Source organism: Mycolicibacterium iranicum (assembly GCF_002101705.1).
GTDB lineage: Bacteria > Actinomycetota > Actinomycetes > Mycobacteriales > Mycobacteriaceae > Mycobacterium > Mycobacterium iranicum.
On the sequence record NZ_LQPC01000020.1, the window covers coordinates 168,981 to 223,787 of the forward strand.

The window sequence follows — 54,807 nt, forward strand, 5'->3', positions numbered from 1 at the left end:
GCGTCGATCGACCAGGCATCGGCATTGGCGTTGGTGCGCACCGAGTCCGAACCCACACCGAGCCGGTCCTTCAAATCCTTGGCGATGAACTTGCCCGTGACGACGCCGATCGAACCCGTGATGGTGCCAGGGTTGGCGACGATCGCGTCGGCGGCCATCGACACGTAGTAACCACCCGAGGCAGCGACGGAGCCCATCGATGCGACGATCGGCTTACCCCGTTCGCGCGCGCGGACGACCTCCCGCCAGATCGTCTCCGATGCGGACACTGCGCCGCCGGGGCTGTCGACGCGCAGCACGATCGCCGCGATGTCGTCATCGGACACCGCTTGGCGCAGCGCGGCGGCAATGGTGTCGCCGCCGGCGTTGGAGCCGCCGATCGGCGTCTGCCGTCCACCCTTGCCGCCGACGATCGGCCCGGCCACCGTCACCACCGCTAACCGCGGGCGGTTCTTCAGCGTAGGGACCGCCGGCTTCTTGGCACGGGCGTACCGGCAAAGATAGAGCCGGGGCGGCGCATCCTCGCTGTCAGCGTCCCCGGTTTCCGGTGAAATACCCTCCGCGCCAACCCTTTCCGCGATCCGCGCGTAGGCCTCGTCGCGGAAGCCGATTCGGTCCACCAGACCCGCCGTCACCGCGTCGTCGCGCAGCAGCGGCGCCCGGTCGGCCAGCCCGTCAAGCGTCGAGATGTCGATGCCGCGAGAGGCCGCCACTGCCGCCCACACCTGTCCGCGAAGCCCGTTGACCAGAGCGGTGTCGGCTTCGCGATGGGCTTCGGTGTAGTGGTTCTGCGTGAAAAGGTTTGCTGCGGACTTGTATTCGCCGCGCGCCACGAACTGGGCCTCGACGCCGAGCTTGTCGAGCGCATCGCGCAGGAACAGTGCACTGGTCGCGAAGCCGACGAGGCCGACCGACCCCGACGGCTGCATCCATACCTCACCGAAAGCCGAGGCCAGGTAGTAGGACAGCGTGCCCGGGTAGGTCTCGGCCCACGCCAGCGACGGCTTCTTCGCGGTGAACGCCACGATCGCCTCGCGCAACTCCTGCACGGGCCCCGGCGGGGCGGCGTCGATCTGTACGCGTGCGATCAGGCCCGCCACCCGGGGATCCTCGGCGGCCCGGTGCAGCGCGGAGACCGCTTCACGAAGCAGCAGGGGCCGCCCGGCGCCGCTGAGGAGAGCCATCGGGTCGAAGCCGGCGGTTTCCGGCGGCGCGCTCTGCAGATCCAGCTCGAGGATGCAGCCGTCGGGCACGCCCTGATGGCGGGCCGTGTCGACCTTGCGGGCGAACTGACGAACTTCGTCGAACCCGGGAACCCCGGACAGCAGAGAGAACATGAAACCGAGCGTACCGACGCCCGGGAAGAGCTCAGCGGCCGATGAGGCGTGCCCACTGCGGGCAGTAGATGTAGGTGGACGCCTGCATCACGCCGACGGCCTGTTGCTTGGTGAGCTCGGTATTGCTTTCCAGCGTTTGAACTACGCCGCGCACCGCGGGAACGGGATTGGGGTTGCCCGTCAACCCCGCCGTCAGCATGTCGCACACCTTGTGCCCGACCGCGGGCAGATCCTCATCGGGCGCGAACGGGATGCCCATTTTCGTCATCGCGCTGACGAACTGCTCATCCGGCGTCTGGGCGTTGGCGGTCGCAGCTCCCCCAAACATTGCGAGACCGGCGGCGACCATCGCGACGGTGATGGTCCGGCGGCGGCGGATCATGGCGTGCTCCTTGTGTGTCGGCATGCAGATTCTAAATCGTCGTGCGCCGCTGCGCTGTTACGGACGGTCCAACGAAAGAACCCCCGCCGAGGCGGGGGTTCTTGTCGTCTGAGATCAGAGCTCGGTGGCCGAGCCACCTGCGGCCGTGATGGCCTCGCGGGCGCTGCCGCTGAACTTGTGCGCGGTCACGTCGACCTTGACGGTCAGCTTGCCGTCGCCGAGCACCTTGACCAGAATGTTCTTGCGAACGAGTCCCTTGGCCACCAGCTCGTCCACGCCGACCGTGCCGCCCTCGGGGAAGGCCTTGTTCAGGTCCCCGACGTTGACGACGCCGTACTCGGTGCGGAAGCGGTTGCGGAAGCCCTTCAGCTTCGGCAGCCGCATGTGGATCGGCATCTGGCCACCCTCGAACGTCGCGGGGACGTTCTTGCGGGCCTTCGTGCCCTTCGTGCCGCGACCGGCGGTCTTACCCTTGGAGCCCTCACCGCGACCCACGCGGGTCTTGGCGGTCTTCTCGCCGGGGGCCGGCTTCAGGTCGTGAAGCTTGATCGGAGCCATGGTTAAACCTCCTCAACTTCTACGAGGTGGTGCACGGTCTTGATCAGACCGCGCGTCTGCGCGTTGTCCTCACGGACGACGGACTGGCGGATCTTGCGCAGCCCGAGCGTCCGCAGCGACTCGCGCTGCTTCCAGCGCGCACCGATGGTGCTGCGCACCTGGGTGATCTTGAGCTCTGCCATTGGTTAAGCCGTTCCCTCACGCGCTGCGCTGGCGGCCAGGGCCTCGGCCTCACGGCGAGCCCTGAGCATGCCCGCGGGCGCTACATCTTCGATCGGCAGGCCGCGGCGCGCCGCGACCTCTTCGGGACGCTGCAGGAGCTTCAGCGCGGCAACGGTGGCGTGCACCACGTTGATCGCGTTGTCGCTGCCGAGCGACTTGGCCAGGACGTCGTGCACGCCGGCGCATTCCAGCACCGCACGGCACGCGCCGCCGGCGATGACACCGGTACCGGGGCTTGCCGGACGCAGCATCACGACGCCGGCCGCAGCCTCACCCTGGACCGGGTGGGTCACGGTGCCGCCGATGAGCGGCACGCGGAAGAAGTTCTTGCGCGCCTCTTCCACGCCCTTGGCGATCGCCGCGGGAACTTCCTTGGCTTTGCCGTAACCGACGCCGACCATGCCCTTGCCGTCGCCGACGATCACCAGCGCGGTGAAGCTGAACCGGCGACCGCCCTTGACCACCTTGGAGACGCGGTTGATCGTGACGACCCGCTCCAGGTAATTGCTCTTCTCCCGGTCGTCGCGCCCACCACGGCCGCCGCGGTCGTCCCGGCGACCCCGGCCACCGCGATCGTCACGACCGCCGCCGCGATTGTCCTGCGCCGAACCGGCGCCAGCCTGCTCGGCCATCATGCAGTCCTCTCGTTGTAAGTCATCAGAACTTCAGCCCGCCTTCGCGAGCGGCATCGGCCAACGCCGCGATACGGCCGCCGTAGGTGTACCCACCGCGGTCGAACACGACCTCTTCGATGCCTGCGGCCTTGGCGCGCTCGGCGATCAGCTGACCGACCCGCGAGCTGGCGGCCTTCTTGTCGCCGTCGACCGCACGCACATCGCCCTCGATCGAGGACGCCGCGGCCAGCGTGACGCCCGCAAGGTCGTCGACCAGCTGCACATGGATGTGCCGCGAGGAACGGTTGACCACCAGGCGCGGACGCTCGGCGGTACCGGAGACCTTCTTGCGCAGGCGTGCGTGCCGACGCAGCCGCGCGGTGCGGCGGGTTTGACTGATGTTCTTGCCGACCGGGGTGTGCCCGGCGGCTTCTGCGCTCTTGGTAGCCATGTGTTACTTACCCGTCTTTCCGACCTTGCGACGGATCTGCTCGCCCTCGTAGCGGATTCCCTTGCCCTTATAGGGATCGCTCTTACGGAGGCGGCGGATGTTCGCCGCGATCTGGCCGACAGCTTGCTTGTCGATACCGGAGATCGAGAACTTGGTGGGGGTCTCGACCGCGAACGTGACGCCCTCAGGAGCGGTGATCAGGACCGGGTGGCTGTAGCCCAGGGCGAACTCCAGGTTGCTGCCCTTGGCCACGACGCGGTAACCGACGCCGAAGATCTCCATCTTGGTGGTGTAGCCCTTGGTCACGCCCTCCACCAGGTTGGCGATCAGCGTGCGCGACAGGCCGTGCAGCGAGCGGTTGCGACGCTCGTCGTTGGGCCGGGTCACCACGATGGCGCCGTCGTCGTCGCGCGAAACCTCAATGGGCTCAGCGACATCGAGGGTCAGCGTGCCCTTGGGCCCCTTGACCGCCACGTTCTGTCCGGTGATGGTGACGTCGACCCCGGCGGGAACCGGTACCGGCTGCTTTCCAATGCGAGACATGTTCTAACCCTCCCTCACCACACGTAAGCGAGGACCTCGCCGCCGACACCCTCGCGGGATGCCTGGCGGTCGGTCCTCAAACCGGACGACGTGGAAATGATGGCCACACCGAGCCCGCCGAGCACCTTCGGCAGGTTGGTGGACTTGGCGTACACCCGCAGACCGGGCTTGCTCACGCGGCGCAGGCCGGCGATGCTTCGCTCCCGGCTCGGCCCGTATTTGAGCTGCACCACAAGGGACTTGCCCACGCGGGCGTCCTCGGTGCGGTAGTCGGAGATGTAACCCTCGGACTTCAGGATCTCGGCGATGTTCGCCTTGATCTTGCTGTGCGGCAAGGTCACTTCGTCGTGATACGCCGAGTTGGCGTTGCGCAGACGCGTCAAGAAGTCTGCGATCGGATCCGTCATGGTCATGACAGCCGGCTCACCTTTCTCGCGGCGGTTCCCACTGGGTTGAATCCCTTTTGGGGCCTACCGCAACATTTTTCGTGGATGGAAGTTTGGGTTTCCGGCTTACCAGCTGGACTTCTGCACACCGGGCAGTTCGCCCGCGTGCGCCATTTCGCGCAGGCAGATCCGGCACAGGCCGAACTTGCGGAACACCGCGTGCGGGCGGCCGCAGCGATTGCAACGCGTGTAGCCACGCACCTTGAACTTGGGCTTCTTGTTGGCCTTGTTGACCAGAGCCTTCTTTGCCATGTGCTCAGTTCTCCTTGAACGGGAAGCCGAGCGCCCGCAGCAGCGCACGTCCCTCGTCGTCGTTCGTCGCCGAGGTGACGACGGTGATGTCCATGCCGCGGGGGCGGTCGATGCTGTCCACGTCGATCTCGTGGAACACCGACTGCTCGGTCAGACCGAAGGTGTAGTTGCCGGTGCCGTCGAACTGCTTGGCGCTCAGGCCGCGGAAGTCGCGGATACGGGGCAGCGAGATCGAGATCAGACGGTCCAGGAATTCCCACATGCGGTCGCCGCGCAGCGTGACGCGGGCGCCGATGGGCATGCCTTCACGAAGCTTGAACTGCGCGATGGACTTACGGGCCCTGCGGATCTCGGGCTTCTGGCCGGTGATCAGCGCGAGGTCGTTGACCGCGCCGTTGATCAGCTTGGCGTCGCGGGCGGCGTCGCCGACACCCATGTTCACGACAACCTTGACCACGCCGGGGATCTGCATGACGTTCGCGTAGCCGAATTCCTTGAGCAGCTGGTCGCGGATTTCTTCGCGGTAGCGCTGCTTGAGGCGAGGGAGGGTCTTTTCTGCTGTGGTCATTAGACGATGTCCTTGCCGTTGGTCTTGGCGATGCGGACCTTCTTGCCGGTCTCATCGTCGACGCGGAATCCGACGCGGGTCGGCTTGCCGTCCGAGTCCAGGAGCATCACGTTCGACACCGGAATCGGCGCCTCCTGCGTGACGATGCCGCCCGAGGCCGCACCGCGCTCGGTGCGCGACTCGGCGGTGTGCTTCTTGATCCGGTTGACGCCCTCGACCAGGACCTTGTCGCGGTCGGGGTAGGCCACCAGGACCTTGCCCTTGGCGCCCTTGTCCTTGCCCGAGATGACGAGCACCGTGTCGCCCTTGCGGACCTTCATCTACAACACCTCCGGGGCGAGCGAGACGATCTTCATGAACTTCTTCTCGCGCAGCTCGCGGCCGACGGGCCCGAAGATGCGGGTGCCGCGCGGATCGTTGTCGTTCTTGATGATGACGGCGGCGTTCTCGTCGAACTTGATGTAGCTGCCGTCGGCGCGGCGGCGCTCCTTGACGGTGCGCACCACGACGGCTTTGACGACGTCGCCGCGCTTGACGTTGCCGCCGGGGATGGCGTCCTTGACCGTCGCCACGATGACATCGCCGATGCCCGCGTAGCGCCGCGACGAGCCGCCGAGCACCCGGATGCACAAGATCTCCTTGGCACCCGTGTTGTCGGCGACCTTGAGCCGCGATTCCTGCTGAATCACTAGATCTCCTCGACCTGGGTTTTTATGCACGCCAGATACCGACCTGGTCGTGCGCGGTCTTTGTCACCCAAGAGCACGCAGGGTCTTCTCACTGGATCACTCAAAATCCGAAGAAGATGACCGAGGTCTGCCCTAGGCAACCCCTACATACTAGGTGAGCTCGGGGAATGCTCCAAATCGCAGGTCAGACGACGCTCGCGACGCACCTGAAGCCTATGTGCGTGGTCGCGCTGTCCTGCGACTGCGGGGACCTTGCGGCGGGTCGGTAGCGGTGGCAGTACTCCGGCGCGCACAGGTGCGAGCCGCCCTTGAGCACCTGGTTGAGGGCCGGATCCGGCCCGTGCGGAGGACAGCACGACTGCGTCGCGCCGTCTGGCCGGTGGTGCCCGGCGAAGCGCGTCGTCGTCCATTCCCAGACGTTTCCGATCATGTCGGCCAGACCGAACGCATTGTCCGGAAATGCGCCGACCGGTGAGGTGCCGGCCCAGCCCAGCGCACCGTCGTTGCGGTACGGGAACGCGCCCTGCCACGTGTTGGCCATCAGCTGGCCCCCGGGCGTCGGCTCCTCACCCCACGCGTAGGTCGCTGTCGAGCCGCCCCGGGCGGCGAACTCCCATTCGGCTTCCGTGGGCAGGCGCCGACCCGCCCACTGCGCGTAGGCAGCGGCGTCGGCGTAGCAGACCTGGACCACGGGATGATCGGGCTTGTCCTGAACGGACTCGGCGGAACTGTCCGGTCCGAACGGGTAACGCCAGCACGCGCCGGGCATCCACTGCCACCACTGGCGCCAGTCTCTGAGGTCGACCGGCCCGGCGGTGGCACGGAACACCAGGGCGCCCGCGACGAGGTCTTCGGGTGCGGCTCCGGGATACAGCGCCGCATCGGGCGGCTGTTCGGCGACGGTGCGGTATCCGGTGTCCTCGACGAACGCGGCGAACTGCACGTTGGTGACGGGGTGTTGCTCGATCGCGAACGGCGCGACCGTGACGGTGTGGATCGGGGCCTCTTCGGGATAGAACCGCGTGGAGCCCATCCGGAACGTCCCGCCGTCGAGACCGACGAGATCGGTCAGCATGGTTTCAGGGTAGGGCGATCTCGAAGTCGCCGGTCACCAGCGTCGCGGCCTCGTCGAATCCTGGCGTTTCACCGGGCGCCTCGATGTACACGGCGATCAGGTAGGCCTGACCCGCGCTTGGCACGTGCACGATCCGGGCCTTGTACTCCACGGTCTGCGGCGAATCTGTTTTCTCGAGCACGCCCATCAGCCGTTGGCCGAGGTACCCGCACAGGTCCGCCGGCAGCATGCTGACCGTGCTGACCGTCGTCTCTTCGGTCAGGTCGTCGGTGTAGTCACGGAAGGCTTCCTGCGGTTCGGGCGAGGTGGGGGCGATGGTCACGGTCGCCCACATGCCGTCGGACCCCTCCAGCCGCGCGCCGCCGGGGGCCGAGGCCATCGACCACCCGTCGGGCACGCCGACGATGGCCTTCGGGGCGGCGGGGTCGGGGATCTCGGCGGCCACCCGCACCGGCGGAACGTCGGCGGGCGCACAGGGCGCCCCCGCCGGAACGGGGGTCGTCTCAGTCGCCTCGGTTGTCTCGGTCGTCCCGGTCGTCTCGGTCGGTTCCGATGGCTGCGCTGCGGGCGGGCTGCCGTCGGCCACCGGAGCACCGTCGTCCAGACGCGTGCAGGCCGGTGCGGCGAGAGCGACACCGACGAGCACGATCGCGACTGCGGCGCGGACCACGGCCGTCAGTCCCTCGCGAACGCCCGGGCGAAGTCGCGTTCCAGATCGGTGTACGGAGCCCCGGACACGTCGATGTTGACGCGCGCGATGGTGCCGCCGGTGAACGGGAACGGAGCATGGAAGGCGTTGGAGGTGGCCGATCCGGAGTTCCGTCCCACGCTCAGGCTCGCCCCGGCGAGCCCGAAAGTGCCCGGATGGGCCCGCATTTCGGCTAGACCGGCCACCTGCACCTCGTCGATGTACAGGGCCGCGTCACCGACGGGGGTGTGGCTTCCCTCGGCGGTTCCGGTTCGGGTGAAGGTGAACCCCAGGGTGTGGTGGCCGGCGGTGACCGGATCTGCGGACGCCAACGTCTGGTCGTACTCGCCGAGGAAGTTGTAGCAGAAGTGCAGGCGACCGCCCTGCAGGTACATCACGTAACCACCATGTGCGCCACCGTGTTTGACCACCACGCCGTCGGCGCCGCCGTCGTCGTCGATGGTGACCTCGGCCAGCACCGCGAACGACCGGCCCCTGATCTCGACGACCGCGCCCATGCCGACATCGGCTGTTCCCGGGTAGTACGTGTAGGACTGCCGCTCCCCCGCCAGATACGGCCGCCACCTCGACATCGTCTCGAGCACGTTGAGGTCGCCCAGGGGAAGCCCGTTGTACTTGTCGGCCTCGCTGAACCACAGGGCCTTGAGCTCCTCGACCATGTCCGGGTGCTCGGCGGCCAGGTCGTGGCACTGACTGCGGTCGGCCTCGATGTGGAACAGTTCCCACCGGTCGTCGTCGAAGTGCGACCAACCCGCCGGCGACGCCGCGTGGACGGCGCTGGCAAACCAGCCCTTGTGCCAGATGCCTCGAGTGCCGAGCATCGTGTAGAACTGGGTTTCCTTACCGGTCGGGGCCGTCGGATTCTCCAGTGCCACTTTGAAACTGACGCCGTCGAGCGGCTTCTGCGCCACTCCGCGCACGGTGGCCGGCGGGGTGATGTCCAGCAGGTCGTACACCGTCGGCGTTATGTCAGCGACGTTGACGTAGTTGTCTCGCACCTCGCCGTGGGCGGCAATTCCGTTGGGCCACGAGATGATTGCGGTGTCGGCGATGCCGCCCTCGTGGGATGCGTACCGCTTGAACAGCTTATAGGGGGTGTTGAACGCCATCGCCCAGCCGATCGGGTAATGGTTGTAGGTGGACGTACCGCCGAGTTCGTCGAAGACCTTCAGGGCTTCCTCGGCCGAATCGATGTATCCGTTGAAGAACTTGACCTCGTTGACCGATCCGTTGGGTCCGCCCTCGCCGCTGGCCCCGTTGTCGGAGATCACGACAATGATGGTGTTGTCGAGCTGCCCCGACTCTTCGAGATAGTCGAGGACGCGCCCGATCTGGTCGTCGGTGTAGGAGAGGAACCCGGCGAAAACTTCGGCCATCCGCGAGAACAGCCGCTTCTCGTCGTCACTCAGCGACTCCCACGGCCGGACGGTGTCCTGCGTCGGCCACTCTTCGCCATTGGGACCCTTGACGTCCAGGTACGGATTGACCGGCGAAAGCTCGGTATCCGGTGGCACGATGCCGAGACGTTTCTGGTTCTCCAGCACGATCTCCCGGTAGACCTCGTACCCCATGTCGAAGCGCCCCGCGTAGCGGTCTGCCCACTCCTTGAAGACGTGGTGCGGCGCGTGCCCCGCGCCGGGGCACACGTAGGAGAACCACGGTTTGTCGGGTGCGATCACCTTGGCATCGCGAATGAATTCGATCGTCTTGTCCGCCAGGTCCTTTGACAGGTGGTAGCCCTCCTCCGGCGTGGCGGGCGGAGCGACGGGGTGGTTGTCGTAGACGAGATCGGGGTACCACTGGTCGGTCTCGCCGCCCATGAACCCGTAGAACCGCTCGAAGCCGCGAGACAACGGCCAGTGCCGTTTCGTCGCTGCGAGATTGGACTCCTCAAGCGGCGTCAGGTGCCACTTGCCGACACAGTAGGTGTTGTAGCCGTTTTCGGCGAGCACCTCCGACAGCAGGGCGGTGTCGAAGGGAATTCGCCCGTTGCTGTTGGGGAAACCGTCGGTGAATTCCTCGACCGTGGCCATGCCGACGGTCGTGGGGTTTCGCCCCGTGAGCAGCGCGGCCCGGGTGGGTGAGCACAGCGCGGTGGTGTGGAACTGCGAAAGCCGAACTCCTCGTTCGGCGATACGGCTCATCGCGGGCATGTCCACGAGCCCGCCGAAACAATCCCAGGTGGCGATGCCGATGTCGTCCCAGACGAGGTAGAGGACGTTGGGCGCATCCGGTTGCGCCGTCGGCGCCGCGAACGGCCCCCAGTCCGGTTCGGAATCCCGGATGTCGAGTTCGATCTTGCCGTTGAATTCCGTCGCCACGCCCGGAGATTACACCCGCTGAGCACGGTAGGCCCGCAAAACTGCCGGTGGCACACCGGGCTTGCGTCGCAGCCACACCTGCGTCACCACCAGCGGCACAGTCCAGCCCAGCCATCCGCCGAGGCCCGCGACGAGCCAGAGGAAGTGCTCTTCGTTGCCACCGAACAGCCTGTGCTGCAAGGGCTGCAACGCGAGGAACAGCGCCGGCGTCCACACACGGTTTGTTATGACAGACAGTGCCAACACGGCGCTGCGCGTGATCTGCCGGCGGTGACGCGCGAATTGCCTTGCGCGCGCGGCGCGGTATCCGTCGACGGTGAACCACAACCACAGCGCACCGAGTACCACGTTGCTCGCGGCCAACAGCGGACCGAAGGGTGTGGCAGCGCCGATCACCAACGCCGACAGCGCCGCAGGGACGGCGGCGAATACGTAGATGCGCCCCGTCCGGCGATGCAGAGCAGGCCACCTGCCGCGCGAGCCGGGCAGCAACTGCACGACTGCGCAGAGCATGGCGATGCCGGCCAGCAGCACGTGCATGACCAGAAGCTCGTAGTGCAGACCGAATGTCGGAGGTACGCGACTACCGCCGCTCAGGTAGGGCGGCAGCGAGAACGCCAGGAAGCCGACGACAAGCACACCCAGGAATGCGTATGGCATACGCAAAAGCGTATGGCATACGCATAACGGCGTCCAGAGCTACAGTGACCTCGATGAATCCGCGCCCTGGCCGTTCGCGAAATCTCAGCCGCACCCGCATCGTCGACGCCGCGATAGAGCTGGCCGACACCGACGGTCTCGCCGGGTTGTCGATGGCGCGGCTCGCGGACAAGCTCGGCTGCGGCACGATGTCGCTCTACCGGCACGTAGCCACCAAGGACGAACTGCAGATGCTGATGACCTCGGTTGCCGTCGGAGCGCCTCCCGCGGTAGCAGGCCGGGACGACTGGCAGGCCGCTGTCTCCGAATGGGCCGACGGATTGTGGGAGGTCTATCACCGGCACCCGTGGATCCTCGCGGTGACCGCGGCCTACCCGCCGGTCGATCCGGGTCAGCTGGCTTGGCTCGACGCAGGTCTGGCAGCGCTGTCCTCGGCACGACTGGCCGAGCACCACAAGGTGGCCGCCGTGATGGCTGTCCTGCACTACACCCGAGGCGCCGCCGCACTCGACATCGATGCCACCCGATCGAAGCAGGCCCCGTTCACGGCACAGTTACACGAGCTTGTCGAATCCGAGCGTTTCCCCGCGCTGTCTGCGGCGGTGCGGGCCGGGGCTTTCGACGGCGACGGGGATCGGATGGCCGACTTCCACTCCGGTCTGCGCCAATTGCTCGACGGTGTGCGCACCCGCATCGAAAAGTGACGGTCTGCAGACGAGAAAACCCCCGCCGCCAATAGGGCGCGGGGGCTTCTTCGAGAACGGTACTTACTTGGCCCGCTCGAGCACCTCAACGAGGCGCCAGCGCTTCGTGGCCGACAACGGCCGGGTCTCCATCAACGACACGCGGTCGCCGACACCGGCGTCCCCGTTCTCGTCGTGGGCCTTGACCTTCGTCGTGGTCCGAATGATCTTGCCGTACAACGGGTGCGACTTGCGGGACTCGAGCTCGACCACGATGGTCTTCTGCATCTTGTCCGACACGACGTATCCGATGGCGGTCTTGCGACGGCCACGCGGCGTCTCGGTGCGGGGAGTGTGCTTGGGGCCCTTCTCCGTCTTTGCGTCTGCCATTAGGAATCCTCACCTCCGGGTCCGGCGGCCAGACCCAACTCACGTTCACGCAGCACGGTGTACACGCGTGCAATCTCCTGCCGGACAGTGCGCAGCCGGCGGTTGTTGGCAAGCTGGCCGGTCGCCATCTGGAAGCGCAGGTTGAACAGCTCTTCCTTCGACTCGCGGAGCTTGTCGGTCAGTTCTTCGTCGGTGAGCTCGCGCAGTTCGCCGGTGGAAACTCCGACTGCCATCAGAACTGCTCCTCTCTCGTGACGATGCGTGCCTTGATCGGCAGCTTGTGGATGGCGCGGGTAAGGGCTTCCCTGGCGACCTTCTCGTCGGGGTAGCTCAGCTCGAACAGCACGCGTCCGGGCTTGACATTGGCAACCCACCACTCCGGGGAACCCTTACCGGAGCCCATGCGGGTCTCGGCGGGCTTCTTGGTCAGCGGGCGGTCCGGGAAGATGTTGATCCACACCTTGCCGCCACGCTTGATGTGCCGGTTGATGGCGATACGAGCGGACTCGATCTGCCGGTTGGTGATGTAGGCATGGCCCAGCGCCTGGATGCCGTAGTCACCGAAGCTGACCGACGTCCCGCCGCTGGCGATGCCACGCTGGCGGGGGTGGTGCTGCTTGCGGTGCTTGACCTTGCGGGGAATCAGCATGATTTAGCTCTCCGTGCTCTCAGCTGCCGGCGCTGCGGCGGCGGCTTCGGGGGCGGGCGCTTCCTCGGACGCGGCGCGGCCGGCGTCGGTGCTCGTCGCGGTGGTGCCCGAGGCACCGCTGCGGCGCGGCCGGGTGCCGGACGGACGCTCACGACGCGGACGGTCGGCGCCCGCGGGTGCGGCGGCGGTCAGCTCGCGCTTGCCACCGACGATGTCGCCCTTGTAGATCCACACCTTCACACCGATGCGGCCGAAGGTCGTCTTCGCCTCGTACAGGCCGTAGTCGATGTCGGCGCGCAGCGTGTGCAGCGGAACGCGGCCCTCGCGGTAGAACTCCGAGCGGCTCATCTCAGCACCGCCGAGGCGGCCGGAGCACTGCACGCGGATGCCCTTGACGTTCGGCTGACGCATCGCGGACTGGATCGCCTTGCGCATCGCGCGGCGGAACGCCACGCGGTTGCTGAGCTGCTCGGCGACACCCTGGGCGACCAGCTGCGCCTGGCTCTCGGGGTTCTTCACCTCGAGGATGTTCAGCTGCACCTGCTTCTTGGTGAGCTTCTCCAGGTCGGCGCGGATGCGGTCGGCCTCGGTGCCGCGGCGACCGATCACGATGCCCGGACGAGCGGTGTGGATGTCCACACGCACGCGGTCGCGGGTGCGCTCGATCTCCACGTCGGCGATGCCGGCGCGCTCCAGGCCGGTGGCCAGCAGCTTGCGGATCGCGACATCTTCTTTGATGTAGTCCGCGTACTGCTTGTCGGCGTACCAGCGGGACTTCCAGTCGGTGGTGATACCGAGGCGGAAGCCGTGGGGATTGATCTTCTGGCCCACTACTCCGAGCCTCCCTTCGATGTCGCCGCTTGCGCGGCTCCGGCCTTCTTGGTGGCCACCTTGCTGCCCTGAGCACGACGCGCCCTGGCAGTACCGGCGGAGCCCTGCCCCGCGTTCTTGGGAGGCCGGCTTTCGACGATCACCGTGATGTGGCTGGTGCGCTTGCGGATCCGGTACGCGCGACCCTGCGCGCGGGGCCGGATGCGCTTGGCGGTCGGGCCTTCGTCGGCCATGATCGTCGCGACCACCAGGGTGGTCGGGTCCAAGCCTTCGTTGTTCTGCGCGTTGGCGGCAGCGCTGGCGATGACCTTGGCAACCGGATCGCTGGCCTGCTGAGGAGCCCACCGCAGGATGTCGAGGGCTTCCTCGACGCTCTTGCCGCGGACCAGGTCGATGACGCGGCGCGCTTTGGTCGCGGAGATGCCGATGTGGCGGGCAACTGCCGTCGCGGACGGATATTCAATCGCTGTAGTCATTAGCTGAGTCCTTTGCTCTTCGCGCAAGCGCTCATCGCCGCTTCGCCTTCCGGTCATCCTTGATATGACCCTTGAACGTGCGGGTGGGGGCGAACTCGCCCAGCTTGTGCCCGACCATCGCCTCGGTGACGAACACCGGGACATGCTTGCGACCGTCGTGGACGGCGAAGGTGTGCCCGATGAAGTCGGGGATGATGGTGGACCGACGGGACCAGGTCTTGATGACCTGCTTGGTGTTCTTCTCGTTCTGGACGTCGACCTTCTTGAGCAGATGGTCGTCGACGAACGGGCCCTTCTTCAGGCTGCGTGGCATCGGTTGACTCCCTAGCGCTTCTTGCCGGTGCGCCGGCGACGGACGATGAGCTTGTCGCTGGCCTTGTTCGGCTTGCGAGTACGGCCCTCGGGCTTACCCCACGGGCTCACAGGGTGACGGCCGCCGGAGGTCTTACCCTCACCGCCGCCGTGCGGGTGGTCGACCGGGTTCATGACGACACCACGGACGGTGGGGCGCTTGCCCTTCCACCGCATACGGCCGGCCTTGCCCCAGTTGATGTTGGCCTGCTCGGCGTTGCCGACCTCGCCGACGGTGGCGCGGCAGCGCACGTCGACGCGGCGGATCTCACCACTGGGCATACGCAGGGAGGCGTAGGTGCCCTCCTTGCCCAGCAGCTGGATCGAGGCGCCCGCCGAACGCGCCAGCTTCGCTCCACCACCGGGACGCAGCTCCACGGCGTGGATCAGCGTGCCCGCGGGGATGTTGCGCAGCGGCAGGTTGTTACCCGGCTTGATGTCGGCGTTGGCGCCCGACTCCACGACCGCGCCCTGCTTGAGGCCCTGCGGCGCGATGATGTAGCGCTTCTCGCCGTCGACGAAGTGCAGCAGCGCGATGTTCGCGGTGCGGTTCGGGTCGTACTCGATGTGCGCGACCTTGGCGTTGACGCCGTCCTTGTCGTTGCGACGGAAGTCGATGACGCGGTAGGCGCGCTTGTGGCCACCACCCTTGTGCCGAGTGGTGATGCGGCCGTGGGCGTTGCGCCCGCCCTTGCCGTGCAGCGGGCGGATCAGCGACTTCTCCGGGTGATCACGGGTGATCTCGGCGAAGTCGGACACGCTCGAGCCGCGGCGGCCCGGGGTGGTCGGCTTGTACTTGCGAATAGCCATCTTCTAAATCTCCCTGCCGGACTAGGCCGGCGCTCCGAACAGATCGATGGGCTTGCTTCCCGCGGCCAGCGTGACGATGGCGCGCTTGGTTGCCTTGCGCTGGCCGTAGCCGGTGCGGGTGCGCTTGCGCTTGCCGGGCCGGTTGGCCGTGTTCACCGAATCGACCTTGACCTTGAAGATCTTCTCGATCGCGATCTTGATCTGGGTCTTGTTCGAGTCCGGGTGGACGATGAACGTGTAGACGTTGTCCTCGATGAGTCCGTAGGACTTCTCGGAGATCACCGGGGACAGGATGATGTCGCGGGGATCGGTCACGGTTGCCATCAGGCCGACACCTCCTCAGTCGTCTCGGTCTTCGTGTTCGCTTCGATGTAGGCGTTCAACGCCTCGACGCTGAACACCACGTCGTCGGCCTTGAGCACGTCGTAGGTGTTGAGCTGATCGGGCGAGATCACATGCACGCCAGGCAGATTGCGCACGCTCAGCGCGCTGGTCTCGTCAGCGCGGCCGATCACCACGAGCACCTGCCGACGGTCGGTCAGCGTCGCCAGGAACGCCTTGGCGCTCTTGGTCGACGGGGTCTGACCCTCGATGACCTCGGTGACGGCGTGGATGCGGTCGTTGCGGGCCCGATCCGAGAGCGCGCTGCGCAGTGCGGCGCGGATCATCTTCTTCGGGGTCCGCTCGCTGTAGTCGCGCGGCTGCGGGCCGTGGACGACGCCGCCGCCGGTGAACTGCGGCGCACGCGTCGAGCCCTGGCGGGCGCGGCCGGTGCCCTTCTGCCGGTACGGCTTCTTGCCGCCGCCGGAGACCTCGCCGCGCGTCTTGGTCGAGTGGGTGCCCTGGCGCTTGGCGGCCAGCTGCGCATTGACGACCTGGTGCATCAACGCGATGTTGGGCTCCACATCAAACAGCGCTGCAGGCAGGGTGACGTTTCCGTCCTTCTTGCCTGCCGGCGTCAACACGTCAATTGTCTTGTCAGCCATTACTTCTCGCCTCGCTTGATTGCGGTGCGGACAACTACCAGACCACCGTTGCGTCCGGGGATGGCGCCCTTGATCAACAGCACGCCGTTCTCAGCGTCGACCTTGTGCACCTTCAGGTTCTGGGTCGTGACGCGGTCGTTGCCCATGCGGCCCGACATGCGCGTGCCCTTGAAGACGCGGCCCGGGGTGGCGCAGCCACCGATCGAGCCGGGCCGGCGATGCACGGCCTGTGCGCCGTGAGACGCCCCCTGGCCTTTGAAGCCGTGGCGCTTCATGGTGCCCGCGAAGCCCTTGCCCTTGCTGGTGCCGGTCACGTCGACATAGGCGCCGTCGGCGAAGATCTCCGCCGTCAGTTCCTGGCCGACCTCGTACTCGGCGGCCGCGCCCTCGTCGTCGAGCCGAAGCTCGGCGAGGTGGCGGCGGGGGTTCACACCGGCGGCGGCGTATTGCCCCGTCACCGGCTTGGTCACCTTGCGGGGGCTGATCTCGCCGTAAGCGAGCTGCACAGCGCTGTAACCGTCGCGCTCCGGGGTGCGGATGCGCGTCACGACGTTGGGCCCGGCCTTGACGACCGTCACCGGCACGACCTTGTTGTTCTCGTCGAACACCTGCGTCATGCCCAGCTTGGTGCCCAGAATGCCTTTTCTAGCCATCGTTCTGGAATTCCTTTACTGGATGTTGACGTCGACGCTGGCCGGCAGATCGATGCGCATGAGTGCGTCCACCGTCTTCGGCGTGGGGTCGAGGATGTCGATCAGCCGCTTGTGCGTGCGCATCTCGAAATGCTCCCGCGAGTCCTTGTACTTATGCGGGGACCGGATGACGCAGTACACGTTCTTCTCGGTCGGCAGCGGCACCGGGCCGACCACGCTCGCGCCCGTCCGGGTAACCGTCTCGACGATCTTGCGCGCAGAGGCGTCAATCGCCTCATGGTCGTAGGCCTTGAGCCTGATGCGGATCTTTTGTCCCGCCACGCCTTCTCCTACCTCACTACTAACGGGCCCGAATCGCTCTCGGGCCTGGCTGTGCCGCCGCTGTTTACCTGTCTGTGGTTCACCGGTCCCCGCGGTCGGGTGTGTCGCCCGTACGCGCACTCGTCCGCGTCGGAAGTTCGTCGCGATCGAGGTGGGAACCGGATGCGCCCCGCAAGGGGCGCCAGTCGCATGCCCAGCCAGGCGAACCCGGCTGAAGGCAACCCGAACAGTATGCCTCAGATCGCGGCGTGCTCCAAATCCCTGGTGGAGGCCTAGACGCCGCCGCGAACGTGCTTCCAGGGCCCGAAACTCGCCCATTTCCCGCCACCATCGCATGCTCGGGGGCCGCCGTCGAACTTACCGACGAGTAAGGTCATCGCCGTGACGAGTTCGCCGACGTATCGGGCATGGCAGCGGCTCTCTGGCATACCCGCCGGATCCAGGCTGTTTTCGATGGCCGCAATGGCCAGGGTGCCGTATTTCGCGTCCATCCTCCCGCACGTCCGGCGCATGGAGCCCGGCATGGCCGAGGTGTCGGTCCCCAACTGGTTCTTCCTCCATAACCACCTGGGCACGGTGCACGCCATCGCGTCATGCAACGCGGCAGAAGCCGCCATGGGCATGTTGATGGAGGCGACGGTGCCGAGGTCGCACCGCTGGATTCCGAAGTCGATGACCGTCGCCTACCTGCAGAAGGCGACGACGTCACTGCGCGCGACCGCGCGGCTGGACCCCCCGGATTTCACGCAGATCACCGACGGCGTGGAGTTCGTGATCCCGGTCAGCGTCGTCGACGACCACGGCACCGAGGTCGTGCATGCCGACATCACCTGCTGGGTGACGCCGGCCTGAGCTACTGCAGGCCGTCCCAGAACTCGCACCGGTGGGTGGCGCCGAAGTCGTCGATCATGCGGCTTCCGTCGGGTTGCAGCGACATGACGCCGTCGGCCACGACGGACCAATCGCCGCCGGGGCTTCCCGCCTTCACGAATCTCGCCCAGTAGTCGACCATCTGGTTGCCGAGTTCGACCTGCGCGGGATCCGGCGGTGACGCGCCCCCGACGTCGAACAGGTAGCGCAGTTCCAGGGAGTGGCTGGCCCCCACGGGGAACGGCAGGGCCTTCAACGGATCGGGGGCGGGGGCGTTGCGATCGTTGAACTCGTAGAAGTAGACGTTCTCGTCAGCCGCGAGCTCGCGCGCCCAGCGCTTTCCCGGGCAGGCGAGCACTCCGTCGGTGACGGTGGCCGCGTAGGCGAGCGCCACATTCGGGAAGTCCGAGAGTGGATAGCGCTGCGCCACCGCGGCCGCGTCGGGTCCGAACGTGTCGGACAGCAGGCGCGGATACTCCTCGGGGGTGTAATCCCTGCCGTCGCGGATGCGCTGCAGCGCGACGAACAACGTCCATTCGTCCCGCGTCGTGCCCATCAGGACCGGAACCTTTGCCGCCTTGCCCTCGCCGAATGCCGCGACGGGATCGGTCGGCAGGGCGGCCGTCCCGGTCACCGGACCGCTGAGCTGGTCGTCGCCGATGCCGTAGTACCAGATCGGGGTGCGCAGTTTGTTGGCCGGCAGCGCGCGTAGGCACTCGGCTGCAGATTCGGGATCGCCGCACCCGAGGTCGGCGGCGTAGGCGACGCTGCGGTCCTGCGCTGCTGGCAGCGCGAGCTGCGACTGGCAAGGGCCGCTCATCACGACGGCCGCACCGAAGAGGCCTTCCGAACCGGGCGCCACCAGGTGGTCGCACACCGACATGCCGCCTGCGGACTCCCCCGCGACCGTGACCTTGCCTGGGTCGCCGCCGAAGTTCGCGATGTTGTCGCGCACCCAGCGCAGGGCGGCCTGCTGGTCGGCCAGCCCGTAGTTTCCGACGGCGCCGGGCGGCCCGAGCGCGGGATGGGCCAGAAATCCGAGGGCACCGAGCCGGTAGTTGAGAGTGACCACGACGACGTCACCGCGGGACACGAGGCGCCGGGAGTCGTAGATTCCGCCGCTGCCCGCCACGAACGAGCCTCCGTGGATCCACACCATGACGGGCTTGGGAGCTCCGTCCTCGGATACCGGAGGTGTCCACACGTTGAGGCTGAGGCAGTCCTCATCGGTCTGCCTGCCGAGCTCGATGTCCCCGGTGAGGTCCTGCATGCAGCGCGGCCCGAACGCGGTGGCGTCACGTACGGCGTCCCACGGCGGGGCGGGCTCCGGATCCTGCCAGCGCAGCGCACCCACCGGCGGTGCGGCATAAGGAATCCCGGCGAAAAGACGATGATCGGGCGCGACGACGCCGCGGAGGGTGCCCGAGCCGGTCTGCACGACTGCGGGGTCCGTCGACACCGACGCCGAGGTATCGGCCTCGCGCGATCCGCTACACCCGGCGACGAGAAGAAGCGCCACCACGGCGAGCACGACGCGCACGAGTCCCGAGCTTACGGTGACTTACCCGGAGCCGCCGTTGGCGAAGTGGCGACCGTCACATAGACTGTCGGTAGTTGACACCCGTCAAATTTCCTTCAGCCCCAACGAGGAGATGGCATGACCACACCCACCATGGATGAGCACGCCAAAGTACTGGCCGACCCGACGGCATACGCCGACAACGACCGGTTGCACACGGCGCTCGCCTATCTACGGGCCAACGAGCCCGTCGCGTGGGTTGACCTCAAGCCGTACCGCCCGTTCTGGGCAATCACCAAGCACGCCGACATCATGGCCATCGAGCGCGCCAACGATCTGTGGTTGTCCGAACCTCGCCCGCTGCTCGCGACCGCGGCCGCCGACGACTACATGGCCGCCCAGATGGAAGCAGGCATGGGCCTGCGCACCCTGATCCACATGGACGACCCGCACCACCGCAAGGTGCGGGCCATCGGCGCCGACTGGTTCCGCCCGAAAGCCATGCGCGACTTGAAGATTCGCGTCGATGAGCTCGCCAAGCGCTACGTGGACCGGATGCGTGACATCGGCCCTGAATGTGACTTCGTCACCGACATCGCGGTGCAGTTCCCGCTGTACGTGATCATGTCGCTGCTCGGCCTGCCCGAAGAGGACTACGGTCGGATGCACTCGCTGACCCAGGAGATGTTCGGGGGCGACGACGACGAGTACAAACGCGGCGTCAGTCCCGAGGAGCAGATGGCGGTTCTGCTCGACTTCTTCGCCTACTTCGCCAAGCTGACCGCATCGCGGCGCGAGAACCCCACCGACGACCTCGCGTCGGCGATCGCGAACGGCAAGATCGACGGCGAGCCGATGTCGGACATCGACACCGCGTCCTACTACGTCATCGTCGCCAGCGCCGGCCATGACACCACCAAGGACGCGATCTCAGGGGGCCTACAGGCCCTGATCGAGAACCCCGGCGAGCTGGCGCGCCTGCGCGACAACCTCGACCTGATGCCGACGGCGGTCGAGGAGATGATCCGCTGGACCACACCGGTCAAGGAGTTCATGCGCACCGCGGCCGAGGACACCGAGGTGCGAGGTGTGCCGATCGCCAAGGGCGAGTCGGTCTACCTGGCCTATGTGTCGGGCAACCGCGACGAGGAGATCTTCGACGACCCGTTCCGCTTCGACGTCGCCCGCGATCCCAACCGGCACGTGTCGTTCGGCTACGGCGTGCACTTCTGTCTCGGCGCCGCGCTGGCCCGGATGGAGATGACCAGCCTGTTCACCGAGTTGGTTCCCCGGCTGGAATCGATCGAGATGGCCGGCGACCCGGAATGGGCGGCCACCACATTCGTCGGCGGTCTCAAGCACCTTCCGGTTCGGTACTCGCTGCGCTGACCGGCCGTCGTGAGTATGTGGTGAGGAACGCATCGACCGCGGCGGCAGCGACGGCGCGGTAGTCGAAGTCGGCCAATGTGCTGACGCGACCGAACGTCAAAGGGCCGATCAGCAGCGCGAGCGCGGTGTTGAGGTCCACCGGCTCCAGTTCGGTGACCGCCTGCGGGCTTTCGAGTAGTCGGATGAACGGCGCCGAGTACTCCTCGGCGATGCGCTGTCTCAACGTCTGAACCCCGGGACTGGATCCATCGGGGATGCGCGGCATCTCGGGCCCGAACGACACCCAGGCCATTGCGGTGAGCGTGATCGGAGCCTCGGCGATCGCGTCGGCCCACCCGACGACGACGGCGAGCAGGCGGTCTCGGAGGCTGCCCTCGGCGGGCGGCATCGGCGGCGGGGAGATGAGGTTGGCGAAGGACGCCGCGACCAGGTCGTTGGCGCTGGGAAAGTGCCGGTAGAGCGTCGCCCGTGCGACGTTGGCGTGTCGCGTCACGGCGTCGACGGTGACGGCTCCGGGGCCTCCCGCTCGCAGTAGGGCGGTGGCCGCCTCGAGCAGACGGGCGCGCGAGCGCGCGGGCCTCGGATCGCCACTGGAGGCGTCCATGCGTTTCCTTCACCTCCGGACGGGGAACAAAGAGCCCAAAACTTTTGAGACTGCTAGTCTCGAAAAAACTCGGCAGGAAGAGGCGACATGGTCGACGCTCCCACGCAGTCCGACCAGGATATCGACCGCGCGCCGACGGCTGCTTCGAGTCGCCGCAGGAACTGGATCCTGTGCGTCGCCAGCGCAGACGTCCTGTTGGTCATGGCGTCGATGGTGGCGCTCAACGCCGCGCTGCCCGACATCGCACGGGAGACCTCGGCGACCCAGACCCAGCTGACATGGGTCGTCGATGGATACACCCTGGCGCTGGCATGCCTGCTGCTGCCCGCGGGAGCCATCGGCGACCGCTACGGCAGACGGGGCGCGCTCCTGGTGGGCCTGGCCATTTTCTCGGTGGCCTCGGCCGCACCGATCGTCTTCGGCAGCCCTACCGAGATCATCCTGTCGCGCGTGGTCGCCGGCGTCGGCGCGGCGTTGATCATGCCCGCCACCCTGTCTCTGTTGACCGCGGCGTTTCCGAAATCGGAGCGCAACAAGGCCGTCGGCATCTGGGCCGGCGTCGCCGGCTCCGGCGCCATCTTCGGCTTCCTCGGGACCGGCCTTCTACTCCAGCACTTCTCGTGGCAGTCAATCTTCTACGGCTTCGCCGCTGCCGGCGTGCTGATGTTCGCTGTGACCCTGACCATCGGCTCGTCGCGCGACGAGACCGCGACGCCGATCGACTGGGCGGGCGGCGCGTTGATCGGACTCGGCCTTGCCGTGTTCGTGCTCGGAGTCGTCGAGGCCCCTGTACGCGGGTGGAGTGATCCGATGGTACTGGGTTGCATCGCGCTCGGCGTGGTCCTCGTGGCGGCGTTCGCCACGCTGCAACTTCGGCGTGACCATCCGCTGCTCGACGTGCGACTGTTCCGTTCCCCCGAATTCAGCACCGGCGCAACAGGAATCACATTCCTGTTCTTCGCGATGTTCGGATTCTTCTTCATTTCCATGCAATTCATGCAGCTCGTGATGGGTTACACCGCCCTGCAGACGGCATTCGCCCTGTCTCCGCTCGCCGTGCCGATGCTGATCCTGTCGAGCACCATCCACCTCTTCCTGCCCAAGATCGGACTGCGCTTTGCGACGAGCCTCGGCCTGGCGCTCATCGCCGCCGGACTGTTCTGGATGACGTTCTTAACGGTGGACGCGACCTTCCTCGACCTGGTTGGCCCCATGCTCGTCAACGCAATGGGAGTTGGATTGTGCACGGCACCAACGACATCAGCGATCATGAACGCCGTGCCGGACGAGAAGCAGGGCGTTGCGTCGGCGGTCAACGACGCCACCCGGGAGGTCGGCGCGGCGATCGGCATCGCCGTCGCGGGATCAGTGCTGGCGGCGGTCTATCACAGCGCACTGGCACCGAAACTCGGCGCGTTCCCGGAGCAGATCCGAGACTCGGCCACCGATTCACTGGCCTACGCCCAGTCGATCTCAGAACAGATGGGACCTCAGGGCCTCCAACTCGCCGGCCTCGCGGAAGCGGCGTTCCTTCAGGCCATGGACCAGGCACTCGTCGTCATGTCGACCGTGCTCGTCCTGGGAGCGGTGTTCCTCATCATCTGGGCGCCCGGACGCGACGGCCGACAGTGGGCATTCCTCACACGGGACTCGGGCCGGCACCGGCGATGAACTCCGCGGCGCGGTGCCCGGCCATCACGATGGTCGCGTGTGGCCCGCGACTCGGAATCTCCGGCAGGATCGAACCGTCCACCACCCAAAGATTCTGCAGGCCGTAGACACGGCACTGCCCGTCGACAACCGCACCCATTTTCGCTGTCCCGCACAAATGCTGCGATGTCGACCAGATTTCCTCGGATTGCACTGTGGTTCCTGCTAATTCGCTTGCCAACCGAGTGCCGGCACGGAGCAGCTCGACATCGGCGGGGGCGCTGTCGTAGCGCTGCTCGATGACAGGATCGGCGTCGGGATCGGGCGAGACGATCCTGACGCTGCCCCGCGACTGCGGGCGCATCAGCGTCACCCCGATGTGCGGCCGGTCGGTGGGGTCGTCGCGGCGGCCGGTCGTCATCGCTCCGAAGCCCGCCGTGTAGGGCCGGATCTCCACCCCGTCCGCCGTCGTCAGCACGGCTTCCAGTGGCGGCACCCCGTGGGTCGCCGGCCACGTCACCGGAAGCACCCATTCCGGATGGTCGATGGTGTCGACACCGACGGGAAGATCGTGCGCCACCGTCACCCCGGCGGCGCGCAGCACATATTCCGGCCCGATCCCGGACAGCATGAGCAACTGGGCCGAGGCGATCGCACCGGCCGACACGACGATCCGATCGGCGGTCAGAGACACTGCACCGTCCGGACCGACGCAGTCCACGCCGACGGCACGGCCTCCCGAGAGCCGCAACCGCACAGCTCGGGTTTCGGTCCGCACCGTCAGGTTCGGACGTCGCAGCGCCGGCTCCAGGAATGCACCTCCCGGTCCGACACGGGTGCCGCGGTCGATGTTGAGCGGCACCGCGCCCACCCCGGGGAGGAGGGGGTTCTCTGGCGTCGACCCGTTGAGATCGGCGATCCAATCGAATCCAGCCTCACGGGCGGCATCGACGAACGACGCTGTGCAGCCATCGAATTCGGCGACCCGGCGAACCCTGATCGGGCCGTCGGAGCCGTGTACAGGACCTGCGAAGTCCAGATCGGTCTCAATGGCTGTGAAGTGCGGGAGAACGTCGGCCCACGTCCATCCGTCGATGCCCCAGCCGTCGAGGTCAGACGGAAAGGCCCGGCAGAAGTAACCACCGTTGACGGCACCGGAACCGCCGACGACCCTGCCGCGCATCAGCTGGGTGTAGCGCCGCGGCGCGTCGGTCAGTGCGCTCGGGTAGCGGCGCACCAGCGCGCTGGCGATGCCGATCGGCAGCCGCAGCGCGTCGGTGATCTGGCTGGCAACCAGGGGGTCGGCAGGACCGGGACCCGCCTCCACCACTGTGACGTTGCAAGTGTCGTCGACGGAAAGACGTTCTGCCAGGACCGAACCCGCGCTGCCCGCCCCGACGATCAGGACGTCCACTCAGGTCCGGATTTGCGGCTTGAGGGCTCCGGCGTGACGCTCGCGGACCACGCCGGTCCACAGGCCGAGGCCGTAGGCGATGTCGTCGATCCGCTTGAGCAGGATGTAGGTGAGCAGACCGACGCGCTTGGTGTCCTCGTCGGCGTTGCCGTTACGGGTGGCCCAGTCGAATACGCCGTCGAGCACGGCGGCCACCACCACGACCCGGCGGCAGCGTTTCGACAGGACTGCGGCCACCATTGCGATCGGCCAGTAGTGCCGGCAGATCGCCGACGCCAGCGCAAGCGCAGCCGACCACAGCCCGTGCGCCGCCACGACGGCGACCTCCATGGGCTCGGTCTGCACACTCGACAGCGATTTCGCGATGCGGCGCCCGGTGATCGCGGCGACGGCAACCGAGGCGACGTAGCCGATGCAGGAACCGAGGGCGACGAGCATCCACACCACCAGCGTCCAGCCCGAGATCACCAGCGGAGCCGTCTTACCGGGATGGCGGATCGTCAGCGGCGCCGCCGAACCACCGTAGAAAGATTTGCGGGCGAACCACTTTCGCAACTCGGTGCGATGATCGTGAGCCACCATGGCGATCGGTTCGTAGCGCAGCCGCGCCCCTGCCTCGTTGAGACGCCAGCACAGGTCGACGTCCTCTCCCGAGACGAGGCTCTCATCGAAACCGCCCACATCGAGCAGGGCGCTGCGCCGGCAGATGATCGCGGCGCTGGGCACATAGGACACCGTCCCGAACGGAATCACCGGGGCCTCGCGCAATCCGAGATCCAGCGACGAACGCACCGCCTCGTAGCGGGCGACCACGCTGTCGGACTTCTCCAGCGCGACGATCCGCGGGGCCACCAGCGCCACGGTCGGGTCGCAGAAGTGCCCGAGAAGGGCTTCCAGCCACCCGCGCCGCGGCACCACGTCCGAATCCAAGAACGCCACGAAGTCGGTGTTGCAGACCGCGAGACCGGCGTTGCGGGCCGCCGCCGGCCCCTTGCTCCTGGCGTTGCGCAGGATCCGCACGTCGCAGTGCATGGACGCGAAATCCGTTTCCCGCACCGGCCGCGCCGAGCCGTCATCGACGATGACGACCTTGAGGCCACGCAGGGCGGCCACCAACCTGATGAGTCCGGACGCGTTGTCGCGCACCGGGATAACGACGGTGACGTCGCGGTGCGACGGGCCGCTCAGCGGGCGGGGGTGCGCGACGGTGGCGTCGAGCAGGGTGCGAGCCAATTGTGCGCTGACCGCATCGTGGACCTCGAGTCTGCCGCCGTTGAGCATGGTCTGAGCGGCCGGGGCCAAGCGGAGCAGGCGGGTGGGCGATCCGCCGAGGAGCGCCGCACCTTCGCCGAGGACGCGCACGCGCCGATCGACCTGGACGGCGAACCCGTCCGGCAGTCGCGGCCCCGTCATGTCAACATCCCCTCGCGATCAGGTGCCCATCGGGCAACGCGCCCTGCGCACGCGTCCACCATTTCGGCAAAGATCTTCCTCCCCTCGTCCGCTGTCGCTGTCGTGGGGTCCCCCAAGACCCCCAGCGAACTTACGGCCGCGACACCCCCGCGCCGCATCTCTGGCAGCAGCTCCGACAACCGAGCCCGGTTTCCCGGTACCCGTTCATCTTGCCTCACCACGTTAGGCGAAATATGTAGCAATACGGATGTTTCGGTATGCCCGGCGTGGGCGTCGGCGTTGCTGGCGACACACGAGCACCACCCCGCGTCGCGACCCTCGTACCGCAGTAGGGCCACCGCTCGGCGCAGCGCCTCGACGTTTCCACCGTGTCCGTTGACGAAGACCACGCGCGACGACCACCGACATGCAGACCGGGCGAACTCAACGAGAAGTTCCGCCAGTACCGGTATGCCAATTGACACCGTGCCGGCAAAGCCCTCGTGCTCGCCGCTCGCGCCGTAGGCGATCGCGGGGGCGATGAGCCACTTGGATTCACTCCGCGCCCGCAGCAGGGTGACAAGCGCCTCCGCAACGGCCGTCGCAATGCGTGTGTCGGTGTCCAGGGGTAGGTGAGGTCCGTGCTGTTCGGTCGATCCGACAGGGACGATCAGCGCTGCAGATGCGTCATGGAGCTGCCTCGACGTCGAGTTCCCGAGCTCGCGGGGGTAGACCACGCGACGATGGTAGGCCGAATTCACCTGGCGTGCGCCAAATGTTGGCGCATGCGTGGCAATTGATTTCCCACCGCCCGTCTGGGCCCGGAGCCGCCGGTTCACGACAGCCCCGACAGCCCCGCCAGCACCAGAGACGACGACGCCGGTTCAGGCTCCCAGTGTGCGCGTGAACCCGTCCGGAATCAGGATGTCCTCACGGGTCAGCTCGTGGATCGAAGATTTGCCAAGGCCTCGCAGTGCCGAGTCGATGCCGCCGCTGAGAATGTCGAGTACGTTCTCCACGCCCGCCTGTCCGTTGGCCGCCAGACCCCACAGGTACGCCCGGCCGATCATGACCGCGCGGGCACCGAGAGCAACTGCCTTTACGACGTCGCTACCGCGCCGAATACCACCGTCCAGCAAAACCTCGACCTGGTCGCCGACGGCGTCGGCGATCGCGGGCAGGCAACGGATCGCGGCCGGGGTGCCGTCGAGGTTGTTCCCCCCGTGATTGGACACCGTGATCGCCGAAACCCCAGCATCCACAGCACGTTTGGCGTCATCGACCCGAACCATGCCTTTCAACAGGAACGGGCCACCCCACTGCTCCCGCAGCCAGGCGACGTCTTCCCAGGTCGGCGGTGGTGTACCCATCCACTCGCCGTACGCCTCGAAGAAGGTGGGCCCCGGCTCACCGGCCCTGCCCTGATTCGGAACGCGCAGGTCGGGCGGACGCAGGTGCTTGGCGAAGCTGAAGAACCAGCGCGGCTTGGTGATGACTTCCGGGCTCATCTTGATCATGGTCTTGAGATCCATCTGCTCCGGGATCTTGGGGCTGCCCCAGTCGCGGCCGTGCGAGAAGCTCCAGTCGGTGGTCAGGATCAGACCCTTGGCGCCCGCAGCCCTGGCGCGTTCCATGCGCGCGGCGATGGCGTCGCGGCTGCCCAGCCAGTAGATCTGAAAGAAGATCTTGTCGTTGACCGCGGTAACTTCTTCCATCGGCTTGCTCGCGAAGGACGACAGCCCCATGGCGGTGCCGCGGGCCGCGGCGGCGCGCGCCACGGCGACCTCGCCGTCGGGATGGACAGCCTGCACGCCCGTCGGCGAAATGATGACCGGCAGCGAAACGTCTTGCCCCATCACGGTTGTCGCCATGTCACGCTTCTCCGTGGCGCCCACCACGTGGGGGGCGAAGCCGAGCTCGGCGAACGCCTCGACGTTGTCGGATACCGACACGCCCTTCTCGCTGGCGGAGATCAGCGACGAATAGGCGGACTTGGGGAGCCGCTTTTTGGCCCGTTGCTGGGCGATCGCGACCGTTTCGAACCATTCATCTCTTGCCATCGTCAGACAGGACTTTCGTTGCAGAATTTCTTGGGCGGTGCGCTCAGCAGCGTGAGCGGGATCGGACCCTTTGGCTTGTTGCGTCCACCGGCGCGGGAATGATCCACGCTCGAGCGCGGCTTGTCGCGTTCGAGAGCCAGCGCGGGCTCGCCGTAGCCCTGCACGCACTCAGGGTCGGGGCCGTCCATCGGCAAGCCGGTGAAGAACTTGGCGGCCATGCAGCCGCCGCGGCAGGCGTCGTAGTGGTTGCATCCGCTGCAGGCGCCGGCGGACTGCGGCTCGCGCAGCTCGCGGAACAACTGCGAGTTCTGCCAGACATCCTGGAATCCGTTGCTGGTCAGGATATTTCCGGCGAGGAACTTGTCGTGGATCGCGAACGGGCAGGCATACACGTCGCCGACCGGGTCGATCAGGCAGACCACGCGGCCCGCGCCGCACAGGTTGAGACCGGCCAGCGCACCGGGCTCGCCGAGACCCGACAGGTGGAAGAACGAGTCGCCGGTGAGCACGCGCTCACCATGGGCGACCAGCCAGTCGTAGAGCTGGACCTGCTGAGCCGGAGTCGGGTGCAGTTCGTCCCACACGTCGGCGCCGCGCCCGGACGGGCGCAGCCGCGTGATGCGCAGCGTGGCGCCGTAGTTGTCAGCGAGCGCCTTGAAATCGTCGAGCTGGTCGATGTTGTGGCGCGTCACCACAACCGAGATCTTGGCGTCCTTGAATCCAGCCTCTTTGAGGTTCTCCAGTGCACGTACAGCCATCGCGAACGATCCGGGCCCGCGCACCGCGTCGTTCACCTCGGCCGTCGCCCCGTCCAGGGAGATCTGGACGTCGACGTAGTCGCTGGCGGCCAGCTTGGCCGCCACCTCCTTGGTGATGCGGACGCCATTGGTGGAGAACTTGACCCCGACGTGGTGCTCAGTGGCGTAGTCGACGAGTTCCCAGAAGTCGCTGCGCACCGTCGGCTCGCCGCCACCGATGTTCACATAGAACACCTGCATGCGCTCGAGCTCGTCGATGATCGCCTTGCACTGCTCGGTGGACAGCTCGCGCGGATCCCGCTTACCCGACGACGAGAGGCAGTGCACGCACGACAGATTGCACGCGTACGTCAGCTCCCAGGTCAGGCAGATCGGCGCGTCGAGGCCGCGCTCGAACTGGTCGACGAGGCGGGGCACCGGAGCTGCCAGTGTCATGAATTCTCTCCTGGATCGGCGATCAGCATCTTGGACTGGACGAGCACGCCCAGCGCGTGGAGGTAGGGCGCCTGATCGTTGTCGTCGATTCCTGCGGCGCGGCAAGCGGATCGAGCGTCGGGGTGATCGGACAGCGAGTTGATCACCTCGACGATCGTCCGGTTCTTCAGGAACGACAGCTTGCGGGTTCCGAAGTGGTAGAGCAGCGCGCCGAACGGTTCCGGCCGCACCGCCACCTGCGGGTGCAACCGCCAGTGCCGGTCGGCGTCGAAAGTGCTCGGCGCGGTCATGCTCAGTAGACCCCGCACATCCCGTCGATGGAGACCTCTTCGACGAGGCTCTCGGTCACCAGTTCTTCGGTCTCGACCTGCTGGTTCTGATCCATGTGAACTCGCCTTTCCGTTGGCTGGACCCCGGTAGGGTCTCGACATTTGTGACGTAGGTCGCTAACAATAAGGCACCGAGTGCCGAAACGGAAGGGCGAATCGTGACGGGCGCCACCAAGCCGCGCGTAGGTCGTCGTCGCTCGACGAGCTGGGAGCACATCAGCGACGTCGCGATCGACCTGTTCATGGCGCGCGGATTCGACGAGGTCAGCGTCGACGATGTCGCCGCCGCGGCCGGGATCGCCAGACGGACGCTGTTCCGGTACTACCCCTCCAAGAGCGCGCTTCCGTGGGGCGACTTCGATGCGCACCTCGATCTGATGCGGGGACTGCTGGGCGAACTCGATCCCAGCGTGCCGATCCGGGATGCACTGCGTGCCGCACTGTTGGCGTTCAACGACTTCGACGATGCCGACCGGCACCGACAGCGGATGCGCTTGATCCTGGAAACCGAAGCACTGCAGGCATATTCGATGACAATGTATGCGGGCTGGCGGGCGGTGGTGGCCGACTTCGTGGCCGGCCGGCTGCAGGTGTCGGCGTCTGACCTCCTGCCCCAGACGGTGGCGTGGACGATGCTGGCGGTCTCCCTGTCGGCCTACGAGTACTGGCTTGCCGACGAGTCCGCGTCGTTGGCGGTGTCACTCGGCGAGGCATTCGATTTGTTGGCGTCGGGTTTGGCCGATCTCGAAATCGGTGTGTCGGAGTCTGGACCTCCGCAACGACGATAGGGATGTGAGCACCGAATCGGGGGGTGAGAGCGGCCCCCGGGCACTGCTCGCGCTCAACGACGAGGCACTGCCCGCGGTGTACGGGTACTTCGTCAGGCGCTGCGCTGACCGGGGAACGGCCGAAGACCTGACGTCGGAGACGTTTCTGGCGGCGATGGACGCTGCGAGAAAGCCGGCCCCGCCGGCATTGACGATGCCTTGGCTCATCGGGGTGGCGCGACACAAACTGGCCGACCACTATCGGCGGCGCCACTGGGTACCGGTGGCCGAGGTTCCCGAGGAACCGTTGCAACAGTCGTACGGAAAATCGGCACTGTGCAGCGATGCCCAAGGTACGCGGTTTTACCTGGGTGAGCTCTGACCGAATGCGACGGTCAGCGACTGCGGGCCGCGGATGGCCGGGGGTCCCGCCAGATTGGTGTACCCGGGAGGGTCGGGCAGCGCGCCACGACGCGACGAAGAGCGATCGTCAGCTCGAGACGGGCCGGCAGGTGCTTAGAAGGGCGGCGGTTCGTAGATCTCGGCGAGCCAGGCTTGATGCTGGCGTTCCTTTTCCGCATTGATTTCGATCCGCTTTTGGCGTTCTCGTCGGATCCGGGACGCCCGGTCTTGTTCGCGGGTTCGCTTGCGCCGCGGCATCATCGCGGACTTGTCGGGCGACTCCTCCGGGGCGTCCGCATTAGGTAACGTCGCGGTCGGGGCTGCCAGCGTGGGGAACAGCATTCCGCCCGCGGAGTCGGTGACGTAGACGTGGCCGGTCGGAGCGGTCAAAACGACAGTGCCATCCGGATATTGCTCGTCACGCCAGCCGTTGGGACCGGTGTAGAACGTCTTGATCAAATGATGTGTGCGGCAGTAATGCTTGGTGGCCGAGGCGTGAGTGACCCCGAACGGCCACGGCGTCGTATGGTCGACATCGCATTTCTCGACGGGCGCGTCGCACCCTGGGAAACGGCAGGTCAGATCACGCCATCTCAGGTAATCAGACAGCCGCGCAGACGGCCGGTATCCACTTTCCGGTTCTGCTCCGGGCTGATGAACTGGTTTGAGCTTGGCCGTCTTTGCGGCCTTTCGGACTTCGTCGGCCGGCAGGATCCCCATTCCGGACATGTAGCCCGGGTCATCGGATGCGCCGTCAAGGGTCGCTTGCTCAGCAAGGATGTGGATAACCACCTGGGCGGCGGAGTCGCGGAGCGTCGTCGCCGGGCAATCGTCGGCGCCGCACTGGCAGACGAGGCTTGTCTCCCAGCGGCCCATGGCGCCACACGCATCTGCCCGCAGCTGGTTTTCGGTTCTCGGATCGTTGGCGCAGACCGTAGCGATCAGGGTCTTGAGTCGTTGGTCGAATGCCGCGGCGTCTTCTGCATTGAGTACGCCGCCGGCGTAGGCCATGCCGGGCGTGGCGGGTTCGACATCGAAATAGCGATTGTCCTTGGCGATCGGCGGCACTCGCACACCGGCCGGATCGAACTTGGCCACCCACTGGTCCAGCCGATCTTTGAGCACCTTGTCCGACAACCGCATCCACCTGGCAAGTCTCGGCGCCAATGCCTCGTCCAGATCGGCAATGACGTCGTCCTCGACATTATCTGTGCACGTCAAAGTCGTCTTCACCATACGAAAATCAATATCGCCGCGGCGGAATGCCTCCACAACTCGCGGGAGTCGCTCATGCAACGCCACGGCCATACGCACCTGATTTGCCGCCCGCCCCCTGCTGATGTTCTGGGCCGCAGAGACTTCCGCTCCGACGGCCTCGAACACATCGGTACGCCACAACCCCGCTTCAAGGTACGTCTGCTTGCGTATCGCATAGAGCCGCGCGACCGCAGCGAGTCGCTCTGCAATCGCCCGCGCCTCGCAACGAGCCGCGAACGTCATCGCGTTCACCGCATCAACCGCATCGGCCGAATCGAACATATGTGCTACTTTAGCCGGCTCCACTGACACGTTGGCGCACTGATTTCTGCCACCGACCGGTCAATCTCTGCCAGCCGAAATGAACTACCTGACATGCGGGTTTGAACAGTCAGATCACCAAGATCGACAACTCACGGAAGAGCAGAACAATGAAGAACCTCACCATCGCCACCGCCGCAGCCGCCACCTTCTCCGCCGCGTTCCTGGGCCTGGCCGCCCCCGCCCTGGCCGCCCCCACCGGCGCCGGCGACGCCCAAGCCGCCATCGCCCAGCTGGAAGCCGACGGCAACCGCGTCATCGTCCAAAAGCAGTCCGACGCCTCCCTGGCCGACGCCAACGTCGTCAGCGTCAACCGCGGCGCCCCCATCCGCGGCACCGTCATGGACGACTTCAGCGACCGCACCTACCAGCAGACCATCACCGGCTACGTCTACTACGTCAACGTCAAGTGATAACACTTCCCTAGAGGCAGTAGAGCCACCTCCCACAAGGAGGTGGCTCTGCTGTATGCCGACCAAGTTGCAGAGCAACTAGCCGATCAGGTCCGAAATTGGCGCTCCCGCAGCGATCTTCGCGCGCACCTTCATGACCTTGCCCGGGAACCCGCCGCCCACGACACCTACGACCACGCCGTCGCGCTCGTAGTAGGCCAGGAACTTGCGGCCGTCGTCTTCGACGATGTGCACGGTGTCGGTGGCCTCGGGCTCGCCGAGCGCCTGGATCTTCACGTCGTACTGGTCGCTCCAGAAATAGGGCACCGAGACCGCGGCGGGCGGTTCCTGGCCGAGCATCGTCGGCACCAGCACTCTCGCCTGATCGGCGACATTGCTCCAATGTTCCACGCGCACTTGGCCTCCGACGTCGTCGCGCCATGACGCGACGTCACCGATCGCCCACACGTTGGGCGCGCTCGTACGTCCGCCCTCGTCACAGACCACGCCGTTGTCGATCTCCAGCCCGCTGCCTTCGAGCCACTCGGTCGCAGGGTGCGACCCGATCCCGACGATGACGATGTCGGCATCGAGTTCGGTACCGTCACTCAGCGTCACCTTGCGCACGCGATCGTCGCCGCTGACATCGGAAACCCCGACGCCGCAACGCACATCCACGCCCTCGGCACGATGCAGCCGGGTCACCAGATCGCCGATCTGCTGCCCGAGCACGGAGGCCAGCGGTGCGGGCTGGGGCTCCACCAGAACGACGTCGACACCCAACTTGCGTAGGCTCGCCGCGACCTCACAGCCGATGAAGCCGGCACCGATGACCACCGCGCGGCACGCTGAGTCTGCTTCCTTCCGCAGCGCCAGGCTCTCGTCGAAGTTGCGCAGCACATGGATGCCCGCCAGGTCCGGGAATGACTTGATGCGCTTGGGCACCAATCCCGTCGCGATGACGAGCTCGTCATAACCCAGCTGCGAACCGTCGGCCAGCGTCAGCGTCTTGGCTTCGGTGTCGACCGACTTCGCGCCGTTGCCGAGCAGCACCGTGATGTTGTTCTCGGCGTAGAACTCGGCCGGCTTCAGGGTGACGTCGTCCGTCTCGGCGCGCAGAACTTCCTTCGACAGCGGTGGTCGATCGTAGGGAAGGTGATCCTCGTCGGAGACGATCGTGATCGCGCCCGCGAACTCCGATCGGCGCAGCTGCTCGGCCGTGCGTGCGGCGGCAAGCCCGCCACCAACGATGATGACGCCGCCCGGAACCTCTGATGTGCCCACTCGGGCTTTTTACACGATGCCGCAGATTTGATGCGCGCCACCCCACGCGCAGGCGCTCAACTCGGAGTGCGCTCGATGATGTTCGACAACACCACGATGCTCTCGCTGCGTTCGATGTCCGCGCTGGATCGGATCCGCTCCAGCGCCTCCTCCAGATGTCGCATGTCGCGGGCCAGTACGTGCAGCATCGCGTCCGCTGTGCCCGTCACCGTCGCCGCGCCCACCACCTCGGGAATGTCTTTCCACGCGGCCCGCAGCTCGGCAGGCGCAATGGTGCCGTGGCAGAACACCTGCACGAACGCCTCCGTGGTCCAGCCGAGCGCGTTGCGGTCGATCACCGTGGTGAAGCCTTTGATCACACCGCTGTCGAGCATGCGGTCGACCCTGCGCTTGACTGCGGGTGCCGACAGGTTCACGCGCTGCCCGATCTCGGCGAACGTGGCCCGCGCGTTGTCGGCGAGTTCGGCCAGAATTCGCTCGTCCGTTTCGTCCAGACGGTCCACGTTCACCCCTACGCAACAAAACGCCGGAACGCCCGGCTTGGCGCAACAAATCTTAATCAGACACGCAATAGCCGTCGATTGATTGCGCAGAGAGCCACTCATATCGTTAATCGCATGACGATGGACATCGCCGGTGCCCCGGTCACCGATGCGCTGGTCACAGAAGCAACCCACCGACGCGCCGCCAGCACCCGGCGCTACCTCATGACCACCCCGACGTTCTTCGCAGTCGAATACGTCATCAACCCCTGGATGGACGCGTCCACGCCCGTCGACACCGGCCTCGCGCTGACCCAATGGGACGCGCTCCGCCAGACCTACCTCGACCTCGGCCACGGCGTCGAGGTCATCGAACCCATCGCCGGACTCCCGGACATGGTCTACGCAGCCAACGGGGGCAGCGTCATCAACGGCAAGGCAGTCGTCGCCCGCTTCGCCCATGCCGAGCGCGCCGGCGAGGCCGTCGCCTACGCGCAGTGGATGGCGCGCAACGGCTACGAGCCATTCGAGACACGACACGTCAACGAGGGGCAGGGTGACTTCCTGGCCGTCGGCTGCGTCATCCTCGCCGGCTTCGGCTTCCGCACCGACCGGCGGGCGCACGACGAGGTTGCCGGCCACCTCGGAATGGAAGTCGTCAGCCTGGAACTCGTCGACCCGCGGTTCTATCACCTCGACACCGCACTCGCCGTCCTCGACGACACGACCGTGGCGTACTACCCGCCCGCCTTTTCGCCGGACTCCCGCGCGGTGCTGGCGCGGATGTTCCCCGACGCCATCGAGGTCACCAGCGCCGACGCCTACGTCCTCGGTCTCAACGTCGTCTCCGACGGATTGAACGTGGTGCTGCCCGCCGCGGCGACCGGGTTCGCCGAGCACCTCGCACTGGCCGGATTCCGGCCTGTCGGAGTCGACCTCTCCGAGCTGCTCAAGGGTGGCGGATCGGTGAAATGCTGCACGCTGGAAGTGCATTCGTGACAACCATGACATCCAGAACTCAGGAGACGATCGAGCTCGACGCACGCCACGTCGCGCACAATTACTCTCCGCTACCGGTTGTCGCCGCCAGCGCCGAAGGCGTGTGGATCACCGACGTCGAAGGTCGCCGCTATCTGGATTGCCTCGCCGCGTATTCGGCCGTCAACTTCGGGCACCGCAACCCCGAGGTGACCGCCACCGCGCACGCACAGTTGGACGCTGTGACGCTGGTGAGCCGCGCCTTCCATTCCGACCGGCTCGCCCCGTTCTGCGCCGCCCTGGCCGAACTGTGTGGCAAGGACATGGTGCTGCCGATGAACAGCGGCGCCGAAGCCGTAGAAAGCGGCATCAAGGTCGCGCGCAAGTGGGGCACCGATGTCAAAGGCGTCAGAGACTCGAACATCGTTGTGGCGCAGAACAACTTTCACGGCCGAACCACCACGATCATCAGCTTCTCCGACGACGAGACCGCACGCCGCGGCTTCGGCCCGTACACGCCCGGGTTCCGGTCGGTGCCGTTCGGGGACGCCGACGCGCTGGCGCGCACGATTGACGAGAACACCGTCGCCGTCCTGCTGGAACCGATCCAGGGCGAGGCCGGGATCATCGTGCCTCCCGACGGCTACCTGCCGCGGGTGCGCGCGCTGTGCACCGAACGCAACGTTCTGATGATCGCCGACGAGATCCAGTCCGGGCTGGCCAGAACGGGACGCACCTTCGCGTGCGACCACTGGGGCGTCGTCCCCGACATCTATCTGCTCGGCAAAGCGCTCGGCGGCGGCGTGATGCCGCTGTCCGCGGTCGTCGCCGACCGGCACATTCTCGGCGTGCTGCATCCAGGCGAGCACGGCTCTACGTTCGGCGGAAACCCGCTCGCGGCGGCGATTGGCTCCACCGTCGTCGCCATGCTGGCGCGAGGCGAATTCCAGGAGCGCTCAACGGAACTGGGTGAGCACCTACATCGCCGTCTGGGCAACCTGATCGGGCACGGCGTCCTCGCCGTACGCGGCGAAGGCCTCTGGGCGGGCGTCGACATCGACCCGGTGCACGGCACCGGAAAAGAGGTCAGCCTGCGGCTCGCCGAACGCGGTGTGCTCGTCAAGGACACCCACGGCTCGACACTGCGATTCGCACCGCCGCTGGTAATCACCGCCGACGAAATCGACTGGGCTGTCCACCGATTCGCCGAGGTACTGCGCGGCTAGTACTTGGCGGTGCCACGATCCACGGCGATCTGGGACCCCGAGATCGTCGCCGACCCGTCGCCGGCCAGCCATGCCACCACGTCGGACACCTCTTCGGGCGTCATGAATTCCTGCAGGCCCGGCTTGCCATCATGGGCAACGGGTTTGTACGGCATCGGCGAAAAGCTGTGCAGGAAGGCCGGATACTTGCCGAAGATCTTCATCATTTCGTCCGGCTCCACCATCGGGGTGTCGATGGAGTACGGGTGAATGGAGTTGACCCGGATGCCGAACTCCCCCGCCTCGATCGCGAGCGCGTTGGTCAGCGCGACGAGACCGTGTTTCGACGCCGCGTAGTGGGCGTTACCCGGGGTTGCCTTGGTGCCTGCCGACGAGCTGACGATGATGATCGAGCCGCCGTTGCCCGCTTCGATCATCGCGGGCACCGCGGCCTTGATCGTGCGCCAGGTTCCGTTGAGGTTGACGTCGATGACGCTGTCCCACTGTTCCTCGGACATCTCCCAGATGCGGCCCCAGCTCAGGATGCCGGCGTTCGCGACGACGATGTCGAGCCGGCCGAACTGCTCGATTCCGTCGGCGACGAGCTGCTGCTGGGCCGCCAGGTCACGGATGTCGACCTCACGGGAGAGCACCTTACGGCCCGTCGCCTCGACAAGGCGCACGGTCTCGGCCAGGTCCTCGGCCGTCGGCATCGGGTACGTGACCGCCTCCGACACCGGTTTGCAGACGTCGATCGCGATGATGTCGGCGCCGTCGCTGGCCAGGCGGATCGCGTGGGCCCGGCCCTGACCGCGCGCGGCTCCGGTGATCAGCGCGACGCGGCCTTCCAGAGGTGCACCTGAGGACATGGGCATCAGGCTAACAGCAGAACTAGAACGCGTTCTAGAGTCTGGCGATCAGATGTCGGCGATGATCTGCTGACGCTTCGCCGTGTACTCAGCTTCGGTGATGGTCCCGGTCGCCCGGAGCGTCTCCAACTCTTGAAGACGTTGCGCGATGGTCGGTTCGACGGACGGTGCGGCGTAGGGCGCCCCGGCGGGCACCGGGGGCGGCGGGGCTTGCTGCGCGGCCGCATGGCGGACGATGGCCTGCACTTGCTGGCGGGCGGCGGGGTTGGAACGAAGGTCGATCATGTTGTTCATGCTGATGCCGTGGGACTTGAGCACCTGCAAGATCTCCATCAGCGCCTCGGTCTGACCCGTCAAGTCGTAGGTCCGGTTGTCCTCGGCCACGCTGAACGTGGCGGGCATCAGACCGGCCACCAAAGCACTGCGCTCCCAGTCGATTTGGTAATCCCTGGTCGTCGGGTCCACCAAGGCGACGAGCTTGCGACTGGTGATCATCGGCAGCCTCCCCACCGAGGCGACCACCTGATCCTGCGTCGAGAACGGCGTGAGCCCGGGCCCCGACACCTGAAGGTCGAGCTTCACCAGTGGCTGGTCGTTGATTCGGGTATTGGTCTCGTGAATGCCGACCACCTGCGCGAGCGCCAGCACCCCGGATGCCTCCAGCGCCTTGGTCTTGGCCGCCGACCTCGCACCAAAGCCGGTGATGACCACGGCGATGACGACGTCGAGAACGGTGATCAGCAGACCTGCCCACAGCATCCACTGCAGCATCGGACCGGCGCCGGCCGCGAAGTAGATGACGAGGAAGATCGGCCCGACGATGCCGCACAGCAGCACAAACAGCTGGACCTTGATGTATCGCCAGAAGGTGGACACGGCGACAGATTATCGCTATTCGGCCGCGCCGGAGCCCTACTAGGGAGCGGGAGTCACCGCGTTCAGCGGCGTGAGCGCAGCGGGCACCGGCGGATGCGCGGCGGCCAGCTGATACAGCGGAACAGTCCAGGCATCCATGGTTGCCGTGCTACGCGCGTAGCTCGTGTGCACTGCGACCGCCGCCGGATTCATCTCCTCCTCGGAGTCGGGGTCGTAGTCGCAGACCGCGTCGCCGAGGTTGCAGACACTGATGGTCCTGGCGCCCATCGTCGGCGGCAGCGGTGCGGGAGCGTGAGCCAGAATCGGCCAGTCCTGCGCGACGCCCTTGCCCGCGTCGGGCACGGAGACCACGGAGCCGATGTTGATCGTCGGGTCCTGCGGCAGGCGATCGCCGTCGGCGACCAGCAGTGCGGCCGCCAGGTTGGGGCTCGCGTCGAGGGCATGCAGATTGCGGTGGACGACCATCGCACCCTGTGAGTAGCCCGCGAGCACCACCTTGGACGTCGGGCACTGCGCCACGAACGCCTGGTACTGCTGGCCCAGGGCGGCGGCGCCGGTGTCGACGCTGCCCATGAAGCCGAGCCAGTCCAGCGCACCACCGCCTTCGGGCACCGGTGTGGCCGGGTAGTTGACCGCTTCGGCGGTGATCGTGCGCCCGCTCTGCTGCACCATGGCTGCGAAGTCGCGATACGACTTGGACACGACGCGACCCATGCCGGCGTAGGCGGTCAGATCGGCGGGTGCCCGCTCGCCCGAACCGGCGGCGCCGATCCAGTGGACGTCAGGGCACGCCGGCTGCGCGGAGGCGATACCGGCGGTCAAACCGACAGTGGCAGCGCCGCCCACGACGACCGAGGCCGCGACGGCGGCGACGCCTGCAGAAATGCTTCTCAAAACGTGAACCCTTACCTCAAACCGGCCGACCCCTCGACAGCCGTCGCCCCATACATCGGCGGGTAACGAGCAGGTGTTACACGTCAGAAGCGAGGCAGGATGCGGTCCCAGTGCACCTGCGGAGGTGGGATCTTGGTGATGTCGAGTTCGCGCGGCCACTGCGGCATTTGGGGCGGCGGGATCTTGGTGACGTCGAGCTCCCTGGGCCACTGCGGCGGTGGTGGCAGCCGGGGCGGCGGGATCCTTGTCAGAGCGCCCATGGGATCGGGCGGGCGCTGGTTGTTCATCGCCGACGCGACGAGCGCGTCGCCGATCAGGTTCAGCGTGCCGCCACCGATCCATCCCGCGGTGCCCGACACCGCGCCGATGATGGCATCGATGCTGAATCCTGGGTTCACCATGATGTTCGGCGTCAGGTTCACCGGAGGCAGCGACGGGGCGTTGCCCGCGAACGGCCAGACCGGCATCCCGGCCTGCAGAGGCGGTGGCGCTTCGTCGAAATTGCGGGGCGGTGCGGTCGCGGCCATCGGGAAGTACTGCTCGAGTGAACGGTCCCAGGTCGTCGAATTCGACGTCGTCGCAACCGGTTCCGATTGTGCGACGGGTGCGACGGTTTCGGTGACGGTGAGCGGTGCGGGCGCGGGCACCGGCGGCGGTGCGACAGGGGACGTCACTCCAGCGGCTTCGCCGAGGCGCTCGGCTGCGGTCGGTTCGTCGTCGGACAGCTTGTTGACCGTCCACACGAGCGTCGCGATCGTCGCCACGGAGACCGCCGTCGACACACCTGCCAGGATTTTCCAGGGATCGACCTTCCTTCGCGCCGCGACGGAGATCGGTTCTGTCTCATCGACGTTCATCAGAGGCGCCTCGCGTATACCGACATTGCGTCGGCCACGCTATCAATTCCGACGCCTGTGCAGGGGCCTACCTTCCGCCGCCGGCGAGCGAGCGCGAAATGCCACACTGTGCGGCGCGTCGGCGTGCAGACACGCGCGCTCGCGGTGCAAGCGCGCCCGCGCTCGCGGTGCAAGTGCGCCAAAACGGAAGTGGCGCCCACCCTTTCGGGTGAGCGCCACTCTCGTTGGCTAGGCCTAGACCGCTTACTTGTGGATCTTGGTCACGCGGCCGGCGCCGACGGTACGGCCGCCCTCGCGGATCGCGAAGCGCAGGCCCTCGTCCATGGCGACGGGCTGGATCAGCTTGACGGAGATGTCGGTGTTGTCACCGGGCATCACCATCTCGGTGCCCTCGGGCAAGGTCACCACGCCGGTCACGTCCGTGGTACGGAAGTAGAACTGCGGACGGTAGTTGTTGAAGAACGGCGTGTGGCGGCCGCCCTCGTCCTTGCTCAAGATGTAGACGCTGCCGTCGAACTCGGTGTGCGGCGTGGTGGTGCCGGGCTTGACCACAACCTGGCCACGCTCGACGTCCTCACGCTTGATGCCACGGACCAGCAGACCGACGTTGTCGCCCGCCATGCCCTGATCGAGCAGCTTGCGGAACATCTCGACACCGGTGACGGTGGTCTTGGTGACAGTCGGACGGATGCCGACGATCTCGACTTCCTCGTTCACGTTGATCACGCCGCGCTCGACACGACCGGTGACCACGGTGCCGCGGCCGGTGATCGTGAAGACGTCCTCGACGGGCATCAGGAACGGCTTGTCGGTCTCGCGAACCGGATCCGGGATCGACTCGTCGACGGCCTCCATGAGCTCCTCGACGGACTTGACCCACTGCGGGTCGCCCTCGAGGGCCTTGAGCGCGGACACCTTGATGACCGGCGCTTCCTCGTCGAAGTCCTGGGCGGCCAGCAGTTCGCGGACCTCCATCTCGACGAGCTCGATGAGCTCTTCGTCGTCGACCATGTCGGCCTTGTTCAGGGCGACCAGGATGTAGGGCACGCCGACCTGGCGGGCCAGCAGCACGTGCTCGCGGGTCTGCGGCATCGGGCCGTCAGTGGCGGCGACCACCAGGATCGCGCCGTCCATCTGGGCGGCACCGGTGATCATGTTCTTGATGTAGTCAGCGTGACCGGGGGCGTCCACGTGGGCGTAGTGACGCTTGTCGGTCTGGTACTCCACGTGGGAGATGTTGATCGTGATACCGCGCTGACGCTCCTCGGGCGCATTGTCGATCTGGTCGAATGCGCGCGACTCGTTCAAATCGGGGTACTTGTCGTGCAGAACCTTGGTGATTGCTGCAGTGAGAGTGGTCTTGCCGTGGTCAACGTGACCGATGGTCCCGATGTTGACGTGCGGCTTCGTCCGCTCGAACTTCGCCTTCGCCACTTCTGTGTCCTCCTGGACTTGTTGGTGCTCTTACTAAGCAGATGTTGACTTGTTCAGTTGTGTGGTCCTCGCGAGAGGCTACCGGTTACTGACCGGTGGCCTTCGCGATGATCTCCTTCGCCACGTTCGCCGGAACTTCGGCGTACGAGTCGAACACCATGGAGTAGTTGGCCCGGCCCTGGGTCTTCGACCGAAGGTCTCCGACATAGCCGAACATCTCCGACAGCGGAACCTGCGCCTTCACGACGCGCGCACCGCTGCGCTCTTCCATGGCCTGGATCTGACCACGGCGGGAGTTCAGGTCGCCGATCACGTCACCCATGTAGTCCTCGGGTGTGGTGACCTCGACGGCCATGATGGGCTCGAGGATGACGGGCTGGGCAGCCTGCGCCGCCTTCTTCAGCACCTGCGAGCCGGCCACCTTGAACGCCATTTCCGACGAGTCGACCTCGTGGAAGGCGCCGTCGAGCAGGGTGACCTTGATGTTCACCAGCGGGTAGCCGGCGAGCACGCCGTACTGCATCGCGTCCTGCGCACCGGCATCCACCGACGGGATGTACTCGCGCGGGATGCGGCCACCGGTGACCTTGTTCTCGAACTCATAGGTCGCACCGTCCTCGCCGGAGAACGGCTCGAGATCGATGAGCACCTTCGCGAACTGGCCGGAGCCACCCGTCTGCTTCTTGTGGGTGTACTCGACCTTCTCGACCTTGCGGCGAATGGTCTCGCGGTAGGCCACCTGCGGCTTACCGACGTTGGCCTCGACCTTGAACTCGCGACGCATGCGGTCGACCAGGATGTCCAGGTGGAGCTCGCCCATGCCGCCGATGACGGTCTGGCCGGTCTCCTGGTCCAGGTGCACCTTGAAGGTCGGGTCCTCTTCGGCGAGCTTCTGGATCGCGGTGCCCAGCTTCTCCTGGTCACTCTTGGTCTTGGGCTCGATCGCGACCTCGATGACCGGATCCGGGAACGTCATCGACTCCAGCACGATCTGCTGGTTCGGATCGCTCAGGGTGTCACCGGTGGTGGTGTCCTTCAGACCGATCACGGCGTAGATGTGACCGGCACTGGCCGTGTCCACTGGGTTTTCTTTGTTGGAGTGCATCTGGAACAGCTTGCCCAGCCGCTCCTTCTTGCCCTTGGTCGAGTTCACGACCTGCGAGCCCGAATCGACCTTGCCGGAGTACACGCGGACATAGGTCAGCTTGCCGAAGAACGGGTGCGTCGCGACCTTGAACGCCAAACCGGAGAACGGCTCGTCGGCCGACGGCTTGCGAGAGATGATCTCGTCTTCCTTGCCGGGGACGTGTCCCTCGGCGGCGGGCACGTCCAGCGGGTTCGGCAGGTAGTCGATGACCGCGTCGAGCATGGGCTGCACACCCTTGTTCTTGAACGCAGACCCGCACAGCACCGGGTAGCCCTGGCTGGAGATGGTCAGCTTGCGCAGACCGGCCTTGATCTCCTCGATCGTGAGCTCTTCGCCGCCCAGGTACTTCTCCATGAGATCGTCGTCGGTCTCGGCGACGGCCTCGATCATCGCGGTGCGGTACTCCTCGGCCTTCTCCTGCAGATCGGCCGGGATGTCGACGGTGTCGTACTTCTCGCCGAGCTTCGTCTCGCCCCGCCACACCTTGGCCTTCATCTCGACCAGGTCGACGACGCCCTCGAAGTCACCTTCGGAGCCGATCGGCAGCTGGATCGGGACGACGTTGGCGCCGAGGCGGTCCTTCATCGTCTGCACCGAGAAGTAGAAGTCGGCGCCCAGCTTGTCCATCTTGTTGACGAAGCAGATGCGGGGAACGTCGTACTTGTCGGCCTGCCGCCAGACCTGCTCGGACTGCGGCTCCACACCCTCTTTGCCGTCGAACACGGCCACGGCACCGTCGAGGACGCGCAGCGAGCGCTCCACCTCGACGGTGAAGTCGACGTGTCCGGGGGTGTCGATGATGTTGATCTGGTTGTCGTTCCAGAAGCAGGTGGTGGCAGCCGAGGTGATCGTGATACCCCGCTCCTGCTCCTGCTCCATCCAGTCCATCGTGGCGGCGCCGTCGTGCACCTCACCGATCTTGTAGCTGATGCCGGTGTAGAAGAGGATGCGCTCGGTTGTCGTCGTCTTGCCGGCATCGATGTGCGCCATGATGCCGATGTTGCGGACCTTCGTGAGGTCGGTCAGCACGTCCTGTGCCACGGCTAAATTCCCACTCTTTCGCTTGCTTGGTTGCTGTCGTCTTGCACCACCCTCGGCAACACTGCCGGGGGTGCTAAATCACCAGCGGTAGTGCGCGAAGGCGCGGTTGGCCTCGGCCATCTTGTGGGTGTCTTCGCGTCGTTTGACGGCGGCACCCAGGCCGTTGCTGGCATCGAGGATCTCGTTGGCCAGGCGCTCGACCATGGTCTTCTCGCGACGAGCCTTGGAGAAGCTGACCAGCCAGCGCAGGGCCAGCGTGACCGAACGGTCGGGCCGGACCTCGACCGGAACCTGGTACGTCGCGCCACCGACGCGGCGGCTGCGGACCTCCAGGGCCGGCTTGACGTTGTCGAGGGCGCGCTTGAGGGTCACCACCGGGTCGGTGCCGGTCTTGTCGCGGGCCTGCTCGAGCGCACCATAAACAATGCGCTCAGCCAGCGATTTCTTCCCGTCGAGCAGGACTTTGTTGACCAGTTGGGTAACCAGCTGGGATCCGTAGACCGGATCGTTGACCAGCGGACGCTTGGGTGCGGGGCCCTTGCGCGGCATCAGCTCTTCTCCTTCTTGGCGCCGTAGCGGCTGCGTGCTTGCTTGCGGTTCTTGACGCCCTGGGTGTCCAGCGAGCCGCGGATGATCTTGTAGCGCACGCCGGGGAGGTCCTTCACACGGCCGCCACGCACGAGCACCATTGAGTGCTCCTGCAGGTTGTGACCCTCACCCGGGATGTAGGCGGTGACCTCGACCGCGCTGGTCAGGCGCACGCGTGCCACCTTGCGAAGCGCCGAGTTCGGCTTCTTCGGGGTGGTCGTGTACACGCGGGTGCACACGCCGCGACGCTGCGGGCTGCCCTTGAGGGCCGCGGTCTTCACCTTGGCGACCTTGTCGCGGCGACCCTTACGGACCAGCTGGTTGATGGTTGGCATGTACCGGCTTTCTGTGTTTCTCGTCGTGCTGACGTCTTGTGCTCTTTAAGTTCTCTGTACTGCTGTTATGCCCGCGCCGGTTCCCCCGCGTCCGGGCGTGTCGCACGCGTCCGCCGCGGCTTCTCGGATAATTTCCAAGGCACCCCACGAGGCGGGACATGCGAATTGGCCCGGCGTGCAGGCATGCTTGAACTCACGGGACGGACCCCAAGAACGCAAGCGCCTTTAACTGCCAGGCACGAACGTCCACAATACCAGGGCGGCATACCTCGACAAAACCCGCTGACCTGCGTTATCTCGACTTCATCCCTGCGGCCAGCCGCATCACCATGTCGGTGAACACCGCATCGGTGTCAATCCCGCTCATCACCCCGGTCATCTCCAGCAGCACGAACCCGTGCATCGCCGACCAGAACTCCAGCGCGGCGTAGAACGCAGACTCGTCATCGAGTCCGTAGGACGCCAGCACGGCGATCACCGGCGCCGCAGCAGCCCGGGTGACCTCGGTGAATTCCGGGTCCTCGCCCCCACCCAGGGGCATGCGGGTGAACGCTGAGTACCGGCCGGGGTGATGGTGTGCATAGCTGCGGTAAGCACTGGCCATCACGACGACCGCATCATCGGGGCTGCGGCCCTGGCCCACGGTGTTCAGCATCTCGATGATGTCCCCGACGACACGCATTCGAACCGTGCGGCGCAGGTCGTCGAGGCTGTGGACGTGGTTGTACAGCGAGGGGCCCTTGGTTCCGAGCTGGTTGGCCAGCGCGTTGATCGTCAGTGCGTCCCAGCCCTCGCGGTCCAGGAACGTCAGCGCGGCGTTGACGATGGAGTCACGGCTCAGCTTCGCCGAACGCGGCGGCCGAGTTGCCACGTCTCACCCCCTCGGATCGTTCAGGTCACCCAGGGTTGCGCCGGGCCAGCGAGCAACTCTAGTTCACTCGCTGTTGGCTGAGCTCGGCCAGTTGCTCGATGATCGAGCACAGATCGGGCATGGTCTGCGAGTTCATGGTCTGGATCGACCACGTGATCACGTCGCCGCCCTTGGCCACGTAGATGCTGCAGGCCGTGTCGTCGTAGGCCTTGAAGCCCTTGTTGCCGTCGATGGACAGCTCGGTCAGCGTTCGGCCCGCGAGTTGCTCAAGTTCACGTTCGGTGTCCATATCGCTGCCGCGGTACCACCACGTCGAGATGCCCATGCCCGCACCGAAGTTGTCGATCATCGAGTCTTCCTGCCAGAAGCAGCCGGCGTCGCTGACCACCGCCGGGACGAACAGGTCGGATCCCGCGGCCGCCGCGACATCGGCGTCGGTGACGCCGTTGCAGTCCACGCTCTGGAAGCCCTCCCCGGACGATTGCGTGCCCGGGGTCGCGCTCGGTTCGTCGGCCTGGTCCGTACCCCCGCAGCCGGCGAGCAGCGTGCCCAGGATCAGCGCCGCGCCGAGACGGGCAGTGGTCGTGGCGCCCATGTCACAGGTCCGACCGCAGCGTCGCCGACAGCAGCGTCTCGGCGTCAGGGCAGGGATCCCCGGTGGATTGTCCGCGGTACTGGACCCACCAGCTCAGCACGCCGCTTCCGGCGGCGGCGGTGGCCGAGCAGGCGGCTCCGGTGGTGTCGCGGCGCGCGAAGAATGCTTTGTGCCGCTCGACCACGACGTCGGTGATCGCGGCACCCCGAGCGCTGGCGACCGCGCGCTCACGTTCGAGGCTGCCCGCGTCGAACCACGAGAAGACGACGTCGATGGTCACGGCCTGGCCGCCGGAACCGCGCATCAAGATGTACTGACAGACCGCTCCACTGAACGGCCTCGTCACTTCGTCCGCGCCGAGGGTGGCCTGCACCGTCGTGTCGTCGAGGAGACCGCATCGGTCGTCGACGTAGCCGTAGCTGCGGTCTGGATCGGGCACGCCGGGATCCGACCGTTGCGCCGTCCCGGTGACGGTCTGCGAGCAGCCGGCCGCGGCCGCCGTCACCGTGACCGCCACCATCGAGAAAACTGCCACACGGCCTACACGCTGGAGCATCGCCGCTCACGCTACTCGTCTCGACGAACCCCGACAGTCTGAGCAGAGGACGTCGTAGGCTGCCACTGTGACTGCAACGGGTGTTGGGCGAGTGGTGGCTGTCGGTGTGCTCGCGATGTCGGCCACGCTGGCTTCGACATCCCCTATCGCCGGCGCCGAGAACGGCGACACCCATATCACCGGTCAGGGCATCACCCGGACCCTGGACTGCGGTGGCGCCACGCTGTTCGTCATGGGCACCGGCAACCAGGTCTTCGCCCTCGGCAACTGCTACGCGGTGACGGTGCAGGGTTCGTCGAACGTGGTCATAGCCGACAACGTCGTCAACGACATCACGGTGTACGGCTTCGACCAGACCGTCTTCTACAAGAACGGCACGCCCTTCGTCTGGGACCGCGGCCGCGAACTGGGGATGACGAACCGCATCGACCGGGTACCCGCATAACCATGTCTTCTCGGCGCGCCGCTGTCCTCGGTTGCCTCAGCTTCGTCGTCGCGCTCACGGCGGGGTGCGGTTCCGGCGGCGACGGCTCCGATCCCACGGTGACGGCGGGGTCCTCCGGCGCTCAGGTGGAGATCGGCAACACGATCAACTACGGCTCGTTCGGCACAACCGCGGAGATCGACTGCGCCGACGGCAAAGCGCTCAACGTCGGCGGGTCCAACAACACGCTGACGGTCGCGGGCACCTGCACCAACGTCAATGTCGGCGGCGCCGACAACAAGATCAGCTTCGAACGCGTCGAGGCCGAGCTGTCCGTCGTCGGCATCAACAACACCGTCACCTACCGCGACGGCGAGCCCAAGATCAACGACACGGGCAGCAACAACAGCATCACCAAGGGCTGACCGCCCCCGCCTCAAGCCTGTCCAGTGGCGGGGGCGCCGTGCCTGCCCGCCCCTTTCGCGAAGCGGGCCGCACCTTCCAGCGATTCCGCGGCGACGCGAGACAGACTGCCGAACTCGACATCCATCGCGTCTGCCTCCGACATCCCCCACTGGCCCAGGGCCGACATCCGATCCGACCTCATGCACTGCTGCGGCAGCGCCGCCAGTTCGGCGGCGAGCTCCTCGGCTTTTCGGCGTGCCTCCCCTGTCGGGACGACGCGATTGGCCAGCCCGATGGCCAGTGCCTCGTCGGCATCGACAGCGCGTCCGGTCAGGATCAGATCCATCGCGCGGCTGTGACCGATCAGCCGCGGCAGCCTCACCGTCCCACCATCGATCAGCGGGACGCCCCATCGCCGGCAGAAGACACCCAGCACCGCGTCCTGCTCGACCACCCGCAGGTCGCACCACAGCGCCAGTTCCAGGCCGCCCGCGACGGCGTAGCCGCTGATCGCGGCGATCACCGGTTTGGACAGCACCATCCGGCTCGGCCCCATCGGACCGGGCCCGGTCCGATGCACCGGATTCGAATTCGCGGTGCCCATCGCCTTGAGATCGGCTCCCGCGCAGAAGGTTCCGTTGTCACCCCACAGCACCGCGACGGCCGCGGTGTCGTCTTGGTCGAAGTCGTCGAACGCTGCGTGCAGCTCCAGCGCGGTGGGACCGTCGACCGCGTTGCGCGCGTGCGGCCGATCCATGATGACGGTCGTCACGGGTCCGTTCTTCTCTACTCTGACGCTCATGTGGCCTCCATAAGTTCAGGTTCATCGCGGGACGCGACGAATTCGGTCCCGTCGCGCCGCGCAACCAGTTCGGCAGCGAAATCGTGGTAGGCGGTGCGCAATTCGGCACCCGGCCAACCCGCGGGTAGCAGCTCGTCGGGCAGCACCGGGTCGGTCAGCAGGTGCCGCACCATGGCGGCGGCGATGACGAAGCGGCCGGGCATGTCGTCGGCCTGCGCCATCTCGGCCAGCAGCCGCGACCCGGTTTTCGCCCACCCCTCCAGATCCCACAGTTCGGCCGCGAGTTCGGCAGGTCTGCCATCCTGGGCACGAAGGATTCGCAGCCTGCTTGAGATGTCGTCGCCCAAATCGAGGCTCACGTTGTCGGGGCGCATCCACACGCCTTCACGCAGTTCGGCGAAGCGCTTGTCCTGCAGCTCGTTTCGCAGGCTCGCCCTCGTCTTGGCGTCATTACCGGTACTGGTGATCACGAGCGTGAGCCAGCTGCCGTCCCACGCGCGCACCGCCGGGTCGATCGCGTCGTCCTGGCGCCGCTGCCGGGCGAGCAGGCGGTCGGCGAGCCGGTAGCCGTCCTCGGACCGCACCAGATCGCCGGCAGCGACCATCCGCGTCAACGCCACCCGGACGGTGGGCTCCCTGATCCCGAAATCGCCTGTCAAACGGACCAGTTCGGCAGCGGTAGCCCAGGCGGGGTGCGCCCCGAGCAACACACTCAGCACCACCGAGCGCGCCGTCATCCGCGACAACGTCAGACCCCCGACGTCTTTCGTCCGTGGTCACCGAACGGCTCGTCGCGTTGCCGCACGGCGTCGCGGAAACCGTGTTCGCGCGCCTGTGCGACGAACGCGTGCCCCTCGGGCGTATGCCGCGCGATGCCGTCGAACACCGTGGAGATCATCGCGCTGTTGGCCACCCCCTGGTTGTACAGCGCGCTGTTCATCGCGAGCTTGACCATGATCAGCTGATTGACGGGGACCGCGGCGATCCGTTCGACGAGCCGCTCGACCCGATCATCCAAGTCGGCAGGGTCGGGCGCCTCGACCGCCAGACCCCATTCGGCGGCCTGGGCGCCGGTTATCGTATCCCCGGTCAGCAGAAGGCGTTTTGCGCGCTGATCGCCGAGCCGGTGCGCCCACATGCCCGCCGCCGGGACGCCCCAGACGCGGGTCGGCGGGTAGCCGATCTTGGCGTCGGCCGCGGCGATCACCTGGTCGGCGTGCAGGGCGATGTCGGTGCCGCCCGCCACGCAATAGCCGTGGATCTTGACCACCGTCGGCTTGTCGCAGCGCATCAGACTGGAGAAGCCGCGCACGAAGCGGCTCATCATCTGGTAGTCGATCATCGGATCCCACGGCTGATCGGGAAGGTGATTGATCGCCTGGGTTCTTCCCGACAGAACGGTGTCCTTGTACGGACTGCCCCCGCCGGCCGACGACGATCCTTCGGCATAGGCCGACAGGTCGAAGCCCGCGCAGAAGCCTTCACCGCGACCCGAGACGAGGATGACGTGCACACTGGGATCGAGGTCAGCCCGTTCGACGAGCGCCGAGAGCTCCAAGGGGGTGTCGGCGATGATCGCGTTGCCCTTCTCCGGACGGTTGAAGGTAATCCGGGCGATGCGTCCTGTGACTTCGTAGGTCATCGTCTTGAGGTTGTCGAAGTCGACGGGCCGGATCGCGTGCGTCATCAGGCTTTCACCAACGCGCGCTCGATGATCGGCGCGAGATCAAGTCCGGTGGGCAGCGTGCCGAAGGCGCCGCCCCACTGTCCGCCGAGCCTGCTGGCCAAAAACGCCTCAGCGACTGCCGGATGGCCGTGCCGCACCAGCAGCGAACCCTGCAGCGCCAGCGAAATGTCCTCCGCGACCTGCCGTCCGCGGTACTGAATCGTCTCCAGGTCCTCCAGCTGCGGCTTCAGCCGTGCAACGTGCGCGTCCAGACGAGGATCCTGGCCCGCTGTGACGGCGAGCTCATCGAACAGAACGTCGATGCACTCGGGGCGAGTTGCCATGGCGCGCAGCGTGTCCAGTGCGCTGACGTTGCCCGAACCCTCCCAGATACCCATCAGTGGCGCTTCCCGGTAGAGGCGTGCCATCCCGAAGTCCTCGACGTAGCCGTTGCCGCCGAGGCACTCCATCGCCTCGGCGGCGTGGGGCGTGGCGCGCTTGCACACCCAGTACTTGGCGGCTGCCAATCCGATTCTGCGCACCAGGGTTTCACGTTCGTCACCGCGCACGGCCCGGTCGGTCGCACCAGCCATGCGCATCGCCAACATGGTCGCCGCCTCGGCCTCCACGGCGAGGTCGGCGAGGACGTTGCGCATCAGCGGCTGATCGATCAGGTAGGCGCCGAACGCCATCCGGTGCTGTGCGTGGTGGATGGCGCGCATCAGCCCGTTGCGCATGCTCGTCGCGCTGCCCAGTGTGCAGTCGAGCCGGGTGAGGTTGACCATCTCGATGATGGTCGGGACCCCGCGCCCCTCCTCCCCTACCAGCCACGCCGTGGCGCCGTCATACTCCACTTCGCTCGAGGCGTTGGCATGGTTGCCCAGCTTGTCCTTGAGCCGCTGCAGGAACATACGGTTGCGCGTGCCGTCGGGCAGGATGCGCGGCAGGAAAAAACAACTCAAGCCTCCCCGGGTTTGGGCGAGGACGAGGAAGATGTCGCACATCGGCGCCGAGGTGAACCATTTGTGGCCGCGCAACGAGTAGGTGCCGTCACCGTTGGGGGTCGCCTGGGTGGTGCCGGCGCGGACGTCGGAGCCGCCCTGCTTCTCCGTCATCGACATGCCCGCGGTGAGGCCGGTCTTCGTGGTGGGCACCGTGAGTTCGGGGTCGTAGACGCGACTGGTCAGCAGCGGTTCGTACGTAGCGGCCAGTTCGCTGCTGTGGCGCAGCGCCGGCACGACGGCGTATGTCATCGAGATCGGGCAGATGTGCCCGGGCTCCGGCGTCCACACCGAAGTCTTGGCCGCCCGCACCACGTGGGCACCGGGTCGGCCGTCCGCCCACGGCGCGGCGTGCAGGCCGTGTCCGACGGCAACCGTCATCAGCTCGTGGTAGGCCGGGTCGTACTCGACCTCGTCGACGCGGTGACCGTAGCGGTCGTGGGTGTGCAGCACGGGACGGTGACGGTCGGCGAGCTCGCCCCAGCGCTGCGCTTGCGCCGAGCCGCCCAGCGCTCCGAGAGTCCAGACCTCCTCGGCGCCCCATTCGCCGCCTTCGCGGATCAGCGCCTCGGCGAGAACCGGTGAGGCGGCGGGGTTGTAGTTCTCCAGCGGAGGCGCCTGATTGGTGACGACATGCGTGTCCTGCATGCGACCACTGTTACATCAAAGTGACGATCGCACAAGAACTGTAATAGACATGCCATGAGATTGGCCGGCCTGCTCGGCAACAGTCATCGCCGGCCCCGTTAACCAACCTGGCAAACAGATTCAATGCCAACACTTTTGCCGCCGAAACGTCGGGCCCATGCCGGAGGTGCCGTTGTGTATCCTCAACCGTCGGGCTACTTAGGGGTTTGGACCATATGGCGAGCGACGTGGCGCAGATGCGGGAGGCGATGGCCAAAAGGCTGCGTCGTCGCGGGGTATCGAACGGCCAGATCACCCTGCCGGCCGTGCCCGGGATGCTCGACGAATACGTGTCGATGTGCGACAAGATCTTTTCGGCCCTCGGCAGGAAGTTTTCCGAGTCCGAACGCGATCACCTTCGGACCCTGCTGGCCAAAGAACTGGCGAACGCGTACGCAGGATCAAATAGATCCAACATCGTCATTTCCTACGATGCGCCGATCGGCACGATGCTCCACTATTTCATTAAGCCCGAATCGACGTCGTTAGCCGACACCTACGACAACTGGGTCGCCACCCGCAAGCCGCCACTGTTCGGCACTCACCCCGATGCCAGGGTGTGGGCGCTGTCCTCGCAGATCATCGACGCCCGATCCGCGCGCATTCTCGACATCGGGGCCGGGACTGGCCGAAATGCGCTGGCTCTGGCACGCCGCGGCCATCCCGTCGACGCGGTGGAACTGACACCCAAATTTGCCGAATTCCTGCGCGCCGAGGCATACAAGCAGCTCCTCCCCGTGCAGGTGATCGACCGGGACATCTTCGACTCTATGGATGACCTCCACAAGAACTACCAATTGATCGTTCTCTCCGAGGTCACGCCCGACTTTCGGGCTCCCGAACAGCTTCGCGCGGTCTTCGAGCTGGCGGCCGAATGCCTGAGTCCCGGAGGGCATTTGGTCTTCAACGTGTTCATGCCGCGCGCAGAATTCGTGTCCGATAGCGCGGTGCGTGAACTGTGGCAGGCGATTCGCCAACTCGCGCAGCAGGTCTATACGGGGCTTTTCACCGGTGAGGAGATCGACGGCGCCGCCGCCGGGCTGCCGTTACGACTGATGAAGAACGATTCGGTGTACGACTATGAGAAGGCCAACCTGCCCGCCGGGGAATGGCCACCGACCGGCTGGTACGCAGACTGGGTGAGCGGCCTGGACGTCTTCGCCCTCCCGCGGGAACGATCGCCGATCGAAATGCGCTGGCTGGTTTACCGCAAGATAGCTTAGCCCGGCGTCAAGCCGATGTTCTCGCGCAGAAACGCGATGTCGTCCTTGCGGCCTTCGTCGGACGTTTCGCAGATCACCGGGGCGCCGGCCGCCTTGACGACCGCAACCAACAGCTGCGGATCGATCTGACCTGAGCCGAAGTTGGCATGACGATCGGCACCGGAACCGGCGGCGTCTCGCGAGTCGTTGCAGTGCACAAGATCGATGCGACCGGTGATGCCCTTGATCCGCTCGACCGCATCGACAAGAGCCTCACCAGCGGCCCAGGCATGACAGGTGTCGAGGCAGAAGCCGATACCGGTATCGCCGATGTGGTCCCACAGCCGGGCGATCGTGTCGAAATGCCTGGCCATCGCGTGGTTACCGCCCGCCGTGTTCTCCAGGTACACCGGAACATCGGTCGTCAGGCTGGCCAGCGCCTTCACCCACCGTTCGAAACCGGCGTCCATGTCGTTGTCGTCGGCGTGCCCGCCGTGCACGATGACCGCGGTGGCACCGATCGCAGCCGCTGCATCGCAGGTGTCCTGCAAGATCTTGCGCGACGGGATGCGGACGCGGTTGTTGGCAGACGCTACGTTGATCAGGTACGGGGCGTGCACGTAGACCGGCATCAACGAAGCTCTGAGAATCTCGGCGTCCTCGCGCGGCGGCGGCTTCTTCCAACTCTGGGGATTGCCGAGAAAGAACTGCACCACGTCGGCGCCGTCGGCCTCCGCCGCTGCTAAGGGATCCTCACCATGGACATGCGAACCAATAAGCACGTAACCACTCTAGGCCCGAGCTGTGACAGCCCGATCGGGCCGGACACACGAAAAAGCCCCCGCCTCCCGGTCAAGGGAGTGGGGGCTTCTTCGTTGCGGTCCGTTACCGGTAGTCGCTGTACCCGTAGTCGTCCAGCGGCACCGCAGCACCGGTGGCCTGGCCGAAGTCCGGGCTGTAGTACTGATCCTCGTAGGACGGGATCGTGTACGCGGCAGCACGCGCCTCTTCGGTCGGCTGAACCTGGATGTTGCGGTACCGGTTGATGCCGGTACCGGCCGGGATCAGCTTGCCGATGATCACGTTCTCCTTCAGACCCTGCAGCTTGTCGCTGCGGCAGTTGATCGCCGCATCGGTCAGCACGCGAGTGGTCTCCTGGAACGACGCCGCCGACAGCCACGAATCGGTGGCCAGCGACGCCTTCGTGATACCCATCAGCACCGGACGTCCGGCCGCGGGCTCGCCGCCCTCGGCCACGACGCGACGGTTCTCGGTCTCGAACTCGCCGCGCTCGGTCAGCGAGCCGGGCAGGAACTCCGTCGCACCCGAATCGATGATCGTGACGCGACGCAGCATCTGCCGGACGATGACCTCGATGTGCTTGTCGTGGATCGACACACCCTGGGCGCGGTAGACCTCCTGGACCTCCTTGACGAGGTGGATCTGCACCTCGCGGGGGCCCTGGACGCGCAGCACCTCGTGCGGGTCGGCCGAGCCTTCCAGCAGCTGCTGCCCGACCTCGACGTGGTCGCCGTCGGTCAGCAGACGCTCGGAGCCGTCGTCGTGCTTGAACACCTTCAGGCGCTGACGACGCGAGAGCTTGTCGTACACGACCTCTTCGCCCCCGTCGTCGGGAACGATGGTGATCTTGTAGAACTTCTCGCTCTCCTCCAGGCGAACCCGGCCGGAGACGTCGGCGATCGGTGCGCGGTTACGCGGAACGCGCGCCTCAAACAGCTCCTGGACACGCGGCAGACCACCGACGATGTCGGCGCCACCGGTGACACCACCCTGGTGGAAGGTACGCATGGTCAGCTGCGTGCCGGGCTCACCGATGGACTGCGCGGCCACGATGCCGACGGCCTCGCCGATGTCGACCAGCTTGCCGGTCGCCATCGAACGGCCGTAGCACATCGCACACACGCCGGTGCCGGTGGCGCAGGTCAGCACGGAGCGGACCTTCACCTCGGTGATGCCGGCAGCCAGCAGCGCGTCGATGGCCGGGTCACCGAGATCGTGCCCACGCTCTACGACAACACGGCCGTTGCCGTCCACCGCATCGGTGGCCAGCG

General features: G+C 66.4%; 67 protein-coding genes and 1 pseudogene (2 of these 68 running past the window's edge). 12 read left to right on the forward strand and 56 right to left on the reverse strand.

The window, feature by feature from the left end; all coding sequences use genetic code 11:
* The 16 genes from sppA to AWC12_RS05950 form a co-directional block, all read right to left on the reverse strand.
* Positions 1–1,337, reverse strand: partial view of a signal peptide peptidase SppA gene (gene sppA / locus AWC12_RS05875; protein ID WP_085172930.1) — the 5' portion only. Its footprint begins 436 nt before the window's first position; 1,337 of the gene's 1,773 nt are visible here — the first part of the coding sequence; the start codon lies at positions 1,335–1,337; the stop codon falls past the left edge of the window.
* Positions 1,338–1,368: 31 nt separating this feature from the next.
* A complete protein-coding gene (locus tag AWC12_RS05880; protein WP_024446216.1) occupies positions 1,369–1,719 on the reverse strand; it encodes a DUF732 domain-containing protein in 351 nt (116 codons plus the stop codon).
* Positions 1,720–1,833: 114 nt separating this feature from the next.
* Positions 1,834–2,277, reverse strand: a complete 444-nt coding sequence (rplO, locus tag AWC12_RS05885; protein ID WP_085172932.1) for a 50S ribosomal protein L15 — start codon at positions 2,275–2,277, stop codon at positions 1,834–1,836.
* 2 nt (positions 2,278–2,279) lie between these two features.
* Entirely contained in the window at positions 2,280–2,459 is a 180-nt protein-coding gene (gene rpmD, locus AWC12_RS05890) for a 50S ribosomal protein L30 (RefSeq protein WP_024446214.1), read from the reverse strand.
* A 3-nt stretch (positions 2,460–2,462) separates the two neighbouring features.
* On the reverse strand, positions 2,463–3,131 hold the full coding sequence (rpsE, locus tag AWC12_RS05895; RefSeq protein WP_024446213.1) for a 30S ribosomal protein S5: 669 nt from the start codon (positions 3,129–3,131) through the stop codon (positions 2,463–2,465).
* A 25-nt stretch (positions 3,132–3,156) separates the two neighbouring features.
* Positions 3,157–3,564, reverse strand: a complete 408-nt coding sequence (gene rplR, locus AWC12_RS05900) for a 50S ribosomal protein L18 (RefSeq protein ID WP_085172934.1) — start codon at positions 3,562–3,564, stop codon at positions 3,157–3,159.
* Between the two features lie 3 nt (positions 3,565–3,567).
* Positions 3,568–4,107 (reverse strand): 50S ribosomal protein L6, encoded by a 540-nt coding sequence (gene rplF / locus AWC12_RS05905; protein WP_024446211.1) that lies wholly within the window; start codon positions 4,105–4,107, stop codon positions 3,568–3,570.
* A 14-nt stretch (positions 4,108–4,121) separates the two neighbouring features.
* The gene (gene rpsH, locus AWC12_RS05910) at positions 4,122–4,520 is read right to left on the reverse strand and encodes a 30S ribosomal protein S8 (protein WP_024446210.1); all 399 of its coding nucleotides are present in this window, start codon (positions 4,518–4,520) and stop codon (positions 4,122–4,124) included.
* Between the two features lie 99 nt (positions 4,521–4,619).
* A complete protein-coding gene (locus AWC12_RS05915) occupies positions 4,620–4,805 on the reverse strand; it encodes a type Z 30S ribosomal protein S14 (protein ID WP_011778599.1) in 186 nt (61 codons plus the stop codon).
* A 4-nt stretch (positions 4,806–4,809) separates the two neighbouring features.
* Positions 4,810–5,373, reverse strand: a complete 564-nt coding sequence (rplE, locus tag AWC12_RS05920; RefSeq protein ID WP_024446209.1) for a 50S ribosomal protein L5 — start codon at positions 5,371–5,373, stop codon at positions 4,810–4,812.
* Positions 5,373–5,693 (reverse strand): 50S ribosomal protein L24, encoded by a 321-nt coding sequence (rplX, locus tag AWC12_RS05925; RefSeq protein WP_024446208.1) that lies wholly within the window; start codon positions 5,691–5,693, stop codon positions 5,373–5,375. Before rplX ends, rplE begins: the two co-directional genes overlap by 1 nt.
* Positions 5,694–6,062, reverse strand: coding sequence for a 50S ribosomal protein L14 (rplN, locus tag AWC12_RS05930; RefSeq protein WP_003892852.1), 369 nt, complete (start codon positions 6,060–6,062; stop codon positions 5,694–5,696).
* Positions 6,063–6,246: 184 nt separating this feature from the next.
* Entirely contained in the window at positions 6,247–7,137 is an 891-nt protein-coding gene (locus tag AWC12_RS05935; protein ID WP_085172936.1) for a formylglycine-generating enzyme family protein, read from the reverse strand.
* A 4-nt stretch (positions 7,138–7,141) separates the two neighbouring features.
* A complete protein-coding gene (locus AWC12_RS05940) occupies positions 7,142–7,807 on the reverse strand; it encodes a hypothetical protein (protein WP_234813842.1) in 666 nt (221 codons plus the stop codon).
* A gap of 5 nt (positions 7,808–7,812) precedes the next feature.
* Positions 7,813–10,167 (reverse strand): arylsulfatase, encoded by a 2,355-nt coding sequence (locus AWC12_RS05945; protein WP_085172938.1) that lies wholly within the window; start codon positions 10,165–10,167, stop codon positions 7,813–7,815.
* 9 nt (positions 10,168–10,176) lie between these two features.
* Complete coding sequence (locus tag AWC12_RS05950; RefSeq protein ID WP_036464904.1) at positions 10,177–10,827, reverse strand: DUF2306 domain-containing protein; 651 nt, start codon at positions 10,825–10,827, stop codon at positions 10,177–10,179.
* A gap of 53 nt (positions 10,828–10,880) precedes the next feature.
* On the opposite strand from AWC12_RS05950, the gene AWC12_RS05955 reads away from it, so the two are divergent.
* Positions 10,881–11,531 carry a TetR/AcrR family transcriptional regulator gene (locus tag AWC12_RS05955; protein WP_024446203.1) on the forward strand — a complete coding sequence of 217 codons (651 nt, stop codon included), beginning with the start codon at positions 10,881–10,883 and terminating at the stop codon, positions 11,529–11,531.
* Between the two features lie 63 nt (positions 11,532–11,594).
* On the opposite strand, the gene rpsQ is transcribed toward AWC12_RS05955, so the two are convergent.
* Genes rpsQ through rpsJ form a run of 11 tightly spaced genes read right to left on the reverse strand, consistent with a single transcriptional unit; the run spans position 11,595 to position 16,977 of the window.
* Complete coding sequence (gene rpsQ, locus AWC12_RS05960; RefSeq protein ID WP_024446202.1) at positions 11,595–11,900, reverse strand: 30S ribosomal protein S17; 306 nt, start codon at positions 11,898–11,900, stop codon at positions 11,595–11,597.
* A complete protein-coding gene (gene rpmC, locus AWC12_RS05965) occupies positions 11,900–12,133 on the reverse strand; it encodes a 50S ribosomal protein L29 (protein ID WP_024446201.1) in 234 nt (77 codons plus the stop codon). Before rpmC ends, rpsQ begins: the two co-directional genes overlap by 1 nt.
* Positions 12,133–12,549: a 50S ribosomal protein L16 gene (rplP, locus tag AWC12_RS05970; protein ID WP_024446200.1), complete on the reverse strand. Its 417-nt coding sequence runs from the start codon at positions 12,547–12,549 to the stop codon at positions 12,133–12,135. Before rplP ends, rpmC begins: the two co-directional genes overlap by 1 nt.
* A 3-nt stretch (positions 12,550–12,552) precedes the next feature.
* Positions 12,553–13,380 carry a 30S ribosomal protein S3 gene (rpsC, locus tag AWC12_RS05975; protein ID WP_024446199.1) on the reverse strand — a complete coding sequence of 276 codons (828 nt, stop codon included), beginning with the start codon at positions 13,378–13,380 and terminating at the stop codon, positions 12,553–12,555.
* Positions 13,380–13,856, reverse strand: a complete 477-nt coding sequence (gene rplV / locus AWC12_RS05980) for a 50S ribosomal protein L22 (protein WP_024446198.1) — start codon at positions 13,854–13,856, stop codon at positions 13,380–13,382. The genes rpsC and rplV overlap by 1 nt, the downstream gene beginning before the upstream one ends.
* A 31-nt stretch (positions 13,857–13,887) precedes the next feature.
* Positions 13,888–14,169: a 30S ribosomal protein S19 gene (gene rpsS, locus AWC12_RS05985; RefSeq protein ID WP_010908582.1), complete on the reverse strand. Its 282-nt coding sequence runs from the start codon at positions 14,167–14,169 to the stop codon at positions 13,888–13,890.
* Positions 14,170–14,180: 11 nt separating this feature from the next.
* Positions 14,181–15,017, reverse strand: a complete 837-nt coding sequence (gene rplB, locus AWC12_RS05990) for a 50S ribosomal protein L2 (protein WP_024446197.1) — start codon at positions 15,015–15,017, stop codon at positions 14,181–14,183.
* A gap of 21 nt (positions 15,018–15,038) precedes the next feature.
* The gene (gene rplW, locus AWC12_RS05995; RefSeq protein WP_024446196.1) at positions 15,039–15,341 is read right to left on the reverse strand and encodes a 50S ribosomal protein L23; all 303 of its coding nucleotides are present in this window, start codon (positions 15,339–15,341) and stop codon (positions 15,039–15,041) included.
* Positions 15,341–16,003, reverse strand: a complete 663-nt coding sequence (gene rplD / locus AWC12_RS06000) for a 50S ribosomal protein L4 (protein ID WP_085172940.1) — start codon at positions 16,001–16,003, stop codon at positions 15,341–15,343. The genes rplW and rplD overlap by 1 nt, the downstream gene beginning before the upstream one ends.
* On the reverse strand, positions 16,003–16,656 hold the full coding sequence (gene rplC / locus AWC12_RS06005) for a 50S ribosomal protein L3 (RefSeq protein WP_024446194.1): 654 nt from the start codon (positions 16,654–16,656) through the stop codon (positions 16,003–16,005). The genes rplD and rplC overlap by 1 nt, the downstream gene beginning before the upstream one ends.
* A gap of 15 nt (positions 16,657–16,671) precedes the next feature.
* Positions 16,672–16,977, reverse strand: coding sequence for a 30S ribosomal protein S10 (rpsJ, locus tag AWC12_RS06010; protein ID WP_003883485.1), 306 nt, complete (start codon positions 16,975–16,977; stop codon positions 16,672–16,674).
* A 381-nt stretch (positions 16,978–17,358) separates the two neighbouring features.
* On the opposite strand from rpsJ, the gene AWC12_RS06015 reads away from it, so the two are divergent.
* Positions 17,359–17,829, forward strand: a complete 471-nt coding sequence (locus tag AWC12_RS06015) for a hotdog fold domain-containing protein (RefSeq protein WP_085172941.1) — start codon at positions 17,359–17,361, stop codon at positions 17,827–17,829.
* 1 nt (position 17,830) lies between these two features.
* On the opposite strand, the gene AWC12_RS06020 is transcribed toward AWC12_RS06015, so the two are convergent.
* Positions 17,831–19,387 carry a carboxylesterase/lipase family protein gene (locus AWC12_RS06020; protein ID WP_085172943.1) on the reverse strand — a complete coding sequence of 519 codons (1,557 nt, stop codon included), beginning with the start codon at positions 19,385–19,387 and terminating at the stop codon, positions 17,831–17,833.
* A 117-nt stretch (positions 19,388–19,504) separates the two neighbouring features.
* Here AWC12_RS06020 and AWC12_RS06025 point away from each other — a divergent pair, with 117 nt between their 5' ends.
* Complete coding sequence (locus AWC12_RS06025; protein ID WP_085172945.1) at positions 19,505–20,755, forward strand: cytochrome P450; 1,251 nt, start codon at positions 19,505–19,507, stop codon at positions 20,753–20,755.
* Here the strand turns inward: AWC12_RS06025 and AWC12_RS06030 are convergent.
* A complete protein-coding gene (locus AWC12_RS06030; protein WP_085172947.1) occupies positions 20,721–21,359 on the reverse strand; it encodes a TetR/AcrR family transcriptional regulator in 639 nt (212 codons plus the stop codon). The two genes, AWC12_RS06025 and AWC12_RS06030, sit on opposite strands and share 35 nt — an antisense overlap.
* A gap of 87 nt (positions 21,360–21,446) precedes the next feature.
* Between AWC12_RS06030 and AWC12_RS06035 the strand changes: the two genes are divergently transcribed.
* Positions 21,447–23,030, forward strand: a complete 1,584-nt coding sequence (locus AWC12_RS06035; RefSeq protein ID WP_085172949.1) for an MFS transporter — start codon at positions 21,447–21,449, stop codon at positions 23,028–23,030.
* Here the strand turns inward: AWC12_RS06035 and mftG are convergent.
* The 7 genes from mftG to mftA form a co-directional block, all read right to left on the reverse strand.
* Positions 22,999–24,423, reverse strand: a complete 1,425-nt coding sequence (gene mftG, locus AWC12_RS06040) for a mycofactocin dehydrogenase MftG (protein ID WP_085172950.1) — start codon at positions 24,421–24,423, stop codon at positions 22,999–23,001. The genes AWC12_RS06035 and mftG overlap by 32 nt on opposite strands.
* Positions 24,424–25,836, reverse strand: a complete 1,413-nt coding sequence (gene mftF, locus AWC12_RS06045; protein WP_085172952.1) for a mycofactocin biosynthesis glycosyltransferase MftF — start codon at positions 25,834–25,836, stop codon at positions 24,424–24,426.
* Complete coding sequence (gene mftE / locus AWC12_RS06050; protein ID WP_085172954.1) at positions 25,833–26,576, reverse strand: mycofactocin biosynthesis peptidyl-dipeptidase MftE; 744 nt, start codon at positions 26,574–26,576, stop codon at positions 25,833–25,835. The genes mftF and mftE overlap by 4 nt, the downstream gene beginning before the upstream one ends.
* A 123-nt stretch (positions 26,577–26,699) precedes the next feature.
* Positions 26,700–27,875 (reverse strand): pre-mycofactocin synthase MftD, encoded by a 1,176-nt coding sequence (gene mftD, locus AWC12_RS06055; RefSeq protein WP_085172956.1) that lies wholly within the window; start codon positions 27,873–27,875, stop codon positions 26,700–26,702.
* 2 nt (positions 27,876–27,877) lie between these two features.
* Positions 27,878–29,068 (reverse strand): mycofactocin radical SAM maturase, encoded by a 1,191-nt coding sequence (mftC, locus tag AWC12_RS06060; RefSeq protein ID WP_024446184.1) that lies wholly within the window; start codon positions 29,066–29,068, stop codon positions 27,878–27,880.
* Positions 29,065–29,358, reverse strand: a complete 294-nt coding sequence (mftB, locus tag AWC12_RS06065) for a mycofactocin biosynthesis chaperone MftB (protein ID WP_024446183.1) — start codon at positions 29,356–29,358, stop codon at positions 29,065–29,067. The genes mftC and mftB overlap by 4 nt, the downstream gene beginning before the upstream one ends.
* A gap of 2 nt (positions 29,359–29,360) precedes the next feature.
* A complete protein-coding gene (mftA, locus tag AWC12_RS06070) occupies positions 29,361–29,453 on the reverse strand; it encodes a mycofactocin precursor MftA (protein WP_081659991.1) in 93 nt (30 codons plus the stop codon).
* 102 nt (positions 29,454–29,555) lie between these two features.
* Here mftA and mftR point away from each other — a divergent pair, with 102 nt between their 5' ends.
* Positions 29,556–30,185 (forward strand): mycofactocin system transcriptional regulator MftR, encoded by a 630-nt coding sequence (mftR, locus tag AWC12_RS06075; protein ID WP_085172958.1) that lies wholly within the window; start codon positions 29,556–29,558, stop codon positions 30,183–30,185.
* 4 nt (positions 30,186–30,189) lie between these two features.
* A pseudogene (locus AWC12_RS06080) lies at positions 30,190–30,465 on the forward strand (sigma-70 family RNA polymerase sigma factor); the annotation flags it as partial.
* A gap of 215 nt (positions 30,466–30,680) precedes the next feature.
* On the opposite strand, the gene AWC12_RS06085 reads toward AWC12_RS06080, so the two are convergent.
* The gene (locus AWC12_RS06085; RefSeq protein ID WP_085172962.1) at positions 30,681–32,105 is read right to left on the reverse strand and encodes an HNH endonuclease signature motif containing protein; all 1,425 of its coding nucleotides are present in this window, start codon (positions 32,103–32,105) and stop codon (positions 30,681–30,683) included.
* A 149-nt stretch (positions 32,106–32,254) separates the two neighbouring features.
* Between AWC12_RS06085 and AWC12_RS06090 the strand changes: the two genes are divergently transcribed.
* Entirely contained in the window at positions 32,255–32,557 is a 303-nt protein-coding gene (locus AWC12_RS06090; RefSeq protein WP_085172964.1) for a hypothetical protein, read from the forward strand.
* Positions 32,558–32,635: 78 nt separating this feature from the next.
* Here the strand turns inward: AWC12_RS06090 and AWC12_RS06095 are convergent, their stop codons facing one another.
* Entirely contained in the window at positions 32,636–33,820 is a 1,185-nt protein-coding gene (locus AWC12_RS06095) for an NAD(P)/FAD-dependent oxidoreductase (RefSeq protein WP_085172966.1), read from the reverse strand.
* Positions 33,821–33,876: 56 nt separating this feature from the next.
* On the reverse strand, positions 33,877–34,323 hold the full coding sequence (locus tag AWC12_RS06100) for an Rv2324 family transcriptional regulator (protein WP_024444706.1): 447 nt from the start codon (positions 34,321–34,323) through the stop codon (positions 33,877–33,879).
* A gap of 120 nt (positions 34,324–34,443) precedes the next feature.
* Between AWC12_RS06100 and ddaH the strand changes: the two genes are divergently transcribed.
* Both ddaH and rocD read left to right on the forward strand, forming a co-directional pair.
* Complete coding sequence (gene ddaH / locus AWC12_RS06105) at positions 34,444–35,301, forward strand: dimethylargininase (protein ID WP_085173128.1); 858 nt, start codon at positions 34,444–34,446, stop codon at positions 35,299–35,301.
* 5 nt (positions 35,302–35,306) lie between these two features.
* Complete coding sequence (gene rocD / locus AWC12_RS06110) at positions 35,307–36,506, forward strand: ornithine--oxo-acid transaminase (RefSeq protein WP_110808579.1); 1,200 nt, start codon at positions 35,307–35,309, stop codon at positions 36,504–36,506.
* Here the strand turns inward: rocD and AWC12_RS06115 are convergent.
* The 11 genes from AWC12_RS06115 to AWC12_RS06165 all read right to left on the reverse strand — a co-directional run bounded on the left by AWC12_RS06115 (position 36,503) and on the right by AWC12_RS06165 (position 46,548).
* Positions 36,503–37,360, reverse strand: a complete 858-nt coding sequence (locus tag AWC12_RS06115) for a mycofactocin-coupled SDR family oxidoreductase (protein ID WP_024444703.1) — start codon at positions 37,358–37,360, stop codon at positions 36,503–36,505. The two genes, rocD and AWC12_RS06115, sit on opposite strands and share 4 nt — an antisense overlap.
* A 42-nt stretch (positions 37,361–37,402) precedes the next feature.
* A complete protein-coding gene (locus AWC12_RS06120) occupies positions 37,403–38,230 on the reverse strand; it encodes an SHOCT domain-containing protein (RefSeq protein ID WP_024444702.1) in 828 nt (275 codons plus the stop codon).
* Positions 38,231–38,269: 39 nt separating this feature from the next.
* On the reverse strand, positions 38,270–39,115 hold the full coding sequence (locus AWC12_RS06125) for a cutinase family protein (RefSeq protein ID WP_165762776.1): 846 nt from the start codon (positions 39,113–39,115) through the stop codon (positions 38,270–38,272).
* 92 nt (positions 39,116–39,207) lie between these two features.
* Complete coding sequence (locus AWC12_RS31000; protein WP_085172972.1) at positions 39,208–39,981, reverse strand: hypothetical protein; 774 nt, start codon at positions 39,979–39,981, stop codon at positions 39,208–39,210.
* A 243-nt stretch (positions 39,982–40,224) separates the two neighbouring features.
* Complete coding sequence (tuf, locus tag AWC12_RS06135) at positions 40,225–41,415, reverse strand: elongation factor Tu (protein ID WP_024444699.1); 1,191 nt, start codon at positions 41,413–41,415, stop codon at positions 40,225–40,227.
* A gap of 85 nt (positions 41,416–41,500) precedes the next feature.
* Positions 41,501–43,552: an elongation factor G gene (gene fusA / locus AWC12_RS06140; protein ID WP_234813856.1), complete on the reverse strand. Its 2,052-nt coding sequence runs from the start codon at positions 43,550–43,552 to the stop codon at positions 41,501–41,503.
* A 129-nt stretch (positions 43,553–43,681) separates the two neighbouring features.
* Complete coding sequence (gene rpsG, locus AWC12_RS06145) at positions 43,682–44,152, reverse strand: 30S ribosomal protein S7 (RefSeq protein WP_011558402.1); 471 nt, start codon at positions 44,150–44,152, stop codon at positions 43,682–43,684.
* Entirely contained in the window at positions 44,152–44,526 is a 375-nt protein-coding gene (gene rpsL / locus AWC12_RS06150; protein ID WP_019514018.1) for a 30S ribosomal protein S12, read from the reverse strand. Before rpsL ends, rpsG begins: the two co-directional genes overlap by 1 nt.
* A gap of 292 nt (positions 44,527–44,818) precedes the next feature.
* Positions 44,819–45,397 (reverse strand): TetR/AcrR family transcriptional regulator, encoded by a 579-nt coding sequence (locus AWC12_RS06155; protein ID WP_024444697.1) that lies wholly within the window; start codon positions 45,395–45,397, stop codon positions 44,819–44,821.
* A gap of 58 nt (positions 45,398–45,455) precedes the next feature.
* Entirely contained in the window at positions 45,456–45,992 is a 537-nt protein-coding gene (locus AWC12_RS06160; RefSeq protein WP_085172975.1) for a DUF3558 domain-containing protein, read from the reverse strand.
* Position 45,993: 1 nt separating this feature from the next.
* Positions 45,994–46,548 carry a DUF3558 domain-containing protein gene (locus tag AWC12_RS06165; RefSeq protein ID WP_024444695.1) on the reverse strand — a complete coding sequence of 185 codons (555 nt, stop codon included), beginning with the start codon at positions 46,546–46,548 and terminating at the stop codon, positions 45,994–45,996.
* 115 nt (positions 46,549–46,663) lie between these two features.
* On the opposite strand from AWC12_RS06165, the gene AWC12_RS06170 reads away from it, so the two are divergent.
* Together AWC12_RS06170 and AWC12_RS06175 are read left to right on the forward strand one after the other, a co-directional pair.
* Positions 46,664–46,993, forward strand: a complete 330-nt coding sequence (locus AWC12_RS06170) for a DUF3060 domain-containing protein (protein ID WP_051226481.1) — start codon at positions 46,664–46,666, stop codon at positions 46,991–46,993.
* 2 nt (positions 46,994–46,995) lie between these two features.
* Positions 46,996–47,397 (forward strand): DUF3060 domain-containing protein, encoded by a 402-nt coding sequence (locus AWC12_RS06175; protein ID WP_024444693.1) that lies wholly within the window; start codon positions 46,996–46,998, stop codon positions 47,395–47,397.
* A gap of 11 nt (positions 47,398–47,408) precedes the next feature.
* Here the strand turns inward: AWC12_RS06175 and AWC12_RS06180 are convergent, their stop codons facing one another.
* Genes AWC12_RS06180 through AWC12_RS06195 form a run of 4 tightly spaced genes read right to left on the reverse strand, consistent with a single transcriptional unit; the run spans position 47,409 to position 51,494 of the window.
* Positions 47,409–48,179: a crotonase/enoyl-CoA hydratase family protein gene (locus tag AWC12_RS06180; RefSeq protein WP_085172977.1), complete on the reverse strand. Its 771-nt coding sequence runs from the start codon at positions 48,177–48,179 to the stop codon at positions 47,409–47,411.
* A complete protein-coding gene (locus tag AWC12_RS06185) occupies positions 48,176–48,925 on the reverse strand; it encodes a PaaX family transcriptional regulator C-terminal domain-containing protein (RefSeq protein WP_110808569.1) in 750 nt (249 codons plus the stop codon). Before AWC12_RS06185 ends, AWC12_RS06180 begins: the two co-directional genes overlap by 4 nt.
* A 2-nt stretch (positions 48,926–48,927) precedes the next feature.
* The gene (locus AWC12_RS06190; RefSeq protein WP_085172981.1) at positions 48,928–49,866 is read right to left on the reverse strand and encodes a crotonase/enoyl-CoA hydratase family protein; all 939 of its coding nucleotides are present in this window, start codon (positions 49,864–49,866) and stop codon (positions 48,928–48,930) included.
* A complete protein-coding gene (locus AWC12_RS06195) occupies positions 49,866–51,494 on the reverse strand; it encodes an acyl-CoA dehydrogenase family protein (protein ID WP_085172983.1) in 1,629 nt (542 codons plus the stop codon). The genes AWC12_RS06190 and AWC12_RS06195 overlap by 1 nt, the downstream gene beginning before the upstream one ends.
* Positions 51,495–51,709: 215 nt before the next feature.
* Here AWC12_RS06195 and AWC12_RS06200 point away from each other — a divergent pair, with 215 nt between their 5' ends.
* Entirely contained in the window at positions 51,710–52,756 is a 1,047-nt protein-coding gene (locus AWC12_RS06200) for a class I SAM-dependent methyltransferase (protein WP_085172985.1), read from the forward strand.
* Here the strand turns inward: AWC12_RS06200 and AWC12_RS06205 are convergent.
* Both AWC12_RS06205 and AWC12_RS06210 read right to left on the reverse strand, forming a co-directional pair.
* Positions 52,753–53,517, reverse strand: coding sequence for a deoxyribonuclease IV (locus tag AWC12_RS06205; RefSeq protein WP_085172986.1), 765 nt, complete (start codon positions 53,515–53,517; stop codon positions 52,753–52,755). The two genes, AWC12_RS06200 and AWC12_RS06205, sit on opposite strands and share 4 nt — an antisense overlap.
* A gap of 103 nt (positions 53,518–53,620) precedes the next feature.
* A protein-coding gene (locus tag AWC12_RS06210; RefSeq protein WP_085172988.1) for a DNA-directed RNA polymerase subunit beta' crosses the window boundary here: on the reverse strand, positions 53,621–54,807 show its final stretch. The gene runs 2,764 nt beyond the window's last position; the window shows 1,187 of its 3,951 coding nt (coding positions 2,765–3,951); its start codon lies off the right edge, out of view; its stop codon occupies positions 53,621–53,623.

Coding starts and splice junctions, on each gene's coding strand:
- AWC12_RS05880 (WP_024446216.1), bottom strand. CDS start 1,719: ATGATCCGCCGCCGCCGGACCATCACCGTCGCGATGGTCGCCGCCGGT.
- rplO (WP_085172932.1), bottom strand. CDS start 2,277: ATGGCTCCGATCAAGCTTCACGACCTGAAGCCGGCCCCCGGCGAGAAG.
- rpmD (WP_024446214.1), bottom strand. CDS start 2,459: ATGGCAGAGCTCAAGATCACCCAGGTGCGCAGCACCATCGGTGCGCGC.
- rpsE (WP_024446213.1), bottom strand. CDS start 3,131: ATGGCCGAGCAGGCTGGCGCCGGTTCGGCGCAGGACAATCGCGGCGGC.
- rplR (WP_085172934.1), bottom strand. CDS start 3,564: ATGGCTACCAAGAGCGCAGAAGCCGCCGGGCACACCCCGGTCGGCAAG.
- rplF (WP_024446211.1), bottom strand. CDS start 4,107: ATGTCTCGCATTGGAAAGCAGCCGGTACCGGTTCCCGCCGGGGTCGAC.
- rpsH (WP_024446210.1), bottom strand. CDS start 4,520: ATGACCATGACGGATCCGATCGCAGACTTCTTGACGCGTCTGCGCAAC.
- AWC12_RS05915 (WP_011778599.1), bottom strand. CDS start 4,805: ATGGCAAAGAAGGCTCTGGTCAACAAGGCCAACAAGAAGCCCAAGTTC.
- rplE (WP_024446209.1), bottom strand. CDS start 5,373: ATGACCACAGCAGAAAAGACCCTCCCTCGCCTCAAGCAGCGCTACCGC.
- rplX (WP_024446208.1), bottom strand. CDS start 5,693: ATGAAGGTCCGCAAGGGCGACACGGTGCTCGTCATCTCGGGCAAGGAC.
- AWC12_RS05935 (WP_085172936.1), bottom strand. CDS start 7,137: ATGCTGACCGATCTCGTCGGTCTCGACGGCGGGACGTTCCGGATGGGC.
- AWC12_RS05950 (WP_036464904.1), bottom strand. CDS start 10,827: ATGCCATACGCATTCCTGGGTGTGCTTGTCGTCGGCTTCCTGGCGTTC.
- AWC12_RS05955 (WP_024446203.1), top strand. CDS start 10,881: ATGAATCCGCGCCCTGGCCGTTCGCGAAATCTCAGCCGCACCCGCATC.
- rpsQ (WP_024446202.1), bottom strand. CDS start 11,900: ATGGCAGACGCAAAGACGGAGAAGGGCCCCAAGCACACTCCCCGCACC.
- rpmC (WP_024446201.1), bottom strand. CDS start 12,133: ATGGCAGTCGGAGTTTCCACCGGCGAACTGCGCGAGCTCACCGACGAA.
- rplP (WP_024446200.1), bottom strand. CDS start 12,549: ATGCTGATTCCCCGCAAGGTCAAGCACCGCAAGCAGCACCACCCCCGC.
- rplV (WP_024446198.1), bottom strand. CDS start 13,856: ATGACTACAGCGATTGAATATCCGTCCGCGACGGCAGTTGCCCGCCAC.
- rpsS (WP_010908582.1), bottom strand. CDS start 14,169: ATGCCACGCAGCCTGAAGAAGGGCCCGTTCGTCGACGACCATCTGCTC.
- rplB (WP_024446197.1), bottom strand. CDS start 15,017: ATGGCTATTCGCAAGTACAAGCCGACCACCCCGGGCCGCCGCGGCTCG.
- rplW (WP_024446196.1), bottom strand. CDS start 15,341: ATGGCAACCGTGACCGATCCCCGCGACATCATCCTGTCCCCGGTGATC.
- rplD (WP_085172940.1), bottom strand. CDS start 16,003: ATGGCTGACAAGACAATTGACGTGTTGACGCCGGCAGGCAAGAAGGAC.
- rplC (WP_024446194.1), bottom strand. CDS start 16,656: ATGGCTAGAAAAGGCATTCTGGGCACCAAGCTGGGCATGACGCAGGTG.
- AWC12_RS06025 (WP_085172945.1), top strand. CDS start 19,505: ATGACCACACCCACCATGGATGAGCACGCCAAAGTACTGGCCGACCCG.
- AWC12_RS06030 (WP_085172947.1), bottom strand. CDS start 21,359: ATGGACGCCTCCAGTGGCGATCCGAGGCCCGCGCGCTCGCGCGCCCGT.
- AWC12_RS06035 (WP_085172949.1), top strand. CDS start 21,447: ATGGTCGACGCTCCCACGCAGTCCGACCAGGATATCGACCGCGCGCCG.
- mftF (WP_085172952.1), bottom strand. CDS start 25,836: ATGACGGGGCCGCGACTGCCGGACGGGTTCGCCGTCCAGGTCGATCGG.
- mftD (WP_085172956.1), bottom strand. CDS start 27,875: ATGGCAAGAGATGAATGGTTCGAAACGGTCGCGATCGCCCAGCAACGG.
- mftC (WP_024446184.1), bottom strand. CDS start 29,068: ATGACACTGGCAGCTCCGGTGCCCCGCCTCGTCGACCAGTTCGAGCGC.
- mftB (WP_024446183.1), bottom strand. CDS start 29,358: ATGACCGCGCCGAGCACTTTCGACGCCGACCGGCACTGGCGGTTGCAC.
- mftA (WP_081659991.1), bottom strand. CDS start 29,453: ATGGATCAGAACCAGCAGGTCGAGACCGAAGAACTGGTGACCGAGAGC.
- AWC12_RS06085 (WP_085172962.1), bottom strand. CDS start 32,105: ATGTTCGATTCGGCCGATGCGGTTGATGCGGTGAACGCGATGACGTTC.
- AWC12_RS06090 (WP_085172964.1), top strand. CDS start 32,255: ATGAAGAACCTCACCATCGCCACCGCCGCAGCCGCCACCTTCTCCGCC.
- ddaH (WP_085173128.1), top strand. CDS start 34,444: ATGGACATCGCCGGTGCCCCGGTCACCGATGCGCTGGTCACAGAAGCA.
- rocD (WP_110808579.1), top strand. CDS start 35,307: ATGACATCCAGAACTCAGGAGACGATCGAGCTCGACGCACGCCACGTC.
- AWC12_RS06115 (WP_024444703.1), bottom strand. CDS start 37,360: ATGCCCATGTCCTCAGGTGCACCTCTGGAAGGCCGCGTCGCGCTGATC.
- AWC12_RS31000 (WP_085172972.1), bottom strand. CDS start 39,981: ATGAACGTCGATGAGACAGAACCGATCTCCGTCGCGGCGCGAAGGAAG.
- fusA (WP_234813856.1), bottom strand. CDS start 43,552: ATGGCGCACATCGATGCCGGCAAGACGACGACAACCGAGCGCATCCTC.
- rpsG (WP_011558402.1), bottom strand. CDS start 44,152: ATGCCGCGCAAGGGCCCCGCACCCAAGCGTCCGCTGGTCAACGATCCG.
- rpsL (WP_019514018.1), bottom strand. CDS start 44,526: ATGCCAACCATCAACCAGCTGGTCCGTAAGGGTCGCCGCGACAAGGTC.
- AWC12_RS06160 (WP_085172975.1), bottom strand. CDS start 45,992: ATGGGCGCCACGACCACTGCCCGTCTCGGCGCGGCGCTGATCCTGGGC.
- AWC12_RS06165 (WP_024444695.1), bottom strand. CDS start 46,548: ATGCTCCAGCGTGTAGGCCGTGTGGCAGTTTTCTCGATGGTGGCGGTC.
- AWC12_RS06170 (WP_051226481.1), top strand. CDS start 46,664: ATGTCGGCCACGCTGGCTTCGACATCCCCTATCGCCGGCGCCGAGAAC.
- AWC12_RS06175 (WP_024444693.1), top strand. CDS start 46,996: ATGTCTTCTCGGCGCGCCGCTGTCCTCGGTTGCCTCAGCTTCGTCGTC.
- AWC12_RS06180 (WP_085172977.1), bottom strand. CDS start 48,179: ATGAGCGTCAGAGTAGAGAAGAACGGACCCGTGACGACCGTCATCATG.
- AWC12_RS06190 (WP_085172981.1), bottom strand. CDS start 49,866: ATGACGCACGCGATCCGGCCCGTCGACTTCGACAACCTCAAGACGATG.
- AWC12_RS06195 (WP_085172983.1), bottom strand. CDS start 51,494: ATGCAGGACACGCATGTCGTCACCAATCAGGCGCCTCCGCTGGAGAAC.
- AWC12_RS06200 (WP_085172985.1), top strand. CDS start 51,710: ATGGCGAGCGACGTGGCGCAGATGCGGGAGGCGATGGCCAAAAGGCTG.